The following is a 55636-nucleotide window of genomic DNA, read 5'->3' as shown; positions in this document are numbered from 1 at the left end:
GCGTGAGGAAGCCGAAACAGGGCTGTGCGACAACGCGTCCTCTCCCGAAACATCGCCGCCCTAACGTCGTGCCACCGCCGACGAAAGGCCCGATCGTGACCGTGACCTCCACCCGCTGTTCATCCACAGATCTCTGGACGCCCGTCTGTCGCCGCGACCAGCTCGCACCGGGCTGGGGCGAGGCCGCTCTGCTCGGCGACACCCAGGTGGCGTTGTTCCTCGTCGTGGAGCAGGTCGGCTGCGCCGGCCGGGTGTATGCCGTGTCCAACCTCGACCCCGCCACCGGCGCCGCCGTGATCTCCCGCGGCATCGTCGGCTCCCGCAGCGGGTGCCCCACCATCGCCTCCCCCCTGCACAAGGACGTCTTCGACCTCTCGACCGGCGACTGCCTCACCCGGACCGACCTGCGCCTGCCGGTCTGGGCCGTGCGCGAGGTCGATGGCCTGATCGAGCTCGCTCCCGGAAAGGGCTGAGACGATGACCACCACCCTGACCCCCGACGGGCCGGACGCAGGCGTCGGGACCGCGACCACGCCATACCCCGTCGCATCGGGAGCGCCGCTCACCCACCACCCGGGCCGCTGGATCGAGGGCTGGGATCCCGAGGACCGGGACCAGTGGGTCGCGCACGGGCGTGGCGTGGCGACCCGCAACCTGCGCTGGTCGATCTTCGCCGAGTTCCTGGGCTTCTGCGTGTGGCAGCTGTGGTCGATCGTCGTCGTCCTGCTGCCCGCGGCGGGCTTCGACCTCACCACGGCTCAGGTGTTCTGGCTGATCTCGGTACCGGCGCTGGTGGGAGCGACCCTGCGCATCCCCTACACGTTCATGGTCTCCCGGGTCGGTGGTCGGAACTGGACCATCATCTCCGCCGCTCTGCTGCTGGCGCCGACCCTCGGACTGGCGCTGGTCTTGGACCGACCGGACACCCCCTTCGCCGTCCTGCTGATCATCGCCGCCCTCGCCGGTGTCGGTGGAGGCAACTTCGCCAGCTCGATGGCCAACATCTCCTTCTTCTACCCCCAGCGGGAGAAGGGGTGGGCGCTCGGCCTGAACGCTGCCGGGGGCAACATCGGCGCCGCCGTCGCCCAGCTCCTCGTGCCGATCGTGGTCACCATCGGTGCGGCCAGCGCGCTGCGCCTTCCGCTCGCAGGTTGGATCTGGGTGCCGCTCATCCTCATCGCCGTCGTCGGTGCAGCGCTGCGGATGGACAACCTCACCCACGCCCGGGCAGACGTCACCGCCGTGCTGTCGGTGCTGCGCGAGCCGCACCTGTGGATCATGGCGCTGCTCTACGTCGCGACCTTTGGCTCGTTCATCGGCTTCGCCGGCGTCTTCCCCAAGCTGATCGCCGACTCCTTCCCCACCTACTCGACCTTCCAGGTCGGCTCGGCGACGCTGTCCCTGGCCTTCCTCGGTGCGTTGGTGGGATCGCTGTCCCGGCCCTACGGCGGCCGGCTGGCCGACCGCTTCGGGGGGACGGTCGTCACCATGGTCGCCCTGTTCGTGATGGCGCTCGGCGCCCTCGGGGTGGGAGCGACCATCGACCTGGGCAACTTCTGGGTCTTCCTGGGAGTGTTCCTGGTGCTCTTCGCCGCCGCAGGGGTCGGCAACGGCTCGACCTACCGCATGGTCCCGACCATCTTCGCCCTGCGGGCTGGTGTCGCCGACGCGCACCTGCGCTCGGGCGATGTCAGCGCGCAGCGGGCAGCCTCGGCCGCCCTCGGCCTCATCTCGGCCATCGGCGCCTACGGCGGGTTCCTCATTCCGCAGGCCCTGGGTCGCTCGCAGATCGCCTACGGCACCTACGAGGTCGGTCTGCTGTGGTTCGTGGCGGTGTATGTCGTGATCCTCGCCGTGACCGGGGCGGTCTACCTGACCCTCGGACGGCGGACCGGGGTCCGCATCTGAAGCGGGCCGTGTCGGCCCGTCGACCTGCACATCAGATCTACGTCCGAGCAGGACAAGGAGGCGCTGTGAGCGTGGAGACCCACTGCCCCTACTGCGCGTTGCAGTGCGGGATGCGACTGACCCGCACCGCCGCGGGTCCGGGCGGGACTGCAGTGCACGTGCAGGGCCGCGACTTCCCGACCAACCGCGGCGGTCTGTGCCGCAAGGGATGGACCGCGGCGGAAGTCCTGACGGTCGGGGACCGACTCACCCGGCCTCTGGTCCGGGACGACCGCGGAGACCTGGTGCCGACCACCTGGGGCCAGGCCCTCGACGTGGTCGCGAGCCGACTCGAGGGCCTGCAGGCCGAGCACGGGCCGGAGGCGATCGGCGTCTTCGGCGGGGGTGGCCTCACCAACGAGAAGGCCTATCAGCTCGGCAAGTTCGCCCGGATCGCCCTGCGCACCAGCAGGATCGACTACAACGGGCGGTTCTGCATGTCCTCTGCGGCGGCCGCGGGCAACCGCGCCTTCGGGGTGGACCGAGGGCTGCCCTTCCCGGTCACGGACCTCGACGACGCGAGCACGGTTCTGCTGCTGGGCTCCAACCCGGCCGCCACCATGCCGCCGCTGCTCTCCCACCTCCAGGGCGTCCGCGAGCGTGGTGGGCTGATCGTCGTCGACCCGCGACGCTCGCAAACCGCGCACCTCACCGAGCAGGGCGCAGGCATCCATGTTGCCCCCACGCCCGGCACCGACCTGCCGCTGCTGCTCGGCCTCACCCACCTCGTGCTCGCGCAGGGGTGGGCGGACACGGCCTACCTGGAGCAACGGACCGACCCAGGCGGGCTGGAATCGCTGCGGCGGAGCGTGAGCGCCTGGTGGCCGCAGCGGGTGCAGCAGGTCACCGGTGTGCCGGTCGCCACACTGACCCAGGTGGCGGGCCGCCTCGCCGGCGGCGACGGGGTCTACGTCATCACCGGGCGTGGGGTGGAGCAGCACGTCGACGGCACCGACACGGTGACGGCCGCGATCAACCTGGCGCTGGTGCTCGGCCTGGTCGGGAGGGCGGGTTCGGGCTACGGCACGCTGACCGGGCAGGGCAACGGCCAGGGCGGCCGGGAGCACGGGCAGAAGGCTGACCAGCTGCCAGGTTACCGGTCGATCAGCGACCCGGCGGCGAGGGAGCACGTGGCGGCGGTCTGGGGCGTGGAGGCCGCCGACCTGCCCGGTCCAGGGCTGCCAGCGGTGGAGCTGCTGAGCTCGATCGGCCGCCCGGCCGGGGTCCGCGGGCTCCTCGTGCACGGGTCGAACGTCGTGGTGAGCGCGCCGGATGCCGGGGCGGTCCGCGCCGCACTTGCGACCCTGGAACTGCTCGTCGTCAGCGACGTCGTGCTCTCGGAAACCGCCGCGCTCGCCGACGTCGTCCTCCCGGTGACCCAGTGGGCGGAGGAGGAGGGGACCATGACCTCGATCGAGGGGCGGGTCCTGCGGCGTCGGGCCGTGGTGCCACCGGTGGGGGAGGCGCGCAGCGACCTCGACGTCATCGCCGAGCTCGCGCACCGTCTCGGCGCGCCGGGGAGGTGGAGCACCGACCCGGCGACCGTCTTCGACGAGCTGGCCCGCGCCTCGGCCGGGGGGATCGCCGACTACTCGGGGCTCACGCACGCGCTGCTGGACAGCGGGGTGGCGGCCTACTGGCCGTGCCCCGCCGAGGCCGCGACCGACGAGCTCGTCGGGGTGCCCCGCGGTGGCGACGTCGTGATCGGCACCCCGAGGCTCTTCGGTGAGAGCTTCCCCCGGCCCGGGGGGCGCGCCCGGATCGTGCCGGTGACGGCCCGGCTGCGAGAGCCTCTCGGGCAGCGCGACGGCGAGCTGACGCTGGTCACGGGTCGGCTGCTCGAGCACTACCAGTCCGGCGCGCAGACCCGGCGGGTCCCAGAGCTCCTCGCGGCCCAGCCACGGCTGGTGGCCGAGCTGCATCCGGCGACCGCCTCCCGCCTCGGACTGGGTGAGGGGGACGGCGTGATCATCAGCAACGCGCGCGGCACCGTGCGAGCACACCTCGCACTGGCTCCCGGAATGCGGCTCGACACGGTCTTCCTACCCTTCCACTTCGGGGGCGAGGAGTGCGCCAACCTGCTCACCGAGGCCGTTGCCGACCCGATCTCCGGCATGCCCGAGTTCAAGCGCACGCTCGTCACGGTGGGTGCCGCCGACGACGCCGCGGACGATCCTCGACGCACCCACGACGACTCGAGCGCGCCCGTCCGACAGGAGATCCTGCGATGAGAAGCAGTACCAGCAGCGTCCGCAGCGACCGTCCCGTCCGCGTGGTCCTCATCGGCTACGGCCCCGTCGGTGCTCGGTTGGTCGAGCACCTCCTGCCCGGGGTGGCCGGCGGTGAGCTGGAGCTCACCGTCGTGGGCGCGGAGGACGAGGACGCCTACAACAGGGTCCTCATCGGTGAGTATGCCGTCGGTCGGGCCGACCGGGACGGGCTGGAGATCACCGACACCCCGGCCGCGAGGGCGGCAGGTGTCCGGATCCGCACCGCCGAGGTCGCCGTGTCGATCGACCGCGACCGCCAGTGCGTGCGGACGAGCATCGGCGCGGACGTGCCCTACGACCGGCTCGTGCTCGCCACCGGGTCACGGCCCAACATCCCCCGCCTGGCCGGGCTGGAGCTGGTCGGCCGGGCACCCGATGCCCCGCCGTCACGCGATCCAGCAGCCCTGGACCGCGGCGCCTCCCGTCGGCCGAGCGGCGTCCTCGCGCTCCGCGACCTGGGCGATGCCGAGGCGTTGAAGGCAGGCCTGCGTGCCGGCGGTCGGCTCGTGGTGCTGGGCGCCGGTGTGCTCGGTATGGAGATCGCGCTCGCCGCGCGGGATGAGGGCGCCGCCGTCAGCATCGTGCACCCCGGCGAGACGCCGATGGCGGGAGCGCTCGACCGGGACGGGGGCCTGATGCTGGCCCGCGCCGCGCGCATGGCGGGCGTGGACGTCATACCCCATGCGGTGGCCGAGTCCGTGAGCGTGCGGCAGACGGGGCGGGGAGCGCAGTTCCGGGGGCTGGTCTGCGCCGACGGAACCTTTGTCGGCGGAGACCTGCTGGTGGTGTCGTGCGGGGTTCGGCCTCGCATCGAGCTGGCGCACCGAGCCGGACTGGACACCGAGTTCGGGATCCTGGTGGAGCCCGATCTGCGGACCTGGGCCGACCCCGACATCTTCGCCATCGGCGACTGTGCCCACGTCGCTCCGGCCGACAGCGCGGGGTCGGACGGGCGGGTGGGCGGCGCCCCGGCTGGCCTCATCGCCCCGGGGTGGCGGCAGGCCGAGGCACTGGCGGCGAGGCTGGTCGCTCAGGCCCGGGGGGATGAGGAGCTCGGCCAGCAGCCCGCCGCACCTCGCGCACCCGTGGTCATGCTCAAGGCGCGGGGCGTGGACCTGGTCGCCGGTGGCGTGGTCGATGCGGACCCGTGGGACAGCGGTGGGCGCGAGGTCGCCCAGTGGTTGGACCCCACTCGCGGGCGCTACGTCCGTGCGGTGAGCCGCGGTGGTGTCCTCGACGGATTCGTCGCCGTGGGCGCACCGCGGGCCGGGGCCGAGCTCACCCTGCTGCTCGAGCGCGGCTCCTCGCTGCCGGCTGACCCCGCCACGGTCCTCCACCTGGACCGCGAGGGGCAGGACGTCGGGGCGCAGACGGGCCACGACGCCGCGACCGTGTGCTGGTGCAATGGCGTCAGCATCGGCGGGGTCGAGCGTGCGGTGGCCGACGGGGCGAGCACGGTCGAGTGCGTCGGTCGCGCCACCCGTGCCGGGACCGGCTGCGGTGGCTGTCGCGGGCGCATCGCCGAGGTGCTGCTGCGGCTGACTGAGCCTCGGCCCGAGGGTGCCGCCCCAGCCCAGCCGGGCGTGGCTGAGCGGGGCGTGGCTGCGCCGACATCTGCCGAGCCTGCCCTGGCTTCCGTGGAGACCTGAGCAAGCCTGGTCCGCTCGCTACACCACGGCCATGGTGTGGCGAGGGGACTCACCTTGCCCAGGTTCGCCAAGAGCAACGTGGGCTTGCTCAGGTGGGTCCAGGTCCCGCGTGTCGGTGCCGGGGCGCCGAGGACCTCAGACCTCGTCGGCGGTGGTGGAGGAGGGGTCCCACTTGACGATGCCGTCGGCCAGCCAGCCGCGGTCCTTGAGGGCCTCGCGCGCCTCCGCCTTGACCGGGCCGGTGAGCTTGTCGACGTAGAGGTAGCCGTCCAGGTGATCGGTCTCGTGCTGCAGGCAGCGGGCGAGCAGGCCCTCGCCCTCGACGACGACCTCGTTGCCGTCGAGGTCGGTCCCGGTGACCCGGGCGCGGGGGTGGCGGGCCAGGGGGAACCACTCGCCCGGCACCGACAGGCACCCCTCGCCGTCCTCCTCCTGGTCCAGCGGGCTCGGCGTGCCGAGCCGCTCCAGGACCGGGTTCACGACGACGCCGCGCGCGTTGTCCTTCCCGGGGACAGGGCAGTCATACACGAAGAGACGTAGGCGCACCCCGACCTGGTTCGCCGCCAGGCCGACGCCCTCGGCAGCCGCCATGGTGTCGAACATGTCGTCGACGAGGGTGCGCACCTCGTCGGTGATCTCGCGGACCTTCTTGGTCGGAGCATGGAGGGCCTTGTGGCCGATGACGGTGATGGGACGGACTGCCATAGGAGCAGATTCTAGGTATGCCGCGCCGCTGGCCCTACTCTGCCTCCATGAACTGGATCGAGGTGCTCGGGTGGGTCGGGTCCGCCATCCTGGTGGTCTCCCTGCTGCAGACGCGCGTCCTGCGGCTGCGCTGGATCAACCTGGTCGGCTGCATCGTGCTCATCGGCTACAACGCGGTCGTCGGCGTCTGGCCCATGGTGGGGCTCAACGTGGTCCTCGCGATCATCAACGTCGTGTACCTCTGGCGGATGCTGCGCACCCGGCACGACGCCGACGCCTACACCGTGCTGGAGGTCGAGCCGGACGACCGCTACCTCGGCCACGTGCTCGGCGTGCACGGCGAGGACATCGCGCGCTACAACCCGGGCTTCGCGCACGACCCGGCCGCCGAGCACTCGGCCTTCCTCGTGCTGCAGGGCGACGAGACGGTCGGGGTGGTGCTGGCGCGCGACGCGGGGGAGGGCACCGCCGAGATCGTGCTCGACTGGGTGACGCCGAGCCACCGTGACTTCTCGCCGGGGGAGTTCGTCTACCGCGAGTCGGGGTTGTTCGCCCGGCGCGGCTTCACCCGCGTGCTCTCACCTGCGGGTATGCGGAGTCCCTACTACGAGCGGATCGGCTTCCGCCCGCAGGGGGAGAGGTTCGTGCTCGAGGTGCCCGCGGGGAGGTGAGGGTGCGCCGGCCGAGGGTGCGGTCGGTTGGGGTCGGCGCCACCTCGCGCTGCCGAGCGGTCAGCGCAGCGGTGTCGGATCAGGGTCGACGGCCACCCGCCGCCGGCCCGAGCGGGCGGGCGCGGCGCGCCGCGGCTCCCCCTCCCACTCCCAGTCGGCCGGGAGCTCGCCGGGGTCGACCGGCTCCCAGTGCTGCCGGCGCTCGCCCTCGCGGGCCGGCGTCGCCCGGGGTTGCGGCCCGGTCCGGTCGCCTCCATGCCCCTGCGGGCCCCAGTCGTCGTCGTCCTCGTCCCACCGGTCGGCGTCCTCGCCCGGGTCGCGGACGTCGCGGCCGAAGATCGTCTCGCACATCGCCTGGTACTTCTCGTCCGGCTGCGGGATGTAGTCGATGTGGCTCAGCGCCTGGTCCTGGCCCGCGGACTCCATGACGAAACGGCCGTAGCCGAGCATCCGCCCCAGGATGGTGCGGTCGTAGCTCATGTCGGTCACCTTGACCAGCGGCATCATCGCGACCCGCTGGGTGATGAGGCCGTAGGTCTTGAGTAGGCGACGGTCGGTCGCGATGAACCACTCGCACCGCCACTCCAACACCTGCCAGCCGGCCCAGGCGCACACGACCGCGAAGACGCTCAACGCCATACCGGTCGCGGCGGCTTCGGTCACCGACGCGGCGACCCACAGGGTGAGGAAGAGGGCGCCGAGGACAGCCGCGGCCGGGCCGATGAGCTTGGCCCAGTGCCACCGGGTCGAGACGACGACCCGCTCGTCCGCCAGCAGGTAGCGTTTGGCGACGCGGCGGCTGATCTGCGGGGGTGGGGGCAGGTGTCCGCGCACGGGGACCCCTCTGCGTCAGACTCCCATCAGCTGGTTGAAGAACCGGCCGATGTTGAGGAAGCCCTGCGAGATGATGTCCCAGACGGCGCGCACGATGTCCGCGGCGCGGTCGGGGTTGGTGATGATCGCGTAGATGATGAAGCCCCACAGCAGCCAGTGCAGGACCTTCTTGACCGTGGACGGCATGTCAGGTGCCTTTCGCTGGACAGGTGGACACGGGCTGGTGTCAGTGTGGCAGATGTGACGAGGTATGCCGAGTCTCGCCACCACGTGCGTGTCGAGCCCGGACCGGGTCCCCGCGGCGGCGCCGAGGTCGGCGGGCCGGGCCGTCAGGCCCGCAGCAGCGGCGAGGCGGCCATCCGGTCCAGGGCCTCGTCGACCTCCTGCGTGGACCCGGCGAAGCTGAGCCGCACCTTGCGGTGGCCGTGGACGGTGTCGAAGTCCACACCGGGCGTGAGGGCCACGCCGCAGTCGTCGAGCAGCGCCCGGCACCACGCGACCGAGTCGTCGGTGAGGTGGCCGATGTCGCACCAGGCGTAGAACGCACCGTCCGGAGGGGCGTAGTCGCGCAGCCCGATCTCGGGCAGGCGACGGAGCAGGAGGTCGCGGGTCGCGGCATACCGCGCACGATGCCCGTCCAGCTCGGCCCGCGCACCCTCGCCGAGCGCCGCGATCGCCGCGTGCTGACCGATCGCCGGTGGACAGATGTTGAGGTTGCCGGTGAGGATCTCGAGCGGCCGCCGTAGCGAGGGCGGCGCCAGCAGCCAGCCGACCCGCCACCCCGTCATGGAGAAGTACTTGCTCACCGACCCCACGACGACGCTCTCCTGCGAGGTCGCCCAGGCGCTCGCGACCTCCCGGCCGTAGGTCAGCCCGTGGTAGATCTCGTCGCTGATGAGCAGCGTCCCGTGCTCCTCGCACCAGGCGGTGAGCTCGGCCAGCACCTGAGCATCGATGACGGTCCCGGTCGGGTTGGCGGGGGAGGCCACGATGAGCCCGGCGGGGGGCTCCGGCAGGGCGTCGAGCATCTCGACCGTGGGCTGGAAGCGGGTGTCCGGTCCGCAGGCCAGCTCGACCACCTCGCAGCCGAGGGCCGCCAGGCTGTTGCGGTAGGCCGGGTAGCCGGGCCGCGTCATCGCCACCTGGTCGCCGGCGTCGAAGGCGGCGAGGAAGAGCGTGGTGAAGGCGCCCGAGCTGCCGGGGAAGACGACGACGTCGTCGGGGTCGACGTCGATGCCGGCGCTCTCCCGGTGGTGCTCGGCGACGGCGCGGCGCAGCGGCAGGATGCCGGTCGACTCGGTGTAGCCCAGGACGTCGGTGTCCAGCGCCGCGATCGCCGCGGCCCGGGCCACCGCGGGGGCCGGGGTGGAGGGCTGCCCGGCGCACAGGGTGAGCACGTCGCCGTGGGTGCGCTGACGCAGGGCGGCGGCCTTGAGCACCTCCATGACGTGGAAGGGCTCGACCGCCGAGCGCGCCGACGCGAGCCTGCGACCCGCCGGGACCTCGCTCGCGCGCGTCGCAGCGGGCGCCGCGTCCGCGGGCTGGGGCGGCGGCATACCTGTCCTCAGACCACGCCGTAGAGCCGGTCGCCGGCGTCGCCGAGCCCGGGCACGATGTAGCCCTGCTCGTTGAGGCGCTCGTCGATGGCTCCGGTCACCAGGGTGATGGGGGGCTCGACGTCGGCCAGCCCGGCCTGGACCTTCTCGATCCCCTCCGGCGCCGAGAGCAGGGTGATCGCGGTGATGTCGTCGGCGCCGCGTTCCACGAGGAAGCGGATGGCCGCGATGAGCGTCCCGCCGGTCGCGAGCATCGGGTCGAGGACGTAGCACTGCCGACGGTCGAGGTCGTCCGGCAGCCGGTTGGCGTAGGTGTGCGCCTCGAGGGTCTCCTCGTTGCGGACCATCCCGAGGAAGCCGACCTCGGCGGTCGGCAGCATCCGCATCATGCCGTCCAACATCCCCAGCCCGGCGCGCAGGATCGGCACGACGAGCGGCTTGGGCGTGGCCAGGTGGATGCCCGTCGTCGCGGCCACCGGTGTCTCGATCTCGAAGGGCGAGACCCGCACCTCGCGGGTGGCCTCGTAGGCGAGCAGCGTCACCAGCTCGTCGGCCAGGCGGCGGAAGGTCGGGGTGTCGGTCCTCCGGTCGCGCAGGTAGGTCAGCTTGTGGGCGATGAGCGGGTGGTCGGCAACGAGGACGCGCATAGGCCAGACTCTAGGACGTGACCGACGTCCCCGACACCCCGCCCGCGACCCCGCCCGGCGCGGCGTGGGGCCCGGGGAGGTATGCCGACTGGGTCGCCCAGGCGCTCGCGCAGGCCCGGGCGGTGGGGGAGTCCGGTGACGTGCCCGTGGGGGCGCTCGTCGTCGACGCCGGCGGGCGGGTGGTCGGGCGGGGCCGCAACGTGCGCGAGCTCGCGCACGACCCGACCGGGCACGCGGAGGTCGTGGCCCTGCGGGAGGCGGGGGCCGCCCTCAGGTCGTGGCGGCTGGACGGGTGCTCGCTCGTCGTGACCCTCGAGCCCTGCGCGATGTGCGCCGGGGCCGCCGTCCTCGCCCGGGTCGACCGGGTGGTCTTCGGGGCGTGGGACGACAAGGCGGGGGCCTGCGGGTCGGTGTGGGACCTGCCCCGGGACCGCCGCTCGCTGCACCGGGTCGAGGTGGTCGGTGGGGTGCTGGAGGAGGAGTGCGCCGCGCTGCTCACCACCTTCTTCACCGACCGTCGCTGACGGGGGCGACTGTTTGGGGTGGGCCCGTCTCGTCGGGTAGCCTCGTCGACGGTGGCGTGTCCGAGCGGCCTAAGGAGCACGCCTCGAAAGCGTGTGTGGGCGCAAGTCCACCGTGGGTTCAAATCCCACCGCCACCGCGGTGTCGCTGGATCGACACGAGAACCCCCGGACCACCGGTCCGGGGGTTCTTCCGTGCCGGGGACGGCCGGTCAGCCGAGGGCGTCGGCCACGCCGACGACGACCGCGACGAAGAGGCCGGCCAGCATCCACAGCAGGAGGAAGACGGAGCCGACGATCCCGAGCGTACGGGCCACGACCAGCTGCCAGCGGCCACGGGTGGGGACGGGGGAGCGGTCGACCTCGCGCAGCGCGAGATGGGCCACCACCCACGCGACGGGTCCGAGGACGGCGACGCCGCACACGGACAGGATCCCGAGGACGAGCGCCGCCCCGGTCCGCGGGTGGGGTGCTGCGGGCGCGGTGCGCCGGGGCCCGGCGGGGGGCCTGCGGTCGGCGGTGGCCGGTCCGGGGTCGGCATACGGGTCGTCGGGCTCGGAGCCGGCGCCGAACTGCGGCGCGGGTGGGGGCTCGAAGCGGTACATCCTCCGAGGCTACCCGCCGGTCCTCGGAGCCACCTGGGCGAGACCACGGCGCTCGCCGCGGGCCTGCTGGCCTCCCCGCTCGTGGCGCTCGCCGAGCCCCCGGCGGACGAGGAGGGCCGGCCCGGCGCGCTCACCCTCCCGGCGGCGCCCGCCGTCGAGGTGCCTGGCCCGGCGGAGGCGTCCACGCCCCCGGCCGGCGAGGTGCCCGCCCCGGGCGTGCGCGCGGCCGACCTGGCGGCCGCCGCCGACCGGGGTGCCGTCTGGCTCGCCGCCCAGGCCGGCACCGGCCGGATGACGACCGACGGGCTCGCCCTGGCCGTCATCGCGCTGGGTGCGGCCGGTCCGGAGCACGCGAGCGACCTCCAGCGCCTCACCGGCCAGCTGGAGCGGCGCGCCCCCACGGCGGCGGCCGACCCCGTGGTCCTCGGCCTCACCGCCATCGCGGTCGACGTCGCCGGCCGCAACCCGAGGTCGTTCGGTGGTGTCGACCTCGTGGCCGCCCTGCGGGCCGAGCTGGCCGACGGACGGTGCGGCGACGACTGGGTCTTCGTCACTGGCATCTGCGTCATGGGTCTGAAGCGCAGCGGCGGCACCGTCCCCCAGGCCGCGGTCGACGCCGTCGCCGCGGCGGCCGACCCGACGACCGCCGGCATCAGGTCCGGGGGCGGGGTCGAGGCGTGGTCCACCGCGGTCACGCCCCAGGCCATGGCGGCCGTGGACACCATGCGCCACGCCCGCGCCACCGGGCTCGGTGCGCGCGACTACCTCTCGCTCTCCCGCGGCAGCGCGCCGGTGCTCGCCGAGGACCTGCCCGTCGGGGTCAACGCGCTGGCCCAGCAGAGCTTCGCCGTGGCCCGGACCGACGCCGACGAGCTCGCGCGGCGGGACGCCACCATGACCTGGCTGCTGCAGCAGCAGCACGCCGACGGGGCGCTGCCGGAGTACTTCGAGCACGCCGACGGCGACGTCTGGGCGACCGCCCTCACCGTCCTCGCGTGGTCGGGGCGCTCCCTGACCACCGACGCCGCCGCCACGACCGACTACCAGCGGCACTCCGTCGTCGAGCGCATCAGCGGCACCGACCGCTACGCCGTCGCCGCCAACATCGCCGCCTCCTGGGCCGACGGCGCGGACACGGTCGTCGTCGTCTCGGGCCAGAACTTCCCCGACGCGCTGTCCGGCTCCGCGCTCGCCGGCCTGGTCGGCGGCCCCGTCCTGCTCACCAAGAAGGCCAGCCTGCCGGGCTCGACGGTGCGCGCCCTGAAGGCCCTGGACCCGCGCCGGATCGTCGTGCTGGGCGGCACCGGGGCGGTGACCCAGGGGGTGGCCGACGAGCTCCTGCGCTACGCCGACGGGGTGGAGCGCGTCACGGGGGCCGACCGCTACGCCGTCTCGGGCGCGGTCGCCTCCTCCTTCTGGGAGCAGGGCGGGTCCACGGCCTACCTGGCGACCGGCGCCGACTGGCCGGACGGGCTCACCGGCGGGGCGGCCGCGGCCTACGAGGGCGCGCCGCTGCTGCTCACCAAGCACGACGAGGTGCCGTCCCCGGTCATGGACGCCCTGCGCTACCTGCGGCCGGACGAGGTCGTCGTGCTCGGCGGCACCGGCGCGGTGTCCGGTGACGTCATCACCCAGCTGCGCCGGGGCCTCGGCGGCGCCTCGGCACCCACCGTCCGTCGGATCGACGGCGCGGACCGGTATGCCGTCGCCTCCCGCGTCGCGCAGCGCATCCCGGCCGCGCAGCGGATGGCCTTCGTCGCCACCGGTCGCAACTGGCCGGACGCCCTCGCCGGCGGCGCCCTCGCCGGTCAGGTCGACAGCCCCATGCTGCTCGTGCGTCCGGACGGGGTGCCCACCCAGACCCGGCAGAGCCTGCAGGTGCGCCGGCCGGGCTACGTCGGTGCGTTCGGCGGTCCGGCGGCGATCCTGCCGGTGGCGCTGCAGCAGGTGCGGCTCGTCGACACGGGACGGTAGTCGACACCCGGCCTCAGACGGCGAGCAGCAGGACCCCGAGCACCGCGGCGACGACGATGACCGTCATGACGGCGAGGAGGGCGCTCGCCACGACCCCCATCGCCTGCGCGGCCACCAGCTGGCCCCGGTTGACGACCACGACCGGGGCGGCGTCCACCTCCCGCAGCGCCCGGCGGGACATCGCCCAGGCAAACGGGCCGAGCGGGGTGAAGACGGTCACGCTCAGCAGCCCCAGCACCAGCGACGGGGTGCCCCGCGGGTGCTGGTAACCCGGCGGACCCCACGGGCCGTACTCCAGTGGCGGTGGTCGCCAGGGGGCGCCGGGGTCAGGAGGGGCTGCGAGGTGGTCCATGCACCGAACCTAGGGCCGGCCGGGGGGCGGCCGCTGCAGTTGTCCACAGGCAGGCTCAGCGGGCGTGCAGCCCTTCGGCGGCCGCCGCGATGTCGTCGAGCTCGGTGCGCAGCGCCTTCTCGGTCAGCTTGAGCCCGAGCGGGCCGACGACCCGCAGCGCCAGGCGCTGGAGGGCGCGGGGGTCGGGCGTGCTGGCGCTGAAGTGCACCGTCAGCAGGGTGGCGTCGGACTCGGCGAGCGGCTCGAGGGTGAGCACGGTGCGGTAGGTGGTGTTGCCGGAGCGCGCCTCGGTCTCGGTCCGGCGCTCGGGGTCGTTGTCGACCACCCAGATCTCCTGGGTGTCCGAGGCTCCCATCATCCGGCGCGTCTCCCGCCAGCCGGTGCCGATGGCATACGGGCCGGGGGTGATGACGTGCAGGTCGGTGACCTGGGAGAGGCGCTCCTGGGCGCGCTCGAGGTCGGTGATGACCTCCCAGACCGCGCCCGCGGGGGCCTCGACCCGGCGCTGGACGCGGACCTCGTGCTGGGGGCTCACCGGCCGTCCCCGGTCGGCTCGGGCTCCTCGGGGGCGGGCAGGTCCTCCCACGCGTCGCCCAGCACGAGGTCCAGCGTGGCGTCCTCGCGCTCGTCCTGCACCAGCTCCACCTCCTGGGGGAGGGCCTCGGCCAGCAGCTGCGCACCCTCCAGGCCGGAGGGACCGTGGATGATCTGCCCGGGGCCCTCGAGGTCGGCACCGGAGTTGTCCACCCCGTCGACGGTGAACCCCCGCGCCTGCAGTCCTTCGCTCGCCCGGCCGGCCAGCCCGACGACGCCCGTGGAGTTGAAGACGTTGACGACGACGTCCTCCGTCTCCAGCGTGGGGGTCGGTGCCGCCACCGTCGCCGGGGCCTCGTCGGCGTCCCCGCCCATGCCGAACCAGCCCTGCATCGAGGCCATCGCCAAGACGAGCGCCAGCACGAGGACGCCGAGGAGGGCCGCCATGACCATGGCGGCGCGACGGCGCGCCCGGCGGGCGGCGGTCGACATGCCGGCGGTGCGCACGTATCCCACGCAGAAGTCCTTCCCGAAGGGCAGCAGGCTAGCGAGTCGCCGTGCCGTCGAGGTCGAGGACACGCCCGTGGACGGCGGGTCGGCCCTGGAGCGCGGCCCGCAGGGCACGGTGCAGGCCGTCCTCGAGGTAGAGCGTGCCCCGCCACCGGACGACGTGGCAGAAGATGTCGCCGTAGAAGGTGGAGTCGGAGGACAGCAGCGCCCTCAGGTCCAGCTCCGAGCGGGTGGTCACGAGGTCGTCCAGGCGCAGCATCCGGGGTGGCAGGTGGGCCCAGTCGCTGGGCTCGTCCAGGCCGTGCGGGGGGTAGGGCTGCTCGTCCCCGACGCCCTTGAAGATCATGCCGTTCAGTCTAGAGTCTGGGGGGTGAGCGAGCAGAGCAGCAGCCAGGTCGACCGGATCAAGGAGGCGTACGCCTTCGACGGGCCGAGCATCACGCTGGGTGGCGCGGTCGGCGCCGACGGGGACGCCGTGGCGAGCGAGGCCGTCGTCCGGCTGCCGCTGGGGTCGATGAACCGGCACGGGCTGGTCGCCGGGGCGACGGGCACCGGCAAGACGGTCACCCTCCAGGTGCTCGCCGAGCAGCTCTCCGACGCCGGGGTCCCCGTCTTCCTCGCGGACGTCAAGGGCGACCTGACCGGGCTGGCCACCCCGGCCGAGGGCGGGGGGAAGGTCGAGGAGCGGATGACCGGCCTCGCCCAGGAGTGGGAGGCGAAGGCCTACCCGGTCGAGCTGCTCAACCTCGGCGGGCACGGCGTGGGCAACCCGGTGCGGGCCACGGTCACCGGCTTCGGGCCGACGTTGCTGTCGAAGGTGCTCGGCCTCAACCAGACCCAGGAGTCCAGCCTGGGCCTCATCTTCTACTGGGCCGACCAGCAGGGGCTGGTGCTGCTGGACCTCAAGGACCTCGTCGCCGTCATCCAGCACCTCGTCTCCGACGAGGGCCGGGCGGACCTCAAGGGGCTGGGCGGCATCGCGACGTCGACGGCGGGGGTCATCCTGCGCGAGCTCATCGGCCTGTCCGCGGCCGGGGGAGACGTCTTCTTCGGCGAGCCGGAGTTCGAGACCGCCGACCTGCTGCGCACCACCCCCGAGGGCGCCGGCGTCATCACCCTGCTCGAGCTGCCCGGGGTGCGGGACCGGCCGGTGCTCTTCTCGACCTTCCTCATGTGGCTGCTGGCCGAGCTCTTCCAGGACCTGCCCGAGGTGGGCGACCCGGAGAAGCCGACGCTCGTCTTCGTCCTCGACGAGGCGCACCTGCTCTTCGACGACGCCTCCGACGCCTTCCTCGACGCCGTCGAGCAGGCGGTCCGCCTCATCCGGTCCAAGGGGGTCGGGGTCTTCTTCGTCACGCAGACCCCGACGGACGTGCCGGACGCCGTCCTCGCCCAGCTCGGCAACCGGGTGCAGCACGCGCTGCGCGCCCACACCCCCAACGACGCCAAGGCGCTCCGGGCGACCGTGTCGACCTTCCCGACCAGCGACTACGACCTGGGGGAGGTCCTCACCTCGCTGCGCACCGGGGAGGCGGTCGTCACCGTGCTCTCCGAGGAGGGCGCGCCGACCCCGGTCGCGCGGACCATGCTCCGGGCCCCCCAGGCCCGCATCGGGCCCTCGGAGGAGGAGGTCGTGCGGACGCTGGTGGCCGGCTCCTCCCTGTCCGGCCGGTATGCCGAGGCCCTCGACCGCGAGTCCGCGCACGAGATGCTCGCCGCGCGGATGGAGGCGGCGACCCGGGCGGCGCAGGAGCAGGAGGCCGCCGAGACCGCGGCGCGGGAGCGGGAGGCGGCCCCGGCCCCCGGAGGCGGAGGGGGCCGCGGCGCGGGCGCGGATGCAGACCCTGGGCGCCAGGACGCGGAAGGCGGAATACTCGAGCAGGTCGTCTCCTCCGGCGCGTTCCGCTCGATGCTGCGCTCGGCGGGCACCGTCATCGGGCGTGAGATCACCCGCTCGGTCTTCGGCACCCGCCGCCGCTGACCGCACCGGACGCGCGCTCAGCCCGCACCGGACGCGCGCTCAGCCCGCACCGGACGCGTGCTCAGCCCGCACCGGACGCGTGCTCAGCCGGCACCGGACGCGTGCTCAGCCGGCACCGCACGCGCGTTTGGGCCGCCCGGACCGCCTCGGGTATCCTGCTGCGCGGAGGATTCGCATAGCGGCCTAGTGCGCACGATTGGAAATCGTGTTGGGATAAAACCCTCGGGGGTTCAAATCCCCCATCCTCCGCCAGTCGGCGAGGCCCCGGGCCACCGTTCCACGGTGACCGGGGCCTTCCGCATACCCGGGCCTTCCACACACCCGTGCAGCCTGCGCGCGCGGGCCGTCTTGGACAGTCTCGGCCGAGCACCTAGACTGGGCGCCGGACCCCTCGTGCGGTGGTACCTCGGTGAACTCCCCCAGGGCAGGAATGCAGCAAGGGCAATCGAGCTCTTCCAGGTGCGCGAGGGGTTCTCCATGCCCTGCTGCCGACGGCCCCGCACCGTCGCTCCCCCGTGGCAGGATGTCCGCACCCCTGCGAAAGGACACGCCATGCCGTTCCACGTCGGATCCGAGGTCGGTCGCCTGCGACAGGTCATCGTGCACCGCCCCGGGCTGGAGATGCACCGGCTGACCCCCGACAACAAGGAGCGCTACCTCTTCGACGAGATCCTGTGGGTGGAGAAGGCGCAGGAGGAGCACGACTACTTCGTGCAGGTCATGCGCGAGCGCGGGGTGACCGTGCACCACTTCGACACCCTGCTGCGCGAGGCGCTCGCCGTCCCCGAGGCGCGCGCCCACGTCCTCGCCCACTCGCTGGACGAGCGGCACGTGGGCCCCCAGGCGGCCGAGGACCTGCGCGCGATGTTCGACGGCATGGACGACGCCGAGCTCACCACCCACCTCATCGGCGGCATCACCAAGGCCGAGGTGCTCGAGCGCATCGGCAGCCCCCGCTCGGTGGTCATCGACCAGTTCGGCCTGCACGACTCGGTGCTCGCGCCGCTGCCCAACCACCTGTTCACCCGGGACACCTCCGCGTGGGCCTACGGCGGGGTGGCCGTCAACTCGATGCACAAGAAGGCCCGCCGCCGGGAGACGGTGCACTACGACGCGATCTACCGCTACCACCCGATGTTCGCCGAGGCCGGTATGCAGTGGTGGAGCCACGGCGTCGACGACGGCCCCGCGACGGCCGAGGGGGGCGACATCCTCGTGCCGGGCAACGGGATGGTCCTCGTCGGACTCTCCGAGCGCACCACGGCGACCGGGGTCGAGCGCCTGGCCCGCGGGCTGCTCGCCTCCGGCCAGGCCGAGCGGGTCGTCGCGCTGGACATGCCCAAGGCCCGCGCGGTCATGCACCTCGACACGGTGATGACGATGCTCGACGAGCAGACCTTCACCCGCTACCTCGGGCTGCCCGACCTCACGTCCTGGACCATCACCGCCGGTGACCAGGACGCCTCGACCGGCGAGTTGCGCCTGGAGATCGAACGCCACGAGCCGGAGCAGATGATGCAGGTCATCGCGCGCGGCCTCGGCCTGGACTCGGTGCGGGTGCTCGCCGCCGAGCAGGACCCGAGGGCGGCGGCCCGGGAGCAGTGGGACGACGGCTGCAACGTGCTCGCGCTCGAGCCCGGAGTCGTCGTCGGCTACCAGCGCAACACGGTGACCAACGCCTACCTGCGCGAGCAGGGCGTGGAGGTGCTGGAGATCGCCGGCTCCGAGCTGGGGCGGGGGCGCGGCGGCCCGCGGTGCATGTCCTGCCCGGTCGAGCGCGACCCGCTCGCCTGATGCCCGCCCGCCGCAGGGTCGACCCGGCCGCCGGCGAGCAGGCGCTCGCGGCCTGGGAGGCTGCCCGGTCCGCCGGCCCGGGCGGCGCGCCGGAGGTCTCCCGCAGCCAGCTGGCCACCGCGGTGCGCTACCTGCTCGAGGACCTCGTCGAGCGCGCGCCCGGCAGGTCGGTCGAGGTGCGGATCCCGCCGTATGCCGCCGCGCAGGTCGTCGAGGGCCCGCGGCACACGCGCGGGACCCCGACCAACGTGGTGGAGACCGACCCGCAGACGTGGCTGGCGCTGGCGACCGGGCGGACCACCTGGGCCGAGGCGACCGCGAGCGGCGCGGTCCGCGCGTCGGGGCAGCGGGCCGACCTCACGGCATACCTGCCGCTGCGCTGAGCCGGGCTCAGGCGTCGGTGGGCTCCTCCGGCGGCAGCGGGAAGAGCAGCTGGTAGAGCTTGACCCGCCGGGCCCCCTCCTCGCCGTGCTCGGTGCGGGCGGCCTTCGCCCGCTCGAGGTGCTCGGTCATCGTGGCGGCGATGGCGTCGCCGAGGGCGTCGGCCTCCTCGAAGGTCAGCATGGCCGTGGCCTCGTTGGAGGTGGCGATGCCGGCCCACGCCTCGTCCTCGGACTCCATCCGCGCGATCCACTCCTGCACCCGCGCGTTGCGCATCTCCATCTGGTGGAGCATGACCGTCTGCGCGGCGGTGCGCGCCGCGGCGTCCTCCGCGACCGCGTCCAGGCCGAAGGAGAAGCCGACGCTGGTCCACCACCGCTCCCGCGCCGAGCCGCGCGCGGTGTCCTCCTCGACGAGCCCGTGCCGCTCCAGCTGGCGCAGGTGGTAGCTGGTCTGCCCGGTGTTCTCGCCCATGGCCCGCGCCAGCATCGAGGCGGTCGCCGCGCCGTGGTCCTTGAGGTAGTCGTACATCCGCAGCCGCAGCGGGTGGGCGAACGCCTTGAGCGTGGCGGCGTCGACGGCACGGGCGACGTGGGGGGAGGGGTTGCGTTGCGGCATAGTCCAAAGATACCTTTGCAGAGGTTAGTTTGCACACAATCTTCTGCACCCAGGATAGGGGACCGGCCATGACGGCATCCACCACTAGGACCGCGGCGACCTCGCCCGGCACGGCCACCACGCCCCTGGGGCGGCCCTTCGAGGCCCACCTCGGTGCCGTCGGTCTGGCGAACCTCGCTGACGGGGTCGTCCAGATCGGGGTCCCCCTGCTGGCGGTGACCCTCACCCGGTCCCCTCTGCTCATGGGGGTGCTGACCGCCGCGGTGTGGTTGCCGTGGCTGGTCTGCGGCATCCCCGCCGGGGTGCTGGTCGACCGGTGGGACCGGCGCCGCACGATGGTGGTCGCCCTCGGCGTCCGGGCCGCCCTCCTGGGCGGGGCCGGGGTCCTCGCGCTGTCCGACCGGCTCACCATCTGGGTGCTGGTCGGGCTCGCGCTGGGCTACGGCGTCACCGAGGTCTTCGCCGACCTCGCTGCGGCCGCGCAGGTGCCGGCCCTGGTCGGGCGCTCGGCCGGCCCGCTGCGCCGGGCGAACTCCCGCCTCCTCGCGGTGGAGCAGGTGAGCAACGGCTTCGTGGGGCCGCCGCTGGCCGGTGTGCTGGTCGCGCTCGGCGCGGCGTGGCTCGTCGGCTCCTCGGCGCTGGTGGTGGTGGGCGCCGTCCTGGTCCTCGTCCTCGGCCTGCGCGGGAGGTATGCCCCGGTGGCCCGCGAGGTCGAGAGCGTGGGGTCGCGGTGGTCGGAGCTGACCTCGGGGATGCGCACCCTGTGGACCCACCCCGTGCTGCGCCCCCTGGCGATCGCCGCGGGGCTGTGGAACTTCGCCTCGACCGCCCTCAGCGCGGTCCTCATCCTCTGGCTCGTCGGTCCCGAGTCGGAGGGCGGCCTGTCCCCGCAGCTCTTCTCCCTCGCCATGGTGGCGCTCCCCGTCGGTGCCCTGCTGGGCAGCATGGTGGCCAGCAGGATCATCGAGCGCTTCTCGGAGATGTCCGTCCTCGTCGCGTGCTGGGGGCTCAACGCCCTCTTCAACCTCCCCCTGCTCCTGTGGCCCTCGGTGTGGGGGCTGGCCCTGTTCCTCCTGGCGGCCGGTCCGCTGGGGGTGATCGGCAACGTCGTCTCCGGCTCCATCCGGCCCCGCCTGGTGTCGGGTGACCAGCTGGGCCGGGTGGGGGGCGCCTCCCGGGTGCTGGTCTTCGGGGCGATGCCCCTCGGCGCCCTGGTGGGCGGGCAGGTCGCGGCGCTCCTCGGCATCCCGGCGGTCCTGGCCGGTGTCCCCGTGGTGATGCTCCTGGCCACCGCCCTGGTCGCCGTCGGTGTCCCGCAGGCGCTGGTGGACGCGCACGAGCTGGCTCCCGACCCGGAGCCGGTCGGCTGAGACCGGCCGGAGCGCGTTAGCGTCCTGCGCATGAGGATCGGTGTCTGCATCCTGCCCGAGCATCCCTGGCGCGAGGCCGAGCCGCTGTGGCGGCAGGTGGAGGAGTGGGGGTTCGAGCACGCCTGGACCTACGACCACCTCGTCTGGGCCGGGCTCCCGCGGGCCCCGTGGCACTCCACGGTCGCCACCCTCGCGGCGGCCGCCGTGGTCACGGACCGGGTCCGGCTCGGCACCTTCGTCGCCTCCCCGAACTTCCGGCACCCGGCGCTGCTGGCCAAGGACGTCACCACCCTGGACGACCTCAGCGACGGGCGCGTCCTGCTCGGCCTGGGGGCCGGCGGGGACCTGGACAGCCGGCTGCTCGGCGACCGGCACACCCGCGGGGAGCGCACCGCCCGGTTCGCGGAGTTCGTGCCCCTGCTGGACCGGTTGCTCACCGAGGACGACGTCCAGGTCGAGGGCGAGTTCTTCACGGTGGCCGGGGCGGGGGCCCGCCCGCGCTGCGTCCAGCAGCCACGGGTGCCCTTCGTGGTCGCCGCCAACGGCCCGCGCGCCATGCGGCTGGCGGTGGCGCACGGCGCCGGCTGGCTCACCACCGGGCCTCCCGGCGCCGCCGACGAGGGGCTCGACGCGTGGTGGCGCGGCGTGCGCGAGCTCGGCGCCCGGGTGGACGCGCTGGAGGCCGGGGCGGATCGGGCCCGGCCCCTGGACCGCTACCTGTCCCTGGATGCCGGGTCACCCGCCCTGGGCAGCCTGGAGGAAGCCCAGGACCGCATCGGCCGGGCCGCGGAGGCCGGGTTCACCGACGTCGTGGTGCACTGGCCGCGCGCGGAGGACCCCTACCACGCCGACGTGCGCGTCCTGGAGGCGCTCGCGGCCGCGCGTCCCTGAGCGAGGCGCGGCGCGGCATACCGGTGATGTATCCCGGCGGGGCGGGGGCGCTCTGAGCCCCCGACGCCCCGGCGGAGGCGAGGGGCCTCCCGGCGTCACCGGCCCGTGACGGCCGGCGCCCGAAGGAGATCCGCATGACCACCACCACCAGGACCCTGCGCAGGGCAGGGTTCGCGACGGGGACGGCGCTCGCGCTCGGCACCACGGTGCTCGCCGCCACCCCGGCGCTCGCCGCCACGCTCGGCGACCACGAGATCAGCGGGGTGCAGTTCGTCAACGACGACTGCAGCCGCAACGAGTACGCCATCCAGGCCGACGTCACCGGCACCACCGACGACGTCGGCGGCTTCGACCGCGTCCGGTTCGAGGTCTGGGACGACGGCACGCTCAAGGACAGCCGCATCCTCGAGGTCGAGGTGGGCACGACGCGGGAGCTCAACGCGTTCCTGTCCTTCGTCGGCCTCTACGGCACCGGGGCGCCCGGGGTCGGCATCGTCATCAGCGACGTGGACGCCGACGGCGACGTCGTCGGCACCCTGGAGACCGTCGACCCGTTCTACCCCGACGACGTCGACGGGCCGTGCACCTTCGACGTCGAGCGGATCGGCGGGCCGACCCGGATCGAGACCGCCGCCATGCTCTCGGAGCAGAAGTTCGTCATGGCCGACACGGTGGTCATCGCCACGTCCACGACCTACCCGGACGCCCTCGCGGCGGCCCCGTGGGCCGCGCAGCTCGGGGCCCCGCTGCTGCTCACCACCCCGGGAGGGCTGTCCGCGGCGACCCGCGACGAGCTGCTGCGGCTCGCGCCCGACGACGTCTACGTCGTCGGTGGGCCGGCCGCGGTGGGCGGCCAGGTCCTCACCGACGTGCAGGCCGCCCTCCCGGGAGCCGACGTCGAGCGGGTGTCCGGGCCCGACCGCTACGGGACGGCCGGCGAGGTCGCGCAGCGCGTGGTGCAGGACAGCTCGGCCGAGCTCTTCGTCGCCTCGGGGCAGGACTTCCCGGACGCCTTGGTGCTCAGCGCCCTGGCGGCCCGCCACCAGGCCCCGCTGGTCCTCACCAAGCACGCCGAGGTGCCTCCGGAGACCGCGAGCGCCGTGGCCGCGCTGACCTTCGACGACGTCTACGCCGCCGGCGGCACCACCGTGCTCTCCGACGACGTCCTCGACGACGTCTCCCTCGGTATGCCGTGGACGCGCTACAGCGGTCCGGACCGCTACGACACCGCCGAGGCGGTCCTCGAGCAGTTCCCGGCGGAGGGCAAGGTGATGGTGGCCACGGGGCAGGACTTCCCCGACAGCCTGACCGCCGTGCCGGTCGCCGCGCGGACCGGGGCCGGGGTGGCGCTGACCCGCCCGGACGCGGTGCCGCCCGGGGTCCTCGACGAGGTCGAGCGGCTCGTGACCGGCTTCTCGTTCCCGCTCATCACCGTGGTCGGCGGGGAGCTGGCGGTGCACGACACCGTCGAGACGCAGCTGCTCGGTCTCGTCGGGGGCCTGGCCGACCCGGCGAGCCGCTCCAGCGGTGGGCTGACCGACCGCAACATCGGGCAGGGGTGATCCCTCCCGCCTGGTCCCCGTGACGGGTCACCGGCGCGGCAGCCACCCGGCTGCCGCGCCGGTCCGCGTCCTGACGGATACTGGTCGGGTGCCACCCTCGGACCCCACGGACGAACCCACCCGGCTGCCGGTGCGGCGCCGGCCCCGGCTGAGCCGGTTCCTCGTCGCCGGCGCGCTCGTCGGCTTCGTCGTCGGCGCCGTGATCTCCCTGCTCGGGCCGGACGCCCCCGGCAGCAGCGCCGGCCAGGAGGTCATCCTCCTGGGGGCTACCGGTGCCGTCTTCGCCGGGCTCGCCGCCGCCATCGTCTACCTCGCCCTCGACCGTCGCGCCGGGCGCGACTGACCGGCCAGGGCCCGTGGAGCAGCGTCGTCCCGACCTGGTGCGCTTCTTGGCGACCGGGGCGGTCGTCGGTGCGGTCGTCGCGGTGATCGTGGCGGCCCTCGGTCGGGACGTGCCCTACGTCAACGGGCTGGAGGAGTACCTCCTCTTCATCCTCATCGGCGGCGGGGCGGGGTTCGCCCTCGGGGCGCTGGCCTACCTCGTCGCCGACCGCCCGCGGCTGGGCTCCTGAGCCCCCGGCCCGACCCGGCGGGCGGTGCGCCGGGTCCGTGGACTGTGGGACCATGGGGCCGTGGCTCGCGCTGACGGACGGCTCTCGCACGACCTCCTTCCCGAGGAGCGTCTGCCCCAGGACGCCTGCGGCGTCTTCGGGGTGTGGGCACCCGGCGAGGAGGTCGCCAAGCTCACCTACTACGGTCTCTACGCCCTGCAGCACCGCGGGCAGGAGGCGGCGGGGATCGCGACCAGCGACGGGCAGCGGCTGGTCGTCTACAAGGACGTCGGCCTCGTCAGCCAGGTCTTCGACGAGTCGGCGCTGGCCTCCCTCCAGGGTCACCTGGCGGTCGGGCACTGCCGCTACTCCACCACCGGGCGCAACTCCTGGCAGAACGCTCAGCCGACGCTCGGCGGCACCGCCGAGGGGACCGTCGCGCTGGCCCACAACGGCAACCTCATCAACACCTCCGAGCTGCGCGACGTGCTGCGCGAGATGCTCGGCGGGGACCTCTCGCGCTCGACCGGCGAGGTCGGGCGCGGCAACACCACGGACACCGCGATCGTGACCGGGATGCTGACCGCCGACCCGGACCTGTCGCTGGAGGAGGCGGCCATGCGGGTGCTGCCGCAGCTGCGCGGCGCCTTCTCCCTGGTCTTCTGCGACGAGGGCACCCTGTATGCCGCGCGCGACCCCCAGGCGGTGCGCCCCCTGGTGCTGGGCCGGCTGGAGCGGGGCTGGGTGGTCGCCTCCGAGACCGCGGGGCTGGACATCGTCGGTGCCTCCGTGGTGCGGGAGGTCGAGCCCGGGGAGCTCATCGCCATCGACCACAACGGTCTGCGCTCGCGCCGGTTCGCCGAGCCGGCGCCCCGACGCTGCGTGTTTGAGTGGGTCTATCTCGCGCGGCCCGACACCACGATCGCCGGGCGGGAGGTCTACGACTCCCGGGTGGAGATGGGCCGACAGCTGGCCCGCGAGCACCCGGTCGAGGCCGACATGGTCATGCCGACGCCGGAGTCGGGGACGCCGGCCGCCATCGGCTACGCCCAGGAGTCGGGTATCCCCTACGGCCAGGGGCTGGTCAAGAACGCCTACGTGGGCCGGACCTTCATCGCCCCCAGCCAGACCATCCGGCAGCTCGGGATCCGGCTCAAGCTGAACCCCCTGCGCGACGTCATCAAGGGCAAACGGCTCGTCGTGGTGGACGACTCGATCGTCCGCGGCAACACCCAGCGGGCGCTCGTGCGCATGCTGCGGGAGGCCGGAGCCGCCGAGGTGCACGTGCGGATCTCCTCGCCCCCGGTGCGCTGGCCCTGCTTCTACGGCATCGACTTCGCCACCCGGGCCGAGCTCATCGCGACCGGCCTGGAGGCCGCCGACATCTGCGCCTCGCTGCGCGCCGACTCCCTGGGCTACATCTCCACCGAGGGCATGGTGGCGGCCACCGAGCAGCCCCGCTCCTCGTTGTGCACCGCCTGCTTCACCGGGGACTACCCGATCGAGCTGCCCCGCGAGGACCAGCTCGGCAAGGACGTCCTGGAGCTGCAGTTCCCCGTCGACACCCAGGGGGCGGACCCCACCGACGTCGGCACCCTCGAGGTGGATCGCGCCCGCGAGGCGCGCGACATGGACAACGTCGGCGTCACGGCCGGCGCCGGCGGCTCCGACGCCGTCCGCCGCCCCTGACGCCCGCACCGACGGCGCAGGCGACCCTGTCGCCCGCGCATCCCTGACCGCACCGTCCTCCTGTCGCCCGCACCGACGGCACCGGCGACCCTGTCGCCCGCGCACCCCTGACCGTTCTGTCGCGAGGCTCGACCCTGTGCACGCCACATGAGCCCCAGGGATACCTGTGCACGCTGGTGCAGCCTGTGCACACGGTAGAACCTACGTACAGGCTGCATGCGCGTGCACAGGCTGCGTCTGGGACCGCGAGGAGCACTTCACCGCGCGGAGCGGGAGGAGCACTTCACCGCGCGGGCCGGGGCGAGGAGGTCTAGCGTCCGTGGCGACGGGTCGGTGACCCGGGATGCGGAGGCGCCATGAGCGAGCACGACGACCAGACCGTGCCTGACACCGACGAGGACCAGGCCCCGACTGAGCCGGACGACGAGCGGGCTGCGGCCGACGCGGACCGGGCCGCGGCCGAGCCGGACGACGAGCGGGCCACGGCCGAGGACCCCGACCCCGCGGAGCCGGAGGGGACGGCAGACGAGGATCAGGCCCCGGCCGAGCCCGACGACTCCGAGGCGTCCGCCGCGCCGTCGGCCACGGAGGACCACGACGCCGAGGAGGCGGAGGAGACCCGGCGCAGGCAGGAGGAGTTCGCCCGGGAGCACGACCCGGCCGACCACGACGTGGACGCCGGTGAAGAGTTCCGTCAGCCGGGCGACTGGACCGCCGACGAGGACGGCCCGCAGGAGCTCGAGACCGACCGGAGCATGCTCGCCGCGACCGGGTCGGCGACCACCGGAGAGGGTGGCGCGGACGGGTCCGGCGCGACCGAGGGTGGTGCGGACGGGTCCGGCTCGACCGAGGGTGACGCGGACGGTGGCAGCTCGGAGGAGGAGATCCGGGACGGGGGTCACGGGTGGGGCTCGGCGGCACCCCGTGCCGACGGGGGCGCGCCGGAGGGCCACCCGGTCAAGGCCTGGCACGACACCATGACCTTCGTCCTCCCGGACGAGGAGGGCTACGACGCCGAGGCGCACGAGTACTTCGTGGACGGGGAGACCGCGGAGCGCGCCGGCTTCCGGCACGCGCACGGCTGAGCCCGGTCGTCCCCGGCCGTGCCCGACCGGGCGGGGCGTCGACGGGGTGCGGTTCGGCATACGCTGGGGGTGCCCACCCACCGCCACGCCCCGAGGGGACCCGCGATGAGCGACCAGCCGATCACCTATGCCAGCGCGGGCGTCGACGTGCACGCCGGCGACCGCGCCGTCGAGCTCATGAAGGAGTCGGTACGGCGGGCGCAGCGTCCGGAGGTCCTCGGTGGGCTGGGGGGTTTCGCGGGGATGTTCGACGCGTCTGCGCTGCAGGGGATGCGGCGGCCCGTCCTGGCGACCTCGACCGACGGGGTCGGCACCAAGGTGGCGGTCGCCCAGGCGATGGACGTCCACGACACCATCGGCCAGGACCTCGTCGGCATGGTGGTCGACGACATCGTCGTGAGCGGGGCCGAGCCGCTGTTCATGACCGACTACATCGCCTGCGGCAGTGTGGTGCCCGAGCGGATCGCCGCGATCGTCGCGGGCATCGCGCGCGGCTGCGAGCTGGCGGGCGTCGCCCTGGTGGGTGGCGAGACGGCCGAGCACCCCGGTCTGCTCGACCCCCACGAGTATGACGTCGCCGGGGCCGCGACGGGTGTCGTCGAGCACGACGCGGTGCTGGGTCCGCAGCGGGTCGCCGCGGGCGACGTCGTGCTGGCGCTGGCCAGCTCGGGCCTGCACAGCAACGGCTACTCCCTCGTGCGCCGCGTCGTCGCGGCCGCGGGGTGGGGCTGGGAGCGGGAGGTGCCTGAGCTCGGGCGGACCCTGGGGGAGGAGTGCCTGGAGCCGACCCGCATCTACACCCGGCCGCTGCTCGAGCTGGTCCGCGCGGCGGGGCCGGACCTACACGTCCTGTCGCACGTCACCGGTGGCGGGCTGGCGGCCAACCTGGCCCGGGTGCTGCCACCGGGGATGCTGGCGACGGTGGAGCGGACCTGGCAGCTGCCGCCGATCTTCACGCTGGTGCAGGAGCTGGGGCAGGTGCCGCTGGCCGACCTCGAGCAGACGCTCAACATGGGGGTGGGGTTCGTCGCCGTCGTGGCCCCCGCGGAGGCCGACCGGGCGGTCGCGCTCCTGGAGGAGAACGGCATACAGACCTGGCCGGTGGGGACCGTCGAGGTGGCGGGGGAGGATGCGACCGGTCCGGACGTCGTGCAGGGAGCCAAGGGGGTCGACGGCGGCGCGGTGCGGGTCGTCGGGGACTACAGGCGCTGAGTCTCCCTGACCGCGCGTCCGGTGCTGCCTGACCGCGCGTCCGGTGCTGCCTGACCGCGCGTCCGGTGCTGCCTGACCGCGCGTCCGGTGCAGATCAGGGGGTGTCGGGGGTGATGAGGACCCAGTACTCGGTGGGACCGCGTCCGCCGATGAAGCCGCCCCACCGGATGTCCGCGGCGTCGGGCGTGAGCTCGGTGCGCACCCGCTCGTTGGTGGGCTCGGCGACGACGATGCTCTCCGCCGGGTCCTCGAGACGGACCTGCACGCTGTGCTCGGGGGAGTTGACCGCCCAGCCGTCCCAGGCGAGGACCGCGCCCTCGGACCGGTCGGGCTCGACGGGCTCCTCGCCGCGCATGAGCACCACGGAGGGGAGGGCGACCGCGTCGACGGGGTCGCACGCCGCTGCCTGCACCTCGCTCCAGGAGGCGTCCTCGGTGAGGACCTCCTGGCACCGGCGCACCTCGTAGGTCACGGTGTCGACCCCGTTGTAGACGCGCCAGGCGACGAACATGACCAGCGCGATCCCGGCGAGCAGCAGGGGGAGGACCCACCACTGGTTGCGCGGGAGTCGTCCGCTGGCCGTGGACCGGGCGTCGGTCCACCGGGCCTCGTGGCGGCTACGGGTGCCCACCGGCTGCCCGTCGTCCGCCGTCCTCACCGGCCGGCTGCGGACCGGCGAGGCTCACCGTTCTCCGCCGGCCGCCCAGGAGCCGTACTTGTCGTCCTCGTCGTCCTCCGCGTAGGAGGCGTAGGGGTCGTCGTCGTCCTCGGTCTCGTCGTCGTCGGTCTCGTCCGACGGCGGGGAGTAGTCGAACTCGCCGCGAGAGGAGTGCAACTCCCGCTCGAGTGCCGAGAGGTCGGTGTCCGGAGCCGAGTACTTCAGCTTCCGTGCGACCTTGATCTGCTTTGCCTTGGCCCGGCCGCGCCCCATGGCGTGACCCCCTTGTGTCGAGTCTGCCGGGGCGGCATCGCTGGCTGATCGCTCAGGTCGCGGAGCCGGCCCGGGGATGTGTATTCCGTGGGCCCTACGGTACATCAGTGCGGGCACGGCACCCGCATCGGCTCAGGGTGCGGAGCGGCGTCCGCGCTGCCAGGTGGCGACCATGAGCGCGAGCACCCCGACGCCGCCGGCGGCCAGGAGGACCCACGCCCAGACGGGCAGGCCGGAGGAGTCGGCGGTCGAGGCGTCCGAGGTCTCCCCGTCCTGCGAGGTCGCCTCCGGCGACGACTCCTGGGTGGTCTCCTCGGCGGTCTCCTCGGTCTCCGTCGGCGAGGCGGAGGCCTCCGCCTCCTGCGACCCGGACGCCTCCTCCGTCTCCTCGGTGGGCGCCGGGGCCTCGGCGGTGTCCTGCTCCGCCTCGTCCTCGCCACCGGTCACGCTGAACCCGAACTCGCCGGAGATGGGGTGCCCGTCCTCGCTGGTCACCCGCCACGCGACGGCGTAGTCACCGTCCGCGAGGTCGTCCACCAGGTCCTGGGTCATCTCGGTGCCCTCGACCTCCGGCTCGCCCTCCAGCGCCGACCCGCCGTCCGGGTCGGTCACCGTGACGGCGGCACCGACCTGGGCGATCTCGCCGCTGAAGGTCATGGTCAGCTCGTCGAGGTCCCCGGCCTCGACCGTCGCGCCGTCCTCCGGGTCGCTGCCGGTGAGCTCGTCGTGGGCCTGGGCCGGCAGCGGAAGGGCGACCAGGGCCAGGGCCGCGAGCAGGGCGGCGGAGCGGCGCGTCGGTGACATGCCGAGAAGTCTAGGCGGCGCACCTGGACGGCATACCCTGCCCGGGTGGAGCCGACGACCTGCCGCACCCTCGCCGCGCCCGTCGTGGTGCGCACCGAGGAGCGGCGCTCGGTCTTCGAGTGCTGGCTGCGCCGGGTCGAGGACGAGGACGGGGCCCGCGCCGTGGTCGAGGAGGCCCGGTCCACCCTCTGGGACGCCGGGCACCACTGCTCGGCCTTCGTCCTCCGCCCGGACGCCGCGACGGTGCGCAGCAACGACGACGGCGAGCCGGCAGGGACGGCCGGTATGCCGATGCTCGAGACGCTCACGCACGCGGGGGTGACCGACGTGGTCGCCGTCGTCTCGCGCTGGTTCGGCGGCACCAGGCTCGGCACCGGCGGGCTGGTCCGCGCCTACTCCGGCGCCGTCCGCCTCGCCCTCGACGAGGCGCGGCTGCTCACCCGGGCCCGGGTCCGCGAGGTGGACGTGCGGGTGGGGCACGAGGTGGCAGGGCGCCTGGAGCACGACCTCAGGGCCCGCGGCGTGCACATCGCGGACACCCGCTACGGCTCGCAGGTGACGCTGCGGCTGCAGGTGCCGGTCGACCGGGCGGACGCCGTGCCCGACCTGCTCGCCGAGCTCACCGGTGGGGCGGCCGAGCCGGTGCCCGGCACGGACGGGGAGGCCTGGGTCGACCTGGTCTGACCGGGGCCCGGCGCGCGGGGCGTTCCTCCTCGCCCCGTGCGGGGCGCGCGGCTACGGTGGGCCGACGCCACCGATGTCGACCCTTGGAGACTGCCCATGGAACCGATGGACCCCGTCTACGGAGCGGGCACGCTCCTGACCATCGCGGCGGTCGCCGTCGCGGTGCTGCTCTTCCTCATCATCAAGCTGCGGATGCATGCGTTCGTCGCGCTCATCACGGTCAGCTTCCTCACCGGGCTCGCCGCGGGCATCCCCTTCGGCGAGCTGGCGGGGGTGGCCACGAGCTTCTTCGGCAGCACCCTGGGTGCGGTGGCCCTGCTCGTCGGGCTCGGGGCCATGATCGGCCGGCTGCTCGAGGTGACCGGCGGGGCCCAGGTGCTCGCCGACACCCTCATCGGCGGGTTCGGCGAGAAGCGCGCGCCGTTCGCGCTCGGTGTCGCGGCCCTGCTCTTCGGCATACCGATCTTCTTCGACGCCGGCCTCGTCGTCTTCCTGCCCATCATCTTCTCGGTGGCCCGACGCTTCGGCGGTTCCGTGCTGCTCTACGCCATCCCCGCCGCGGGCGCGTTCGCCGCGATGCACGCGATCGTGCCGCCGCACCCCGGCCCGGTGACCGCCGCCACCGAGCTCGGCGGCTCCATCGGCCTCAGCATGCTCATCGGCATCCCCGTCGCCTTCGTCGCGTGGTACCTCGGCGTCTACCTCTTCACCACCGCCTACGCCGGCAAGATCATGGTCCCGATCAACGACTCCATGCTCCGCGGCACCGTCTCGGGCGAGCCGTCGGACCTCGACGACGGCGACGACGACGCGCGTGCCGAGCGCATCGCCCGGGGCGAGGAGGAGGTGACCCCGCCCTCCTTCGGGCTGGTGCTCGGGCTCCTGCTCCTGCCCTTCGTCCTCATCGCGCTCAACACCGGGATCGCGACGCTGCGCTCGGCGGAGGTGCTGGGCGACAGCGTGTTCCTCGACGCCCTGGTCTTCATCGGCCAGACGCCGGTGGCGCTGCTCATCACGCTGCTCGTGACGACCTACGTCCTCGGCACCCGGGGCCGGTCGCTCGCGACGGTCGAGACCCTGCTCAACGACGCGCTCGGCCCCATCTGCGCCATCATCCTCATCACCGGCGCCGGCGGCATGTTCGGCGGGGTGCTGCGCTACTCCGGCATCGGCGGCGCGCTGTCCGAGAGCATGGCCGACCTGGGCCTGCCCCTCATCGTCTCGGCGTTCCTCATCGCCACCCTGCTGCGGGTCGCGCAGGGCTCGGCCACGGTCGCGCTGACGACCACGGCCGGGCTCATCTCGGCGGCCGTCACCGCCGAGGGCCTGTCCGACCTCAAGATCGCCTGCCTGGTCCTCGCGATCGCCGCCGGGGCAACGGTGCTCTCCCACGTCAACGACTCCGGCTTCTGGCTGGTCAGCCGGTTCTTCGGGATGGACGTCAAGACGACCCTGAAGACCTGGACGGTCATGGAGACCACGCTCGGCCTCGCCATCTTCGTCCTCGCCGCCGGGCTGTGGGTGGTCGTGCCATGACGCCCACGCCCGACCCCGCCGGGCTGCCCCTGCACCTCGTCATCATGGGCGTGTCGGGCACCGGCAAGTCCACGATCGGCGAGGCCCTGCACGAGCGGCTGGGCTGGGAGTTCGCCGAGGGCGACGACTTCCACCCCCAGGCCAACGTCGACAAGATGACCAGCGGCCGGCCGCTCATGGACGAGGACCGGTGGCCGTGGCTCAAGGCCCTCGCCGCGTGGACGGCCGAGCGGGACGCCGCCGGCACCCCCACGCTGCTCACGTGCTCGGCCCTGCGGCGGTCCTACCGCGAGGTCCTCACGGAGGGGGGAGCGGGCACCTGGTTCGTCCACCTCTCCGGCGACAAGGGGCTGCTGCTGGACCGCATGAGCGCCCGCGACCACTTCATGCCGCCCTCCCTGCTCGAGTCGCAGCTGGACACCCTGGAACCGCTCGGGGCCGACGAGCGGGGGGCGGTCTACGACGTCGCGAACCCGCCCGAGCGCATCGCGCGGATGGTCCTCGCCCAGCTCGACCAGGACTGAGGCGCCCACCCTAGAGTGGGCGGTATGCCGCTGCCGCTCGACGAGCCCCTCCCGCGCGACTGGTGGTCCTCCGCCGTCGTCTACCAGATCTACCCCCGCAGCTTCGCCGACAGCGACGGCGACGGCATCGGTGACCTGCGGGGCGTCCTGGGCCGGCTGGACCACCTCGAGCACCTCGGGGTCGACGTGGTCTGGCTCAGCCCGGTCTACCGCAGCCCGCAGGACGACAACGGCTACGACATCAGCGACTACCAGGACATCGACCCCACCTTCGGCACCCTCGCCGACCTCGACGAGCTCGTCGAGCAGCTGCACGCGCGCGGCATACGCCTCGTCATGGACCTCGTGGTCAACCACACCAGCGACGAGCACCCGTGGTTCGAGGACAGCCGGACCTCCCCGGAGGCGGACCGGCGGGACTGGTACTGGTGGCGCCCGGCGCGGCCCGGGCACACCGGGGGAGAGCCCGGCGCCGAGCCCAACGACTGGCGCTCCTTCTTCTCCGGCCCGGCGTGGGAGTGGGACGCGGCGAGCGGGGAGTACTACCTGCACCTCTTCAGCCGCAAGCAGCCCGACCTCAACTGGGAGAACCCGCAGGTCAGGGAGGCCGTCTACGCGATGATGCGCTGGTGGCTCGAGCGTGGCGTCGACGGCTTCCGCATGGACGTCATCAACCTCATCTCCAAGCCGCTGGACCTGCCGGACGGTGACGCCTTCGCGCTGGTCGCCGACGGCCCCCGGGTCCACGAGTTCCTCGCGCAGATGCGCGAGCGCGTCTTCGCCGACCACCCCCGCGCCTTCCTCACCGTGGGCGAGATGCCCGGTGTCACCGCGCAGGAGGCGCGTCTCTACACCGACGCCGACCGGGGGGAGGTGGACATGGTGTTCCAGTTCGAGCACGTCGACCTGGGGATCGGCCCGGGCGGCAAGTTCGACCGGCTGCCCATCACCATGCCGCTGCTACGGGCCAGCCTCATGGGCTGGCAGACCGCGCTGGCGGACACCGGCTGGAACTCGCTCTACTTGGACAACCACGACCAGCCGCGCGCCGTCAGCCGCTTCGGCGACGACGACCCGGCGTGGCGCGAGCGGTCGGCCAAGACCCTGGCGACGGTGCTGCACACGCTGCGCGGCACGCCGTTCATCTACCAGGGGGAGGAGCTCGGTATGACGAACCTCCCCTTCTCGTCGCTGTCCGAGCTGCGCGACATCGAGGCGCTCAACCACGTCGCCGAGCAGGAGGCGGCGGGCCGACCGGCGGAGGAGCTGCTCGAGGGCATCCGCGCGGTGGGTCGCGACAACGCCCGCACACCTGTGCAGTGGACGGACGCGCCGGGCGCGGGCTTCACCAGCGGGGACCCGTGGATCGGCATCAACCCGAACCACGTGCAGATCAACGCGGCCGCCCAGACCGGGGTCCCCGGGTCGGTGCTGGAGCACCACCGCGCGCTCGTGGCCCTGCGCCACGACGAGGAGGTAGTGGCCAGGGGGACGGTCCGGCCGCTGGCGATGGACCACCCGGACCTGTGGGCCTTCGAGCGAGAGCTCGACGGCGTCGGTCTGCTGACCCTCGCCTCCTTCACCCGGCAGCCCCTCGTCGTCCCGCCCGAGCTGCTGCAGGGGTGGGACGGGTCCGAGGTGGTGCTCGCCACCTCGGAGGGCGCCGCGGGCGTGCTGCACGACGGGACGCTGCCGGGCTGGGAGTCGGTGGTCCTGCGCCGGCGGTGAGCGGCCGGGACCTGCCTCCGGACGGGGTGCGGCCCGGGGGCGGGGTCAGGTCAGGGTGAGCCCGTCGGCGACGACCCGGCCGCGGTGCAGGACGGTGCGGTCCTGCGGCCGGTCCATCACCACGGACGTCGGGGTCTCGCCCGCGACGAGCACGAGGTCGGCCCGGTCGCCGGGCGCCAGCCCGGGCCGGTCGGCGGTGCCCGCCAGCCGGGGCAGCTCGCGGTCCATGATGCTGGCGCCGCCACGGGTGGCCACCGCCAGCGCGTGCTCGACGAGCTCGTCGGCCCGGAAGCCGTGGGTGAAGGCGAGCTGCCAGGTGCGGTCGAGCAGGTCGCCGTTGCCGTAGGGCGACCAGTAGTCGCGCTGGCCGTCCTGACCGAGCCCGACCCGGACGCCGGCCTCGGCGAGCCGGGCGAGCGGCAGCGTCTGCCGGCCACCCGGCGCGACCGTGGCGGTGGCGATGTCGAGCTCGGCCAGGCGCTCGACGAGGCCCTGCGTCTGGGACTCGGTGCCGTCCCACAGGCCGTAGCCGTGCGAGATGAGCACGTCCCCCTGCATCCCCAGGGCCGCGGTGCGCTCGCAGACCAGGTCGGCGGAGAAGCGGCCCAGGTCACCGGGCTCGTGCAGGTGGATGTCGACGGGCACGGCATACCGCTGCGCGAGGTCGAAGACGAGGTCGAGGTGACGGACCGGGTCGCGGTCCAGGCTGCACGGGTCGATGCCGCCCACGACGTCCGCGCCGGCGCGCAGGGCGTCCTCCAGCACCCGGGCCGACCCCTCCTCGCGCAGCAGCCCGGCCTGCGGGAAGGCGATGACCTGCACCTCGGCCCGGTCGCGGTGGGTCTCGCGGGCGGCGAGGACCGCCTCCAGCCGCTCCAGCCCGCAGTCCACGTCGACCTGCGCGAACGACCGCACCCGGGTGGCCCCGCGGGCGATCATGAGGCCCAGCGTGTGCGTCGCCCGTCCGACGACGCCGACCTCGGCGTCCCGCCAGTGCGCCCGGTCGTTGAGCATCATCGTCCACACCCCGGGACCACCGGTGTGCGGCCGGAACGGCAGCCCCAGCCGGGTCGAGTCGAGGTGCACGTGGACGTCGCTGAAGGACGGGAGCAGCAGCCGACCGCGTCCCTCGAGCTCCTCCTCGCCCGCGGCCCCGGGGTGCCGGGCACCGGCCGGCCGGTCGGCCTCGTCGTCCCGAGGTCGCACCTCGGCGACCAGCCCGCCCTCGAGCCGGACGTCACTGGTCGGGCCGCCCCAGGGGCGTACGTCGCGGATCCACATGGGCCACAGACTACGAGCGGGGCACGACACCAGGTGTCGTGCCCCGCTCGTCGCGCCCCGCCGGTCGGGACCGGCGGCGTCGGCGCTCAGCGCTGCGTGGTCAGCGCCGCGTGCTCAGCTCTCCTCGCGCCGCCAGGGCTGGCCCTCGCCCTCGGCGCGGTCCCAGGGCTGCGCCTCACGGTCGGGCTGCTCGGCGGACTGCCCCTGGCTCTGACCGGCCTGCTGGCCCAGGTCGGGGGCGACCTGCTCCGGCTGCTCCAGCTCACCCAGCCGGCCCTGGCCCTCACCCCCACCCGTGCTCTGCTGCTCAGCGGTCATCGCCGCAGCACGCTTGGCCTTCTCGGCGGCCTCGGCGACCGCCCGGTCGGCGTCCTCCTTGGACCGACCGCGGTTGGACGTCTCGGCGTCGCGGGTCGCGCCCTCGGCCTCCTCACGGGCCCGCCGCAGCGCCTCGCGGGGGTCCTCCAGGGTCGGGGTGTCCATGTCGTCCAGGCCCAGGTCGCCGGCGTCGGAGCGTAGGCCCTGGGAGGGGGCGTCCAGCGCGGCCGCGTCACCGGGGCGTCCGCCGCCCAGCGCGTTGCCGATGCCCGACAGCGCGGCGGTGAGCTCGGTGGGCACGACCCACATCTGGTTGGAGTCGCCCTTGGCGATCTCGGGCAGCATCTGGAGGTACTGGTAGGCCAGCAGCTTGCTGTCCGGGTTGCCCTTGTGGATGGCGTCGAAGACCTGCAGGATGGCGCGCGCCTCACCCTGGGACTCGAGGATGGCCGACTGCGCGGTGCCCTCGGCCTTGAGGATCTGCGCCTGCTTCTCACCCTCGGCGGTGAGGATCTGGCTCTGCTTCACGCCCTCGGCGTTGAGGATGGCCGCGCGGCGGTCGCGCTCGGCGCGCATCTGCTTCTCCATCGAGTCCTGCACGCTGGCGGGCGGGTCGATGGCCTTGAGCTCGACCCGGTTGACCCGGATGCCCCAGCGGCCCGTCGCCTCGTCCAGCACCCCGCGCAGCTGGCCGTTGATCATGTCGCGGCTGGTCAGCGTCTGCTCCAGGTCGAGCGAGCCGATGACATTGCGCAGCGTGGTGACGGTGAGCTGCTCGATGCCCTGGATGTAGTTGGCGATCTCGTAGGTCGCCGCCTTGGGGTCGGTGGGCTGGAAGTAGATGACGGTGTCGATGGACACGACCAGGTTGTCGCTGGTGATGACCGGCTGCGGCGGGAAGCTCACGACCTGCTCACGCAGGTCGACCACCGAGCGGGGCCGGTCGATGAATGGCACGAGGAAGTGCAGGCCGGCGTCCAGGGTGCGGTCGTACTTGCCGAGCCGCTCCACGATGACGCTCGTCGCCTGCGGCACGATCCGGATCGCCCTGGCCACGGCCACGACGACGAAGAGCGCGAGCAGGAGGACGACGGCCCAGACGATGACGTTGATGGGATCCATCTAGCTTCTCCTTGGTTGGGTGATGCTGAGGTATGCGGTGCCGCGCCGCGGTCAGTCGCGTGGCGGCTCGAGGTCGAAGGGCTTGTCCTCCGGGGGCGCGGCGGCGACCACTGCGGTCGCCCCGTCGATGCGCACCACCGTGACGAGGTCGCCCTCGGCGAAGGTCTGCCCCTCCAGCTCGGCCCGGGCGGTCCAGCTCTCGCCGCGCAGCTTGACGAGGCCGTCCCGGTCGGAGACCGGCTCCAGCACGGTGGCGGTCTGGCCGATGTTGCCCTCCATGAGGATCTTGCCGCCCTTGCCCTCCAGACGCAGGTGGCGCAGGGCCACCGGGCGCAGGGCGAAGACGAAGAGGCCGGAGGCCACGGCGAAGATCAGCACCTGCCAGATGAGACCGACACCGATCGCCCCGGCGACGATGCCGGCCACGAGCGCGCCGAGCGCCAGCATGAGGAAGAGCAGGTCGAGGGTGGTCATCTCGACGATGCCGAACGCCAGTGCGGCGCCGATCCACCAGAGCCACTGCGGAGAGTCGCGTAGCCAGTCGGGCATGTCGGGCTCCTTTCCCCTGTGACCCTCGATCCTATGACGTAGACGTCAACGACGCGCGGTCGGTTCCCGGCCGGCCCTCGTCAGGCCCCACCACCGGATCACCAGACCCCCCACCGTCCCCTCATCCCCCGTCCCCTCACCCCCCGTCCCCTGACCCCGCCGTCCCCTCACCCCCACCGTCCCCTCACCCCCCACCGGACGCGTGGTCAGGCGGCACCGGACGCGTGGTCAGGCGGCACCGGACGCGTGGTCAGGCCGCACCGGACGCGTGGTCGCGCCGCGCCCGGTGCGGCCCGACCGTCACCAGAGGCCGGTACCGGCCAGTCTCGGCAGCTCCGACCGCGTGGCGGGCACGGTCGGAGCCGCCGGCTCCCCACCTCGGAGGGCTCGCGCGATGATCCCGAAGACCTGCTCGGTCTCCACAAGGAAGGCGTCGTGGCCGTAGGGGCTGTCGATGACCGCGAGCTCCCGGCAGGTCGGCGCGGACGCGACGACCTCCCCGTCGGCCGGCGTGAAGAGCCGGTCGCTGCTCACGACGCCGACGGTGAGCTCCGCGGTGATCCGCTGCAGCGCGGCCGCGACGCCACCGCGCCCCCGCCCGATGTCGTGGCTGTTCATCGCCTCGGTGAGGACGAGGTAGGCGTTGGCGTCGAACCGGCGCACGAGCTTCTTGCCGTGGTGCTCGAGATAGGACTGCACGGCATACCGGCCGCCGCGCAGCGCGTCCTCCCCGTCCTGCGCCCCGCAACCGAAGCGCAGCGCCAGCTCCGCCGCGGAGCGGTATGTCGTGTGCGCGATCTGGCGGGCGATCTCCAGCCCGGCGCGGGGTCCCGGTCCGGGGTAGTAGTCGCCGCCGTGGAAGCCCGGGTCGAGGCGGATGGCGTGCAGCTGCGGCACCGACCAGGCGATCTGGTCGGCGCTCGCCACGGCGCTGGCGGCGAGGACGACGCACCGTCGCACCCGGTCCGGGAAGGTGGTGGCCCACTCCAGCGAGCGCATCCCGCCCACGGAACCGCCCACGACGAGCGCGAAGCTGTCGATGCCGAGGCGGTCGGCCAGCAGGGCCTCCGCGTGCACCTGGTCGCGCACGGTGACACGGGGGAAGGAGCTGCCGTAGGGCCGGCCGTCCGGCGCGGCCGAGGACGGCCCGGTGGTGCCGCCGCAGCCGCCCAGGACGGAGGGTGCGACGACGAACCACTCGTCGGTGTCGATCGGGCATCCCGGACCGATGAGGCCCGGCCACCAGCCGGACGTCGGCTGACCCGGCCCCTGCTCCCCGACGACGTGGCTGTCGCCGGTCAGCGCGTGCAGCACCAGGACGGCGTTGCTGCCGTCGGCGGCGAGGCGGCCCCAGGTCTGGTAGGTGACCCGGACGTCCTCGAGGATCTCCCCGGACTCCAGCGCGAGCGGGCCGACCGGCTGGGTCCGTCGCCGGGAGCGGGGAGGGTGCTCCTCGAGGGGCACGGTGGCCATGTCAGGCCGCCTCGGTGCCGCGGGCCGCGGCGGCCGCGGCGGCGAAGCCCCGGTCGAGGTCGGCGAGGATGTCCTCGATGCCCTCGATGCCGACCGAGAGCCGCACCAGCCCGGGGGTCACGCCCGCGGCCCGCTGGGCCTCCGGGGTGAGCTGGGAGTGGGTGGTGCTGGCGGGGTGGATGACCAGCGAGCGGACGTCGCCGATGTTGGCGACGTGGCTGTGCAGCTCCAGGGCCGAGACGAAGGCGCGCCCGGCGGGGGCTCCGCCCTCGATCTCGAAGGCGAGGACGGCACCCGCACCGCCGGGCAGGTACGTCTGCGCCCGCCGGTGCGAGGGGTGGCCGGGCAGGCCGGCGTAGGCCACCGTGGCCACCTGGTCGTGCGCCTCCAGCCACTGCGCCACCCGCTGCGCGTTGGCGACGTGCCGCTCGATGCGCAGCGACAGCGTCTCCAGCCCCTGGGCGATGAGGAAGGCGTTGAACGGCGACACCGCCGGCCCGAGGTCGCGCAGCAGCTGGACCCGCGCCTTGATGATGTAGGAGACGTTGGCGCCGAGCAGGCCGCCCTCGCCCAGCGCCTCGGCATACACCAGACCCTGGTAGGACGGGTCGGGCTCGGTGAAGCCGGGGAACCTCCCGCCGCGGCCGTAGTCGAAGCGGCCGGCGTCGACGATGACCCCGGCGATGGAGGTGCCGTGGCCGCCGAGGAACTTCGTCGCCGAGTGCACGACGACGTCGGCGCCGTGCTCGATCGGGCGGCAGAGGTAGGGCGTGGCGACCGTGTTGTCCACGACGAGGGGCACGCCCACCTCGTGCGCGACGTCGGCGACCGCGCGCAGGTCGAGCACGTCGCTGCTGGGGTTGGCGATCGTCTCGCCGAAGAACGCCTTGGTCTCCGGGCGCGCGGCGGCCCGCCACGCCTCGGGGTCGGCCGGGTCCTCGACGAAGGTCACCTCGATCCCCAGGCGGGGCAGGGTGCGCGCGAAGAGGTTCTGGGTGCCGCCGTAGAGGCTGGGGGAGGAGACGATGTGGTCGCCGGCGCCGGCGACGTTGAGCAGCGACAGGGTGACGGCCGAGGAGCCGGAGGCCACGAGCAGGGCACCGACGCCGCCCTCGAGGTCGGCGATGCGGTTCTCGACCGTCTCGGTGGTGGGGTTGGTGATGCGGGTGTAGATCGGCCCGAGCTCGGCCAGGGCGAACCGGTCGGCTGCCTGGTCGGCGTCGTCGAAGACGTAGGAGGTGGTCTGGTAGATCGGCAGGGCGCGCGCGCCGGTCTGGGTGTCGGGGGTCTGGCCGGCGTGGATCTGCCGGGTGGCGAAGTCGCTGTAGGTGCTCAAGGGAGGTCTCGTCTCTCGCTGGGGGGTGGCAGGGTGCTGGTCACTCTGCTGAGCCCGCCTCAGCAGCGGGAGGGACGGGGCGGAGAAGGGTCGTCCGCGGCGCGTCGGCTGCGAGGGGTGGGCTCAGCAGCGGCGCATTCGGCGGGAGCGGCTCGTCATGCGTCCTGTTCTACAGGCCGGTCACCACGAAGTCAATGCGGGCGCAGGCCGTCCGAGCACGCCTCTCCCGCAAGATCTGCAGCGGAGATGGTCCCTTGGTTCAATCCTTCGGTATGCCGCCCGCTGCGGTGCAGAGCCGGGTCACCTCGTCGCTCGCCACGAAACCGGGGGTGGTGCAGAAATGGTGCTGCAGGGTGGTCGCCAGGGCGACCGGTCCGCAGCACCGTTCGTGCACCACCGGGGTCAGCCCCGCCGCTCGACGACCCGCACGTCCGGCATCGGCGACGCGGGGCCCAACGCGACCAGCTCGTCCACCCTGGCGAGGAAGCTCCGGGGTCGGGCGTGCAGGGTCCACGGGGTCACGCCGAGCACCCTCGCCCCGGCGGCCACCAGGACGGAGTCCTTCTCGACGGTCGCGGCCCACCGGTCACCGCCCCGGTCGTCGACGCCCTGGTGGTACTGCCGCGAGTGCACCTGCAGAGCCGCTCCCATCGTGGGCATCCAGCCGTCCGGGCAGGCGAGGAAGCGGCCGGTCCGGGCGTGCACGAGCCGGCAGTTGGTCAGCAGCACGGGCAGGTCCGGCCGTCGGTCCCATAGGCGGCGCAGGACCGCCTCCGGGCGGGACCAGGCGCCCCCGGTGAAGGCCTCCAGCCCGGCGCGCACCCGCTGCACCTGCACCCCCGGGCGCTGCCACAGCTCGGCGTCCAGCTCCGCCGGCGCGGCGAGCCCGCGCTGCAGGATCGCGATGGCCAACGCCTCCTGCTCGGGCGGCGGCACCCGCTCCAGGCACACGGCGTCCACCAGCGCCCGCGCGGGCGGTGCCACCGCCAGCGGGCCATCGCGCCTCGCGGGGTCGGGGAGCCGGGTGGTCCGGACGGCCCTGGCCCCGTCGTGCTCCCGCGCCCGGGCCGTGGCCGGCACGAGGAAGGTCGCGACCTGCCGCGGCGGCGTCCGGACCCCGTGCTCGCGGAGGGCGACCAGGCCGGTCAGCACCGCGTCCTCACCCGCCCACAGCGCCGTGGCCGTGAGGAGCGCCTCGGGGCCCAGCGGCCCACGGTGGGGGGACACGACGCGCGGGTAGGGCATGCGCCATACCGTCGAGCGTCGGTGCCGGATCTGCGCCGGCGTCCACCCCGCGCCCCGCAGCTGCCCGACGGTCGCGAGCCCGCGCTGGCCGGCGACGTCGGGGAAGGGCGGGTGCTGCGGTGCCATGCGACCATGCTGCCGCGGCGCGCCGGGCCCGCGCAGCGAGCAGCCTCCGCCCTGTGGACGAGCAGGATGGTGCAGGAACGGTGCTGCACGGTGGTCGCCAGGACGACCCGTGCGCAGCACCGTTCCTGCACCACCATGCTCAGGCTCCGAGGTCGATGGTGCTCACCGGCTCCAGGGTCGTGAGGTCGGCCACGTGCAGGGTGCTCTCGCCCAGGACCCAGAGGTGGTCGTCGACGACCAGGGTGCGGCGGGCGTGGTCCCCGGTCACGCCGGAGTCGCCGCCCAGCTGCAGCCGCGGGCCCTGGGCCAGGGCGCCGGCGTCGACACCGGCCGAGACGACGCCGGTCCACTGCGAGGTCTCGGTCCACGCCTCGGCGGGCAGGAAGAGCTGCCCGGTCCGCGGCCACCACGTGAAGGCCCGGTGGTCGTGCTCCGCGGCGGACCAGTGGTCCGCCCACGTCTGCTTCGCGACCTGGGTCGGGGCGGACGGGTCGGAGATGTCGAACAGCGAGACCTGCAGCCCCGTCGTCCGCCCGTCGTCGGTCGCGTCCTGGCCGACGCCGAGCAGCAGGTCCTCGCCCACCGGGTGGAGGTATGCCGAGTAGCCGGGGATCTTCAGCTCGCCGGTGACCCGGGGCTCGGCGGGGTCGGAGGTGTCGAGCAGGTAGAGCGGGTCGGTCTGCCGGAAGGTCACCACCGCCGCGGTGTCGGCGGACAGGTAGCGCACCGCGTAGATCTGCTCGGTCTCGCCGAGGCCGTCGACGCGCCCCTGCTCGACCAGCCGGTCCCCCTCCTCGGCGAGCACCACCAGCGAGCTGCTGGACGGGGTGCTGCCCGAGCCGTCCATGGTCGTGGCGACCCGGATCCTCCCCCCGTCCTCGTCCAGGCTGAACTGGCCGAGCAGACGGCCCGGCACGCTCCCCGAGGCCACGTGGGCGGTCGAGTCCGGGGCGGTGAGGTCGAAGGTGTGCAGGGCGGTGGTGGCCGCTGCCCCGCCACCCCGGGGGAGCGTGTCCGGCCCGTCGCCGGCGGCGGAGGACCAGGCCTCCCACGGGCTGGTCGCCACGACGAGGCGGTCGGTCGAGGCATACACCGTGGAGCCGGAGGCGATGAGCCCACCGGCGGAGGTGATCTCGAGCTCGTCCTGCGCCAGGTCGACGGTGAGCACCGACATGGTGGTGAGCCCGGAGAACTCCGGCGGCCGGGCCACGTCCTCGCAGGGCACCGCGAGCCGGGCCCCGTCGGAGCGGGTGCCCTGGACGGTCTGGACGTGGGGCAGCCAGTCGTCCAGCGTCGAGGCCCGGATGATGTCGCGGTTGACCTGCTCGGCCTCCTCCTCGGCGACGAGGCTCCCGGTGCGCGGCTGGACGAACGCCAGCCCGGGGGGTGGGGTGACCATGACGACCCGGGCGGTGCCGTCCTGCATCCGTGCCGAGCGGTAGTCGCCCTCCAGCCGGAGCGTGCCGCCGGCGCTCGGCTCCGTCGGGTCCGAGACGTCGACGAGGGTGACGACGGTCCGGGTGGCCTCGAACGCGGGGAAGGAGGTCAGCCCGTCCGCGGCGTCGGGGGTCGGCATCGGCGCGACCTGCTGCGGCCACTCGCGGGTGAGCACCAGGACCTGCCCGGTGGCGCGGTCCAGCAGGAGCTCCGCGTCCGACCCGAGGTCGCGCCCCGGGAGCCGCAGCGAGCCGACCTGGGTGCGGGTCGCGACGTCGACGACGACCAGCCGGCCACCCCGGGTCGTCACGAGGATCTCCCCGTCGGTCTGCACGACGTCGGGCTCCTCCACGCCCTGCTCCTGGTTGTTGGTGCCGGAGAAGTCCTGCCCCTCCACGGCGCTGCCCGTCCCGTCGCCACCCCCCACCGAGCTGTCGGCGGCTCCGGACTCCTCCCTCGCGAGGTCCGGCCCGAACCACCCGGCACCGGTACCGAGCCCCCACGGCCCGACCCGCTCGAGCGCGTGCTCCTGGACGTAGTCCAGCAGCTCCTCGCAGGAGCCGAAGTCGGTGAGCTCGGCGGCCCCCGCACGCGGCGGGGCGACGACGTCGGCCGGGGTGCAGGCCCCCAGCGCCAGCGGCAGGGCGAGCAGGGAGGCGGCGAGGGCGGTGCGGCGGCCAGACGACGGTGTCATGGCGACTCGATTCCTGGGAGGGGGCCCGCGGTGCGCGAGCCCGGGCGGTGCGTCGGTCAGGCGTATGACGCCACGTCACCCTCCCCGGTTCCGTCCCCACCGCGCGTCCGGTGCGTCCCCACCGCGCGTCCGGTGCGTCCCCACCGCGCGTCCGGTGCGGCACGCGGACCGGCCGCCCGTCCTGCAGGGGCAGGTCGGGCGGCCGGTGGGTGGTGCCTCGGCGGTCGTTCAGCGGTCGTCGTCGAGGTGGTGCTCCTCGGCGTACTCGCTGAGGTGGCCCTCCGCGTGGGCGGCCACCAGCTCCGAGCGGCCCGGGTAGCGGACGTCCTCCACCACCTGCTGCATCAGCTCGCTGGGCTCCTTGGTGAAGCGCGAGACGACGACGATGGTGAGGAGGTTGAGGATCATGCCGATCGTCCCGATGCCGGTCGCGGGGATGCCCAGGATCGGCTCGTTGCCGAAGAAGGTCGGCAGAGTCCACAGCTGGTACAGCAGCGTGACGCTCAACCCGACCGCCATACCGGTCGCGGCGGCCGTGGCGGTCGCCTTCTTCCAGAAGATCCCCAGGAAGAGGATCGGGAAGAAGGAGGCGGCGGCCAGACCGAACGCGAGGGCGACCACCTCGGCCACGAACCCGGGCGGGTTGATGCCGAGGTAGCCCGCGACGAGGATGGCGGCGGCCATGGCGATCCGGCCGACGCGCAGCTGCTGGGCGTCGGTGGCCCGCGGGTTGATCTTCTTCCAGTAGATGTCGTTGGCCACCGAGCTGGAGATGACCAGGAGCAGACCCGAGGCGGTGGACAGCGCCGCCGCCAGACCGCCGGCCGCGACCAGGCCGACGATGGGCGCCGGCAGGCCGGCGATCTCCGGGGCCGCGAGCACGACGATGTCGTTGTTGATCGCCAGCTCGGTGCCCTCGCCGATCGCCCCGGCGACGTCGATGACCCCGTTGCCGTTGAGGTCGGTGACGGTGATGAGCCCGACGTCGCTCCAGGTGTTGAACCACGCCGGGGTGTCACCGATCGCGCTGCCCGGGATCTGGGTCAGCACGTTGTACTTGCTGAACGCGCCGACCGCCGGGGCGATCGTGTAGAGCAGCGAGATGAAGAACAGCGCCCACAGCGCCGAGTAGCGCGCGGCCCGCACCGACTTGGCGGTGTAGAAGCGGACGATGACGTGCGGCAGCCCCGCGGTCCCGAACATCAGGGCGGCGGTGATGAGGAGCATGTTGACCATGGAGGTCTGGGTGAAGGCCTCGGTGTAGGCCGCCAGCCCGAGGTCCTGCTGCAGGCCGTCCAGCTCGCCGAGGATCTGCCCGAAGCCGATCTGCGGGAAGGGGTTGCCGGACAGCTGCAGCGAGATCGCCACCGCGGGGATGATGTAGGCGATGATGAGCACGGAGTACTGCGCGACCTGGGTCCAGGTGATGCCCTTCATGCCACCGAGCACGGCGTAGAGGAAGACGATGGCCATGCCGATGACGACGCCCCAGGTGCGGTCGACGCCGAGGAAGCGCTGGAAGACCACGCCCACCCCGGCCATCTGCCCGGCGACGTAGACGAACGACACGACCAGAGCGCAGACCACCGAGACCAGGCGGGCGGTCTCGTTGTAGCGGTCGCCGACGAAGTCGGGCACGGTGTACTTGCCGAACTTGCGCAGGTAGGGCGCCAGCAGGAGCGCCAGCAGCACGTAGCCGCCGGTCCAGCCCATGAGGAAGACCGAGCCGGCGTAGCCGTTCTGGCTGAAGGCGATGAGCCCGGCCATCGAGATGAACGACGCGGCGCTCATCCAGTCGGCGGCGACCGCCGCACCGTTGGCCGGCGCGGGGATGCCGCCGCCGGCCACGTAGAACCCGGCCGTGTCGGAGACCCGGCTGCGGTAGGCGATCCAGATGTAGAAACCGAACGTGAGGACGACGAAGACGAGCGTCCAGGCCTGGATGGGGCTCACTGGTGATGCACCTCCTGCTCGTACTCGGTGATGCCGAACTCCGCGTCCAGCTTGTCCATGCGCCACACGTAGAAGGCGATGAGCAGGACGAAGACGATGATGGACCCCTGCTGGGCGAACCAGAACCCGAGCGGTATGCCGAAGATGCTCACGGTGTTGAGCAGGTCGACGAAGAGGATGCCGGCGCCGAAGGACACCAGGGCCCAGATCACCAGCAGGACCGACATCAGGCGGACGTTGCGCCGCCAGTACTCACGTCGTTGGTCGACGTCAAGCATGGAGCCTCCTTGCTCTGCAGGACGGATGTGGCCAGCAGGCCTACCGAACAGCAGGCCGTGACGGGGCGGCAAGGAGCGCGCGGCGGTGGTGCGCCGAACGGTGCCGCCGGTGCGGCGAGCGGCGAGGTGGCGGCGACGAGTGGCACCGCCCCTCCCGTGGCCGGTCGCGGACCCGCCCGCCGGGCCGGCGCGCGGGCCACCCCAGCGGGGGGACGTGGCATACAGTGCCGCTCATGCGCTCCCGACGCGCCCCGGGCCAGGGCCGGCTGCTCCTCGCCGCGGGGATGATGGTCCTCGGCGGCTTCCTGCCCTGGGTCTACACGTATGCCGGTCCGGTGAGCGGCGCCGTCGGCGCGGGTCTGTGGGTGTTCTACGCCGGGCTCCTCGCGCTCGCCGGCGGGATGGTGCCGGCCGTCCGGCTGCGCGGCCTCGTCGTCGCCCAGTCGGTGGTGTGCGCGGTCGTGGCCCTGGGGCTCCCGCTCTGGCAGGTGGTGCATCTCCTGCGCCTCGTGGGTCTCCAGGGGTGGATGCCGGGGCCGGGACTGGTGCTCAGCGCCTTCGGCGGGGTGCTCTGCCTGCTGGCCGCCCGGCAGCTCTCGCAGGTCCGGCCGGTCCAGGCCTGAGCCGTGGACGCCGAGCAGCTGCGCGAGCGGGTGCTGGAGCTGGAGGACCTGCGGGCCCGCTCCCGCCGCCTACGGCTGTCCCGGGAGCGGCTGCAGCCTCGGCTCGACCGTGACCGGGCGCTGCTGGCCGAGCGCACCCGGCTCCGCGACGCCCATCAGGGAGACGTCGACCGGCTGGACCGCCAGGGTCCGCATCGGTGGATCGCCTCCCTCGACGGATCGCTCGACGAGCGGCGGCAGCGCGAGCTGGCCGAGGCGCAGGAGGCGGCCGAGCGGGTGGAGGAGGTCCGCGCCCGCCTCGCGACCCTCGCCCTGGAGGCCGACCAGCTCGACGGCGACCTCGCGGCGCTGGGGGACACCGAGACGCCCTACCAGGAGGCGCTCGCCGACCTCGTGCTCGCGGCCCGGGCCGGGACGCCCCGGCCCGGGGTGCGGGGGAGTCCCGGTCCGCCTCCGGAGGAGCAGATCGTCACCTGGGCCGAGCGGCGCCAGCAGGCCATCGCCCGGCGCGCCGACGTCGAGGTGCTGCTGCCGCAGGCCCGGGCGCTCGTCCCCGTGCTGCGACGGATCAGCGCCCGGATCCCCGTGGTCGCGGCCGGGATGGAGGCCTCGGCGATGGCGACCGACGTGCACGGCGCCGCCTTCTGGTCCGACGGGCTGGGCGAGCTGCGTCGCCAGGTCGCCGCGGCGGACGAGGCCGTCCTACGGCTGCGCGAGGAGGTCGAGGGCTCGGAGCTGCCTGACCTGCCGCTGCCCGACCTGAGCGGCTTCCCCTCGCCGTCCCCGGGCTGGCGGATGGTGGACTCCACGGAGGTCGCGGCCCGGATGGACCGGGCGCAGCAGTGGGGGGACCGGGTCCTCGCCGAGACCGAGGCCCTGGTCGACCAGCTGCTCCGGCTGCGGGAGGAGCTGGCCGACGCCTGAGCGCCGTGTCGGGCGCGCACGAGCGCGCCGGCCCGCCCCGAGGGGCCGGGCCGGCGCGGCCACCGCTGCTGGCGGGGAGTCCCTGCCCCGGTCAGCGGGTGGCGTCCTCGCGCGGCCGGCGACGGTGCGCGCGGGTCCACGCCCAGTAGCCCAGGGCGGCCAGCGCGGCCACCCCGACGAGCTCGGGCAGGATCGCGGCGAGGAAGGACAGGCCGCCGCCGAGCACCCCCAGCGCGGCGAACGCCCCGAGGGCGAGGACGAGCAGGGACCGGCCCCGACCGTCCCGCAGGCCGCCCTCGAGGTGGGTGCGCCCGGCGGGGTCGGGCAGGAGCGTCCAGGCGATGAGGTAGATCCCGACGCCCACGCCACCCAGGAGGGCGACGACGGCGGCGGCGGCGCGGACAGCGATCGGCGCGACGCCGAGGCGGTCGGCCACGGTGGCGCACACGCCGCCCAGCACCGCGTCGTCCGTGCGGCGGGCGGGGAGGCGGCGCAGCGCGGCGTACACGCCGTCGAGCGCGGAGGAGCGGTGCTCCCCGTCCTGCTGCGGACGGGGCTGCGGGAGGATGGGTGGGAGGTCGGGAGCGGGGGTGGAGGCGGTGTTCTCGTTCATGGGTCCAGCCTGCCGGGGGAGCGGCGACGGGACGACGGGGCAGGCTCCCGGATCCGGGAGGGGGATATCCCCCCTCGGCCGGCGGCGGCGATTCTCCCCCCGATGAGGCCGGCGGGCGCATAGGGTCTGCACATGTCCACCGCCGGGAGCCCTGCCGCGTCGGTGCTCATCCTCGCGCACACACGTGACCGTGGCGCCGTGACCGCCGCGCGGGCGCTGCGCCGCGCGGGCTGGCGGGTCGGCGTGGGGTCCTCGCGACCCGGTGCCGGCCTGGTGGGCTCCTCCCGGTCCGTCACCCGCACCCACCTGGTGCCCCGACCCACGGGTGACCCCGCGGCCTTCGTCGCCGGCGTGCGCCGCGCGACCCGCGAGGGAGGGTATGCCGTCGTCGTCGGCTCCGGCGACGACTGGATGGCGGCCCTCACCCACCACCGCGACCTCCTCGACACCCCGGTGGCGCATCCCGCGTCGTCGGTCGTCGGCGCGGCGACCGACAAGCTCGTCCTGGCCGAGCTGGCGACCCGGGTCGGCCTGGGCACGCCGGCGACCTCGACCCTGCTGCCCGGGGCGAGGGCGGACGTCGCCCTGCCGGTCGTGGTGAAGAACCGCTGGCACTGGTCGCCCCAGCAGAGTCGCACCCACCGCATCGAGACGCGGGTGTGCTCGACCCGGCAGCAGCTCGAGGAGCACCTGCGCGCCTTCGAGGGGTCGCAGGACCAGCCGATCCTGCAGGAGCCGGTCGACGGTCACCTGGCCGCGGTCATCGGCGTCATGCACGAGGGGGATCTGCTGGGGAGGGTGCAGCAGGTCTCCCCACGGTTGTTCCCCACCCCGTCGGGGGCGTCGGCGCGGGCGCGCACGGTCCCGGTCGACGCCGTCCTGGCCGATCGCTGCGAGGAGCTGCTGCGCCACCTGGGGTGGACGGGGCTGGTCGAGCTGCAGTTCCTCGTGGGTGCCGACGGCGAGCACCGTCTCATCGACCTCAACGGCCGGTTCTTCGGCTCCCTGGCCCTCAGCGAGCGCGCGCGTCCGGGCCTGGTGGACGCCGGCCTGCGGGCGACGACGGGCGCGTCCGTGCCCCGGCTCGGCGAGGGCCGCCCCGGGGTGCGCTACCAGTGGCTGGCCGGTGACCTGCGGCGCGCTCGTCAGGAGCGGCGCGGGGGAGTGGCGGCGGACCTGACGGCCACCCTGTGGTGGGCGACCCGGGCCCGGCACAGCGTGGCGGCGCTCAGCGACCCCGGGCCGGCGCTGCACCTGGTGGCCGGCAAGGTCGGTGCTGCTGCCGAGCCCGACGCGTCCGTGGCCGCCGTCGGCCCGACCGTCGAGCGGTCACCGGCGGCGCACCTGGCGCACCACCTGGAGGGCGACGTAGCGCTCGGGGGCACGGAGCACGGCGAGGGCGAGCTGGTAGGTCACGGCCGCGACCACGAGGCTCAGCCCGGCGCCCGCCCAGGCCGGCTCCAGGCCCGCCAGCCGCACGGCATACCCCGTGACCAGGGCCGCGCCGAGGCCCGCGACCGCGGTGCGGCCTAGCAGCGGCAGCGTGCTCCGGGCGGGGACCAGCCCGTGCCGCCGGGCCGCGAGCCAGCCGGTGAGCCCGGCGGCCACCAGCAGCGAGGCCGACGTCGCCAGGACGATCCCGGCCACGCCGAGCAGCGGGGCGAGCGTGAGGTCCCCGACGACGTTGACGACCATCGCCAGCACACCGACGGCCACCGGCCCGCGGGTGTCGCCGACGGCGTAGCAGGCGCTGACGAGGACCTGCCGGCAGGCCAGCGCCAGCAGCCCGGGCAGGAAGCACACGACCGCCACCGCGGTGACCTGCACCGCGCGCTCGTCGAAGGCCCCCCTGCCGAAGGCGAGGGTGACGACCTGCTGCGGCGCGGCCAGCAGGGCCACCGCGACGGGCGCGAGGAGGGTCAGCGAGACCGCGAGCCCCCGGTGCACCAGGGCCCGCAGCCGCTCCCGGTCCTCCGCCCCCGCCGCCGCGGCCATCGCGGGGTAGAGCGGGGCGACGAGCGCCGCCACGACGAGCGTCTCCGGCAGGTTGACCAGCCGCCAGCCGAGGAAGACGGCGGTCACCGCCCCCTCGCCCACGGTGGACGCCACGGCGCGGTCGACGATGGTGTTGACGTTGAGCATGGCCTGGCCGACGAGCAGCGGGGGCAGCAGCCAGCCGATCTCGCGCACCCCGGGCGAGCGCGGGTCGAGGCGGGGCCGGACCGGCCAGCGGTGCTGCGCGACGGGGACCAGCTGCAGGGCCAGCCGCGCGAGCGATCCGACCACGAAGCCCACCGCCAGGGCGACCACCCCGATGCGCGGGCCCAGCAGCCCGGCGGCGGCGATCATGACGAGGTTGAAGGGCACCCCCTGCAGGGCTCCCCAGCTGAAGACGCCGTGCGCCTGGGCCAGGGCCACGAGCAGGTCGGTCGCGGCGACCAGCACCGTCGTCACCAGGACGATCCGGGTGAGCAGCACGAGCAGGTCGGCCGCCTCGCCGTCCAGGCCCGGGGCCAGCACCCGGGACACCGGCGCGGCGGCGAGCCCCAGGGCGACGCTCAGGGCGCCGATGCCCACCACGGCGAGGGTGAGGACGACGTCGAAGGTCCGGTGCCCCGGGCACTCCTGCTCGCCGTCGGCCTCGCGCGCGAGCACCGGGGTGGAGGCCCGGGTGAGGGACGTGCCGAGCAGCCCCAGGACGATGTTGGCCAGGCCGAGCGCGACGAAGTAGGCGTCCAGCTGCGGCCCGGCGCCGTAGACGGCCGCGATGACGGCGTCCCGGACAAAGCCGAGCAGGGTGGAGACGCCGGTCAGTCCGGCGACGAGCACGGCGGCGCGGCCGATGCTCCAGCGGGCAGCCACGGCGCCGCTCAGCGCGTGGTCAGAGGTTGATCATGTGCCCGGCGATGCCGTGCACGGCCTCCTTGACGGCCTCGCCCAGGGTCGGGTGGGCGAAGACGGTGCGCGACATCTCGTCGGCGGTGAGGTCCCAGGTCTGCGCCAGGTTGAGGATCGGCAGCAGCTCGGTGACGTCCGGGCCGATGAGGTGGGCGCCGAGGATCTCGTTGTACTTCGCGTCCGCGACGACCTTGACGAAGCCGATGCCGTCGCCCAGGCCCATGGCCTTGCCGTTGGCGGAGAAGGGGAACTGCGCGGTCTTCACCTCGTGGCCGGCGTCCTTGGCCGCCTGCTCGGTGAGGCCCATCGAGGCGATCTGCGGGTGGCAGTAGGTCGCCCGCGGGATGAAGGTGTAGTCCAGCGGCATGGTCTCCGCGCCCGCGAGGGTCTCGGCGGCCACGATGCCCTGCGACTCGGCGGTGTGCGCCAGCATGAGCTTGGCGGTCACGTCGCCGATGGCGTAGACGCCGTCGACGTTGGTCCGCATGTAGTCGTCGATGGCGATGGCGCCGCGCTCGGTGAGCTCGACCCCCGTGCTCTCCAGCCCGAAGCCCTCGACCCGGGGGGCGAAGCCGATGGCGGAGAGCAGCTTGTCCGCCTCCAGGGTCTGCGAGTCGCCGCCGTCGGCCGGGGTGACGGTGACCTTGACGCCGTCACCGGTGTCCTCGACGTTGTCGACCTTGGTGCTGGTCATCATCGTGATGCCGAGCTTCTTGTACTCCTTGGCCAGCGCCTTGGAGATCTCCGGCTCCTCGAGCGGCACGATCCGGTCGAGGTACTCGACGATGGTGACCTCGACGCCGAAGTTGGCCATGACGTAGGCGAACTCCACGCCGATGGCGCCGGAGCCGGCGATGACGATGGACCCCGGCAGCTCCTCGTCGAGGATCTGCTCCTCGTAGGTCACGACGTTCTTGCTGACCTCCACCCCGGGCAGCATCTTGGTGACCGACCCGGTGGCCACGATGAGGTTGTCGAAGGTGAGCTGGCTGGTGCTTCCCTCGTCGTCCTTGACGTCCATGGACGTCGCCGAGGTGAGCGTCCCCCAGCCGTCCACCTCGGTGATCTTGTTCTTCTTCATGAGGTAGTGCACGCCCTTGACGATGCCGCTGCTCACCGACCGGGAGCGCTGGAACGTCGGCCCGTAGGACATGGTGGCGTCGCCCTCGATGCCGTACTTCTTCTTGTCGTGCGCCAGCAGGTGCGCGATCTCGGCGTTGCGGATCAGCGCCTTGCTCGGGATGCACCCGACGTTGAGGCAGACACCGCCCCAGTACTTCTTCTCCACGACGGCGACTGATCTGCCCAGCTGGGACGCGCGGATCGCCGCGACATACCCGCCGGGACCGGCGCCCAGGACAACAACGTCATAGTGATCGGCCATGAGGCCACACTATGCCCACGCCCGGGGGCTGCGCCCCCGGGTTCCCCCCACCGGCCACGGCACGGAGCTCGCTACGCTCGCTCGCCCTCTCCGCTCCGGGCAACCAGGCTCGCTTCGCTCGCGGTTGCCCGGTCAGTCCTCGACGATCTCGCCCTCGGCGATCTCCTCCTCGGCGCGCTCCTCGTCGAACTCGTCACGGGCCACCTCGGCCTCGGCGAGCATGCGGTAGAGGTCGCGCCGTGCGCGGTCGAGCAGCTCGGCGGCCTGCTGGTTGAGCTCGTCCTGGCCGGACTGGCCGACGGCCTGGGTCGCCATCGCCACGCTGCCCAGGGCCTTCCACAGGGTCCCCGCGCTGCCGCGGCGCTCGCTCCAGGGCCCACGGGAGGAGTGGTGGCGGTCCCGGTGCCCGCCGTGGCCGGGACCCCGGCCCCGGCCGGAGGCGCGGTCCTGCGCCCACGGGTCATCCGGCTCCTCGCCACCGGTCCAGCCCTGGGGCGGGAGGTCCTCGGCGGCCGCGCGACCGGCCTCGGTGAGCTCGTAGGCGCGGCGCCCGTCGACCTCGGTCTGGCTGACGAGCCCTTCGTCCTCGAGCAGCGCCAGCGCCGGGTAGATCGCCCCGGAGCTGGGCCGCCAGGCGCCGCCGGAGCTCTGCTCGATCTCCTGCATGAGCTGGTAGCCGTTCATGGGCTCGCGCCGCAGCAGGTGCAGCACCGCGTTGCGGACGTCGCCGCGGCGTGCGCGGCGCGGGCCCGGCCCGGCCGGGCCGCCCTGGGGGCCGAAGAACCCGCCCTTGCGCCCGAAGCCCTGGGGGCCGCCGCCCGGACCGAACGGGCCGCCCTGCGGTCCGAAGACCTGGCCGAGGAGCCCGCCCGGGCCGAAGATCTGGTCCTCGAAGGAGCCGAAGCCTCCGGAGCCGTGTCGAGATGTCATGAGTGCCCTCCTGGGGTGTGGGTGTCGTCTGGTGTCTCGACCAGTCGTCTGGTGTCTCGACCAGTCGTCTGGTGTCTCGACCAGAAGAATAACGCGACCTGTCTCGACATGTCAACGATATATCGAGAACTGTCGCCGAGGGTCGAGTGCGCCCGAATGGCACGCCGGGGTTGACGCGACGGCATGGGCCGGGGTTGTATGTCCCCATGCAGTTCTCCGCTCTCGTACTTATTACCTAGGGACGCGCCGCCGGCCGATCCTCGCCATCGACGCGTCCTCCCCTCGCCAGCCCGACCGGGCCGAGGGGTTTTTTGTTGCCACCGCCCCACCTCCCGGACGTCAGGAAGACCCGCACATGACCGCGACCCACATCTCCGACGGTGCGACCGCCACCGCCCCCGGTGACACCGGTGGACGGTCCACCGGCACCACGCGACGCACCGGCGCCGAGGCCCTCGTCGCGACCCTCGAGCGCCTGGGTGTCGAGCACGTCTTCGGCCTGCCCGGGGGAGCGGTGCTGCCGCTCTACGACGCCCTCTACGGCGCCAAGGTCCGGCACATCCTGGTCCGGCACGAGCAGGGCGCCGGCCACGCCGCCCAGGGGTATGCCGCTGCCACCGGCAAGGTGGGCGTGTGCCTGGCCACCTCCGGCCCGGGGGCGACCAACCTCGTCACGGCCCTGGCGGACGCCAACATGGACTCCGTGCCGATGGTCGCCATCACCGGCAACGTCGCGAGCACGGCGATGGGCTCGGACGCCTTCCAGGAGGCGGACATCCGGTCGATCTCCATGCCGGTGACCAAGCACTCGTTCCTCGTCACCAACCCCGACGAGATCGCCGCCACCGTCGCCTCGGCCTTCCACATCGCCTCCACCGGGCGCCCTGGCCCGGTGCTGGTCGACGTCAGCAAGGACGCCCTGGTCGCGCTGGCCGACGAGACCCTGCTGCAGCTGCCGATGCCGGGCTACCGGACGCCGACCAGCCCCACGCCCGAGGCGGTCCGGGACGCCGTCGAGCTGATGCTCACCCACCGGCGGCCGGTGCTCTACGTCGGCGGCGGCTGCCTGCGGTCCAACGCCGCGCAGGAGGTCCTGCAGCTGGCCGAGGTCACCGGCTTCCCGGTCGTCACCACCCTCATGGCCCGGGGCGTCTTCCCCGACAGCCACCCCCAGCACATGGGGATGCCCGGGATGCACGGCAGCGTCTCCGGCGTGGCGACCCTGCAGAAGTCCGACCTCATCATCAGCCTGGGTGCGCGCTTCGACGACCGGGTGACCGGCGCCAAGCACACCTTCGCCCCGGACGCGACGATCGTGCACGCCGACATCGACGCCGCGGAGATCGGCAAGAACTTCCCCGCGGCGGTCGGCCTCGTCGGCGACGCGCGGGGGACCATCGGCCAGCTGCTCACGGAGTGGACCCGGCGCACCGCCGCCGGCGCGGCCCCGCAGCACGAGGCGTGGGTGCGGCGGTGCCGCTCGTGGAAGGAGCGCTACCCGCTGGGCTACGACACCCCCTCCGACGGTGCGCTCGCCCCGCAGCTGGTCATCGAGCGGCTCGGCGCGCTCTCCGGACCGGACACCGTCTTCGCCGCCGGCGTCGGCCAGCACCAGATGTGGGCCAGCCAGTTCATCACCTACGACGAGCCCCGCCGCTGGCTCAACTCCGGTGGGCTCGGCACCATGGGGTATGCCGTGCCCGCCGCCATGGGGGCCAAGGTCGGCAGGCCCGAGGCCACCGTCTGGGCGATCGACGGGGACGGTTGCTTCCAGATGACCAACCAGGAGCTCGCGACCTGCTCGGTCGAGGGCATCCCCATCAAGGTGGCCATCATCAACAACGCCGCCCTCGGCATGGTCAAGCAGTGGCAGGCGCTGTTCTACTCCGAGCGCTTCAGCCACTCCCAGCTGCCCTCGATGCAGGTGCCGGACTTCGCCACGCTGGCGACGGCATACGGGTGCGTCGGGCTGCGCTGCGAGCGCGCCGAGGACGTGGACGCCACCATCGAGCGGGCGATGGAGGTCGACGACCAGCCGGTGGTCGTCGACTTCCGGGTCAGCCAGGACGCCATGGTCTGGCCCATGGTCGCCGCCGGCACGAGCAACGACGACGTCCAGCACGCGCGCGACGTGCGACCCGACTTCGGGGAGGACGAGTGACCCTGCTCTCCGACTACCCTCCTCGTGACCCCGGGCTCCCCACCCCGGCCCCCGCCTACCGACCGCACACCCCCCGGCAGACCCCCACGAAAGGCACCACCATGAGCGACGCAGCTCGCACCCGTCACGCCCTGTCCGTCCTGGTCGAGAACAACCCGGGCGTCCTCGCCCGGGT

Annotated in this window: 53 protein-coding genes, 2 tRNA genes and 1 other RNA gene (1 of these 56 cut by a window edge); 29 read left to right on the top strand and 27 right to left on the bottom strand. The window is 73.6% G+C overall.

All coding sequences use genetic code 11. The features are described 5' to 3' along the window. Positions 1-95 precede the first annotated feature (95 nt). The 4 genes from nirD (at position 96) to AVL62_RS02430 (ending at position 5866) form a co-directional block, all read left to right on the top strand. Positions 96-473 (top strand): nitrite reductase small subunit NirD, encoded by a 378-nt coding sequence (gene nirD / locus AVL62_RS02445; RefSeq protein ID WP_235585468.1) that lies wholly within the window; start codon positions 96-98, stop codon positions 471-473. Between the two features lie 4 nt (positions 474-477). Next, positions 478-1908 (top strand): MFS transporter, encoded by a 1431-nt coding sequence (locus tag AVL62_RS02440; protein ID WP_058890091.1) that lies wholly within the window; start codon positions 478-480, stop codon positions 1906-1908. A gap of 65 nt (positions 1909-1973) precedes the next feature. Continuing rightward, the gene (locus tag AVL62_RS02435) at positions 1974-4178 is read left to right on the top strand and encodes a molybdopterin oxidoreductase family protein (protein WP_268793626.1); all 2205 of its coding nucleotides are present in this window, start codon (positions 1974-1976) and stop codon (positions 4176-4178) included. Next, positions 4175-5866 carry an FAD-dependent oxidoreductase gene (locus AVL62_RS02430; RefSeq protein ID WP_083518601.1) on the top strand — a complete coding sequence of 564 codons (1692 nt, stop codon included), beginning with the start codon at positions 4175-4177 and terminating at the stop codon, positions 5864-5866. The genes AVL62_RS02435 and AVL62_RS02430 overlap by 4 nt, the downstream gene beginning before the upstream one ends. Before the next feature lie 135 nt (positions 5867-6001). Here the strand turns inward: AVL62_RS02430 and def are convergent, their stop codons facing one another. Continuing rightward, positions 6002-6571, bottom strand: coding sequence for a peptide deformylase (gene def, locus AVL62_RS02425; RefSeq protein WP_058890088.1), 570 nt, complete (start codon positions 6569-6571; stop codon positions 6002-6004). Between the two features lie 47 nt (positions 6572-6618). Here def and AVL62_RS02420 point away from each other — a divergent pair, with 47 nt between their 5' ends. Continuing rightward, positions 6619-7242 (top strand): YgjV family protein, encoded by a 624-nt coding sequence (locus tag AVL62_RS02420; protein WP_058890177.1) that lies wholly within the window; start codon positions 6619-6621, stop codon positions 7240-7242. Between the two features lie 60 nt (positions 7243-7302). Here AVL62_RS02420 and AVL62_RS16835 read toward each other — a convergent pair whose 3' ends face one another. The 4 genes from AVL62_RS16835 to upp form a co-directional block, all read right to left on the bottom strand. After that, entirely contained in the window at positions 7303-8076 is a 774-nt protein-coding gene (locus AVL62_RS16835) for a PH domain-containing protein (RefSeq protein WP_201023173.1), read from the bottom strand. Between the two features lie 15 nt (positions 8077-8091). Next, positions 8092-8262, bottom strand: a complete 171-nt coding sequence (locus tag AVL62_RS17455; RefSeq protein ID WP_010149125.1) for a hypothetical protein — start codon at positions 8260-8262, stop codon at positions 8092-8094. A gap of 143 nt (positions 8263-8405) precedes the next feature. Continuing rightward, positions 8406-9632: an aminotransferase class I/II-fold pyridoxal phosphate-dependent enzyme gene (locus AVL62_RS02410; RefSeq protein WP_235585467.1), complete on the bottom strand. Its 1227-nt coding sequence runs from the start codon at positions 9630-9632 to the stop codon at positions 8406-8408. Between the two features lie 8 nt (positions 9633-9640). Then, positions 9641-10279: a uracil phosphoribosyltransferase gene (upp, locus tag AVL62_RS02405; protein WP_058890087.1), complete on the bottom strand. Its 639-nt coding sequence runs from the start codon at positions 10277-10279 to the stop codon at positions 9641-9643. Between the two features lie 17 nt (positions 10280-10296). On the opposite strand from upp, the gene tadA reads away from it, so the two are divergent. Together tadA and AVL62_RS02395 are read left to right on the top strand one after the other, a co-directional pair. Further along, positions 10297-10803 (top strand): tRNA adenosine(34) deaminase TadA, encoded by a 507-nt coding sequence (tadA, locus tag AVL62_RS02400; protein ID WP_058890086.1) that lies wholly within the window; start codon positions 10297-10299, stop codon positions 10801-10803. A 50-nt stretch (positions 10804-10853) separates the two neighbouring features. Beyond that, positions 10854-10940, top strand: a tRNA-Ser gene (locus AVL62_RS02395). A 72-nt stretch (positions 10941-11012) separates the two neighbouring features. On the opposite strand, the gene AVL62_RS02390 is transcribed toward AVL62_RS02395, so the two are convergent. Continuing rightward, positions 11013-11405, bottom strand: a complete 393-nt coding sequence (locus tag AVL62_RS02390; RefSeq protein WP_058890085.1) for a DUF4190 domain-containing protein — start codon at positions 11403-11405, stop codon at positions 11013-11015. An 81-nt stretch (positions 11406-11486) separates the two neighbouring features. Here AVL62_RS02390 and AVL62_RS02385 point away from each other — a divergent pair, with 81 nt between their 5' ends. Further along, positions 11487-13379 carry a cell wall-binding repeat-containing protein gene (locus tag AVL62_RS02385; RefSeq protein ID WP_058890084.1) on the top strand — a complete coding sequence of 631 codons (1893 nt, stop codon included), beginning with the start codon at positions 11487-11489 and terminating at the stop codon, positions 13377-13379. A 13-nt stretch (positions 13380-13392) separates the two neighbouring features. Here AVL62_RS02385 and AVL62_RS16830 read toward each other — a convergent pair whose 3' ends face one another. The 4 genes from AVL62_RS16830 to AVL62_RS02365 are packed head-to-tail and all read right to left on the bottom strand — an operon-like array spanning position 13393 to position 15121. Beyond that, positions 13393-13731: a DUF4190 domain-containing protein gene (locus AVL62_RS16830; protein WP_161937818.1), complete on the bottom strand. Its 339-nt coding sequence runs from the start codon at positions 13729-13731 to the stop codon at positions 13393-13395. A 55-nt stretch (positions 13732-13786) separates the two neighbouring features. Then, complete coding sequence (locus AVL62_RS02375) at positions 13787-14266, bottom strand: SRPBCC family protein (RefSeq protein WP_058890082.1); 480 nt, start codon at positions 14264-14266, stop codon at positions 13787-13789. After that, positions 14263-14781 carry a LytR C-terminal domain-containing protein gene (locus tag AVL62_RS02370; protein WP_058890081.1) on the bottom strand — a complete coding sequence of 173 codons (519 nt, stop codon included), beginning with the start codon at positions 14779-14781 and terminating at the stop codon, positions 14263-14265. Before AVL62_RS02370 ends, AVL62_RS02375 begins: the two co-directional genes overlap by 4 nt. Positions 14782-14809: 28 nt before the next feature. Continuing rightward, complete coding sequence (locus AVL62_RS02365; RefSeq protein ID WP_058890080.1) at positions 14810-15121, bottom strand: type II toxin-antitoxin system VapB family antitoxin; 312 nt, start codon at positions 15119-15121, stop codon at positions 14810-14812. 24 nt (positions 15122-15145) lie between these two features. On the opposite strand from AVL62_RS02365, the gene AVL62_RS02360 reads away from it, so the two are divergent. The 5 genes from AVL62_RS02360 to AVL62_RS02345 all read left to right on the top strand — a co-directional run bounded on the left by AVL62_RS02360 (position 15146) and on the right by AVL62_RS02345 (position 18933). Continuing rightward, positions 15146-16756 (top strand): helicase HerA-like domain-containing protein, encoded by a 1611-nt coding sequence (locus AVL62_RS02360; RefSeq protein ID WP_058890079.1) that lies wholly within the window; start codon positions 15146-15148, stop codon positions 16754-16756. A gap of 164 nt (positions 16757-16920) precedes the next feature. Further along, a tRNA-Ser gene (locus AVL62_RS02355) sits at positions 16921-17008 on the top strand. A gap of 129 nt (positions 17009-17137) precedes the next feature. Beyond that, positions 17138-17236: signal recognition particle sRNA small type (gene ffs / locus AVL62_RS16335), an RNA gene on the top strand. Positions 17237-17308: 72 nt separating this feature from the next. Next, the gene (locus AVL62_RS02350) at positions 17309-18550 is read left to right on the top strand and encodes an arginine deiminase (RefSeq protein WP_058890078.1); all 1242 of its coding nucleotides are present in this window, start codon (positions 17309-17311) and stop codon (positions 18548-18550) included. Then, positions 18550-18933, top strand: a complete 384-nt coding sequence (locus AVL62_RS02345; protein ID WP_058890077.1) for a sterol carrier family protein — start codon at positions 18550-18552, stop codon at positions 18931-18933. The genes AVL62_RS02350 and AVL62_RS02345 overlap by 1 nt, the downstream gene beginning before the upstream one ends. Before the next feature lie 7 nt (positions 18934-18940). On the opposite strand, the gene AVL62_RS17450 is transcribed toward AVL62_RS02345, so the two are convergent. Then, on the bottom strand, positions 18941-19549 hold the full coding sequence (locus AVL62_RS17450; RefSeq protein WP_058890076.1) for a winged helix-turn-helix domain-containing protein: 609 nt from the start codon (positions 19547-19549) through the stop codon (positions 18941-18943). 68 nt (positions 19550-19617) lie between these two features. On the opposite strand from AVL62_RS17450, the gene AVL62_RS02335 reads away from it, so the two are divergent. The 8 genes from AVL62_RS02335 (at position 19618) to purM (ending at position 27909) form a co-directional block, all read left to right on the top strand. After that, a complete protein-coding gene (locus AVL62_RS02335; RefSeq protein ID WP_058890075.1) occupies positions 19618-20919 on the top strand; it encodes an MFS transporter in 1302 nt (433 codons plus the stop codon). 30 nt (positions 20920-20949) lie between these two features. Beyond that, on the top strand, positions 20950-21810 hold the full coding sequence (locus tag AVL62_RS02330) for an LLM class flavin-dependent oxidoreductase (protein ID WP_058890074.1): 861 nt from the start codon (positions 20950-20952) through the stop codon (positions 21808-21810). 134 nt (positions 21811-21944) lie between these two features. Beyond that, complete coding sequence (locus tag AVL62_RS02325; protein WP_058890073.1) at positions 21945-23372, top strand: cell wall-binding repeat-containing protein; 1428 nt, start codon at positions 21945-21947, stop codon at positions 23370-23372. A gap of 88 nt (positions 23373-23460) precedes the next feature. Next, entirely contained in the window at positions 23461-23715 is a 255-nt protein-coding gene (locus tag AVL62_RS02320) for a hypothetical protein (RefSeq protein ID WP_058890072.1), read from the top strand. A gap of 13 nt (positions 23716-23728) precedes the next feature. Next, positions 23729-23944, top strand: coding sequence for a hypothetical protein (locus tag AVL62_RS02315; protein ID WP_058890071.1), 216 nt, complete (start codon positions 23729-23731; stop codon positions 23942-23944). 60 nt (positions 23945-24004) lie between these two features. Next, positions 24005-25612 (top strand): amidophosphoribosyltransferase, encoded by a 1608-nt coding sequence (gene purF / locus AVL62_RS02310; RefSeq protein WP_058890070.1) that lies wholly within the window; start codon positions 24005-24007, stop codon positions 25610-25612. Between the two features lie 356 nt (positions 25613-25968). Next, on the top strand, positions 25969-26697 hold the full coding sequence (locus tag AVL62_RS02305) for a hypothetical protein (RefSeq protein ID WP_058890069.1): 729 nt from the start codon (positions 25969-25971) through the stop codon (positions 26695-26697). 105 nt (positions 26698-26802) lie between these two features. Continuing rightward, positions 26803-27909 carry a phosphoribosylformylglycinamidine cyclo-ligase gene (gene purM, locus AVL62_RS02300; RefSeq protein WP_058890068.1) on the top strand — a complete coding sequence of 369 codons (1107 nt, stop codon included), beginning with the start codon at positions 26803-26805 and terminating at the stop codon, positions 27907-27909. Positions 27910-28003: 94 nt separating this feature from the next. Here the strand turns inward: purM and AVL62_RS02295 are convergent, their stop codons facing one another. From AVL62_RS02295 to AVL62_RS02285, 3 genes are all read right to left on the bottom strand, one after another. Continuing rightward, a complete protein-coding gene (locus AVL62_RS02295) occupies positions 28004-28540 on the bottom strand; it encodes a hypothetical protein (RefSeq protein WP_058890067.1) in 537 nt (178 codons plus the stop codon). A gap of 51 nt (positions 28541-28591) precedes the next feature. Beyond that, positions 28592-28840, bottom strand: a complete 249-nt coding sequence (locus tag AVL62_RS02290) for a DUF3073 domain-containing protein (RefSeq protein WP_058890066.1) — start codon at positions 28838-28840, stop codon at positions 28592-28594. Positions 28841-28972: 132 nt separating this feature from the next. Continuing rightward, the gene (locus AVL62_RS02285; RefSeq protein ID WP_058890065.1) at positions 28973-29644 is read right to left on the bottom strand and encodes a copper resistance CopC family protein; all 672 of its coding nucleotides are present in this window, start codon (positions 29642-29644) and stop codon (positions 28973-28975) included. A 45-nt stretch (positions 29645-29689) separates the two neighbouring features. Between AVL62_RS02285 and AVL62_RS02280 the strand changes: the two genes are divergently transcribed. The 4 genes from AVL62_RS02280 (at position 29690) to AVL62_RS02265 (ending at position 34116) form a co-directional block, all read left to right on the top strand. Next, a complete protein-coding gene (locus AVL62_RS02280; protein WP_058890064.1) occupies positions 29690-30328 on the top strand; it encodes an IMPACT family protein in 639 nt (212 codons plus the stop codon). A 96-nt stretch (positions 30329-30424) separates the two neighbouring features. Then, on the top strand, positions 30425-31864 hold the full coding sequence (locus AVL62_RS02275; RefSeq protein WP_058890063.1) for a GntP family permease: 1440 nt from the start codon (positions 30425-30427) through the stop codon (positions 31862-31864). Continuing rightward, a complete protein-coding gene (locus AVL62_RS02270) occupies positions 31861-32388 on the top strand; it encodes a gluconokinase (protein ID WP_058890062.1) in 528 nt (175 codons plus the stop codon). The genes AVL62_RS02275 and AVL62_RS02270 overlap by 4 nt, the downstream gene beginning before the upstream one ends. Positions 32389-32412: 24 nt before the next feature. Further along, positions 32413-34116, top strand: coding sequence for an alpha-glucosidase (locus AVL62_RS02265; protein ID WP_058890061.1), 1704 nt, complete (start codon positions 32413-32415; stop codon positions 34114-34116). Between the two features lie 45 nt (positions 34117-34161). On the opposite strand, the gene AVL62_RS02260 is transcribed toward AVL62_RS02265, so the two are convergent. From AVL62_RS02260 to AVL62_RS02220, 9 genes are all read right to left on the bottom strand, one after another. Further along, a complete protein-coding gene (locus AVL62_RS02260; protein ID WP_058890060.1) occupies positions 34162-35397 on the bottom strand; it encodes an amidohydrolase family protein in 1236 nt (411 codons plus the stop codon). A gap of 114 nt (positions 35398-35511) precedes the next feature. Next, a complete protein-coding gene (locus AVL62_RS02255) occupies positions 35512-36837 on the bottom strand; it encodes an SPFH domain-containing protein (protein ID WP_058890059.1) in 1326 nt (441 codons plus the stop codon). A 51-nt stretch (positions 36838-36888) separates the two neighbouring features. Further along, complete coding sequence (locus tag AVL62_RS02250; RefSeq protein WP_058890058.1) at positions 36889-37386, bottom strand: NfeD family protein; 498 nt, start codon at positions 37384-37386, stop codon at positions 36889-36891. A gap of 300 nt (positions 37387-37686) precedes the next feature. After that, positions 37687-38859: a homoserine O-acetyltransferase MetX gene (metX, locus tag AVL62_RS02245; RefSeq protein ID WP_235585466.1), complete on the bottom strand. Its 1173-nt coding sequence runs from the start codon at positions 38857-38859 to the stop codon at positions 37687-37689. Between the two features lies 1 nt (position 38860). Continuing rightward, positions 38861-40195, bottom strand: a complete 1335-nt coding sequence (locus AVL62_RS02240; RefSeq protein WP_058890057.1) for a bifunctional o-acetylhomoserine/o-acetylserine sulfhydrylase — start codon at positions 40193-40195, stop codon at positions 38861-38863. Positions 40196-40597: 402 nt separating this feature from the next. Beyond that, positions 40598-41566: a hypothetical protein gene (locus AVL62_RS02235; RefSeq protein ID WP_058890056.1), complete on the bottom strand. Its 969-nt coding sequence runs from the start codon at positions 41564-41566 to the stop codon at positions 40598-40600. A 139-nt stretch (positions 41567-41705) separates the two neighbouring features. Further along, on the bottom strand, positions 41706-43697 hold the full coding sequence (locus AVL62_RS02230) for a beta-propeller domain-containing protein (protein ID WP_058890055.1): 1992 nt from the start codon (positions 43695-43697) through the stop codon (positions 41706-41708). A 228-nt stretch (positions 43698-43925) separates the two neighbouring features. Further along, on the bottom strand, positions 43926-45650 hold the full coding sequence (locus tag AVL62_RS02225) for a sodium:solute symporter family protein (RefSeq protein ID WP_058890054.1): 1725 nt from the start codon (positions 45648-45650) through the stop codon (positions 43926-43928). Continuing rightward, complete coding sequence (locus AVL62_RS02220; RefSeq protein ID WP_058890053.1) at positions 45647-45928, bottom strand: DUF4212 domain-containing protein; 282 nt, start codon at positions 45926-45928, stop codon at positions 45647-45649. Before AVL62_RS02220 ends, AVL62_RS02225 begins: the two co-directional genes overlap by 4 nt. 233 nt (positions 45929-46161) lie before the next feature. Between AVL62_RS02220 and AVL62_RS02215 the strand changes: the two genes are divergently transcribed. Together AVL62_RS02215 and AVL62_RS02210 are read left to right on the top strand one after the other, a co-directional pair. Next, complete coding sequence (locus AVL62_RS02215; protein WP_083518617.1) at positions 46162-46551, top strand: hypothetical protein; 390 nt, start codon at positions 46162-46164, stop codon at positions 46549-46551. A 3-nt stretch (positions 46552-46554) separates the two neighbouring features. Beyond that, complete coding sequence (locus AVL62_RS02210; protein WP_058890052.1) at positions 46555-47475, top strand: hypothetical protein; 921 nt, start codon at positions 46555-46557, stop codon at positions 47473-47475. A 91-nt stretch (positions 47476-47566) separates the two neighbouring features. Here the strand turns inward: AVL62_RS02210 and AVL62_RS02205 are convergent, their stop codons facing one another. The 4 genes from AVL62_RS02205 to AVL62_RS17445 form a co-directional block, all read right to left on the bottom strand. Beyond that, on the bottom strand, positions 47567-48088 hold the full coding sequence (locus AVL62_RS02205) for a PspC domain-containing protein (protein WP_058890051.1): 522 nt from the start codon (positions 48086-48088) through the stop codon (positions 47567-47569). Between the two features lie 1329 nt (positions 48089-49417). After that, entirely contained in the window at positions 49418-50950 is a 1533-nt protein-coding gene (gene murJ / locus AVL62_RS02195) for a murein biosynthesis integral membrane protein MurJ (RefSeq protein ID WP_058890050.1), read from the bottom strand. A gap of 19 nt (positions 50951-50969) precedes the next feature. Continuing rightward, a complete protein-coding gene (gene lpdA, locus AVL62_RS02190; protein WP_058890049.1) occupies positions 50970-52370 on the bottom strand; it encodes a dihydrolipoyl dehydrogenase in 1401 nt (466 codons plus the stop codon). A 132-nt stretch (positions 52371-52502) separates the two neighbouring features. Next, the gene (locus tag AVL62_RS17445; RefSeq protein WP_058890048.1) at positions 52503-53300 is read right to left on the bottom strand and encodes a PadR family transcriptional regulator; all 798 of its coding nucleotides are present in this window, start codon (positions 53298-53300) and stop codon (positions 52503-52505) included. Between the two features lie 355 nt (positions 53301-53655). On the opposite strand from AVL62_RS17445, the gene AVL62_RS02180 reads away from it, so the two are divergent. After that, positions 53656-55461 (top strand): acetolactate synthase large subunit, encoded by a 1806-nt coding sequence (locus tag AVL62_RS02180; RefSeq protein ID WP_201023172.1) that lies wholly within the window; start codon positions 53656-53658, stop codon positions 55459-55461. A gap of 101 nt (positions 55462-55562) precedes the next feature. After that, positions 55563-55636, top strand: partial view of an acetolactate synthase small subunit gene (gene ilvN, locus AVL62_RS02175; protein WP_083518616.1) — the 5' end (the start) only. It continues 262 nt past the right edge of the window; the window shows 74 of its 336 coding nt (coding positions 1-74); the start codon lies at positions 55563-55565; the stop codon falls past the right edge of the window.

Origin of the sequence: Serinicoccus chungangensis (genome assembly GCF_001483745.1) — a bacterium.
Lineage (GTDB): Bacteria > Actinomycetota > Actinomycetes > Actinomycetales > Dermatophilaceae > Ornithinicoccus > Ornithinicoccus chungangensis_A.
The sequence above is the reverse complement of the archived record's forward strand: the minus strand, read 5'-3'. Positions and strand labels throughout refer to the sequence as shown.

What these genes read in the sequence shown, in the direction of transcription:
- metX (WP_235585466.1), bottom strand. Translation starts at nt 38,859, where the DNA reads ATGGCCACCGTGCCCCTCGAGGAGCACCCTCCCCGCTCCCGGCGACGG.
- AVL62_RS02260 (WP_058890060.1), bottom strand. Translation starts at nt 35,397, where the DNA reads ATGTGGATCCGCGACGTACGCCCCTGGGGCGGCCCGACCAGTGACGTC.
- AVL62_RS02350 (WP_058890078.1), top strand. Translation starts at nt 17,309, where the DNA reads ATGCCGTTCCACGTCGGATCCGAGGTCGGTCGCCTGCGACAGGTCATC.
- AVL62_RS02285 (WP_058890065.1), bottom strand. Translation starts at nt 29,644, where the DNA reads ATGTCACCGACGCGCCGCTCCGCCGCCCTGCTCGCGGCCCTGGCCCTG.
- AVL62_RS02290 (WP_058890066.1), bottom strand. Translation starts at nt 28,840, where the DNA reads ATGGGGCGCGGCCGGGCCAAGGCAAAGCAGATCAAGGTCGCACGGAAG.
- AVL62_RS02180 (WP_201023172.1), top strand. Translation starts at nt 53,656, where the DNA reads ATGACCGCGACCCACATCTCCGACGGTGCGACCGCCACCGCCCCCGGT.
- AVL62_RS02215 (WP_083518617.1), top strand. Translation starts at nt 46,162, where the DNA reads ATGCGCTCCCGACGCGCCCCGGGCCAGGGCCGGCTGCTCCTCGCCGCG.
- AVL62_RS02205 (WP_058890051.1), bottom strand. Translation starts at nt 48,088, where the DNA reads ATGAACGAGAACACCGCCTCCACCCCCGCTCCCGACCTCCCACCCATC.
- def (WP_058890088.1), bottom strand. Translation starts at nt 6,571, where the DNA reads ATGGCAGTCCGTCCCATCACCGTCATCGGCCACAAGGCCCTCCATGCT.
- AVL62_RS02275 (WP_058890063.1), top strand. Translation starts at nt 30,425, where the DNA reads ATGGAACCGATGGACCCCGTCTACGGAGCGGGCACGCTCCTGACCATC.
- AVL62_RS02220 (WP_058890053.1), bottom strand. Translation starts at nt 45,928, where the DNA reads ATGCTTGACGTCGACCAACGACGTGAGTACTGGCGGCGCAACGTCCGC.
- AVL62_RS02305 (WP_058890069.1), top strand. Translation starts at nt 25,969, where the DNA reads ATGAGCGAGCACGACGACCAGACCGTGCCTGACACCGACGAGGACCAG.
- AVL62_RS02230 (WP_058890055.1), bottom strand. Translation starts at nt 43,697, where the DNA reads ATGACACCGTCGTCTGGCCGCCGCACCGCCCTCGCCGCCTCCCTGCTC.
- AVL62_RS02255 (WP_058890059.1), bottom strand. Translation starts at nt 36,837, where the DNA reads ATGGATCCCATCAACGTCATCGTCTGGGCCGTCGTCCTCCTGCTCGCG.
- AVL62_RS02345 (WP_058890077.1), top strand. Translation starts at nt 18,550, where the DNA reads ATGCCCGCCCGCCGCAGGGTCGACCCGGCCGCCGGCGAGCAGGCGCTC.
- purM (WP_058890068.1), top strand. Translation starts at nt 26,803, where the DNA reads ATGAGCGACCAGCCGATCACCTATGCCAGCGCGGGCGTCGACGTGCAC.
- AVL62_RS16830 (WP_161937818.1), bottom strand. Translation starts at nt 13,731, where the DNA reads ATGGACCACCTCGCAGCCCCTCCTGACCCCGGCGCCCCCTGGCGACCA.
- lpdA (WP_058890049.1), bottom strand. Translation starts at nt 52,370, where the DNA reads ATGGCCGATCACTATGACGTTGTTGTCCTGGGCGCCGGTCCCGGCGGG.
- AVL62_RS02390 (WP_058890085.1), bottom strand. Translation starts at nt 11,405, where the DNA reads ATGTACCGCTTCGAGCCCCCACCCGCGCCGCAGTTCGGCGCCGGCTCC.
- AVL62_RS02420 (WP_058890177.1), top strand. Translation starts at nt 6,619, where the DNA reads ATGAACTGGATCGAGGTGCTCGGGTGGGTCGGGTCCGCCATCCTGGTG.
- AVL62_RS17450 (WP_058890076.1), bottom strand. Translation starts at nt 19,549, where the DNA reads ATGCCGCAACGCAACCCCTCCCCCCACGTCGCCCGTGCCGTCGACGCC.
- AVL62_RS02330 (WP_058890074.1), top strand. Translation starts at nt 20,950, where the DNA reads ATGAGGATCGGTGTCTGCATCCTGCCCGAGCATCCCTGGCGCGAGGCC.
- AVL62_RS02430 (WP_083518601.1), top strand. Translation starts at nt 4,175, where the DNA reads ATGAGAAGCAGTACCAGCAGCGTCCGCAGCGACCGTCCCGTCCGCGTG.
- AVL62_RS02250 (WP_058890058.1), bottom strand. Translation starts at nt 37,386, where the DNA reads ATGCCCGACTGGCTACGCGACTCTCCGCAGTGGCTCTGGTGGATCGGC.
- AVL62_RS02365 (WP_058890080.1), bottom strand. Translation starts at nt 15,121, where the DNA reads ATGATCTTCAAGGGCGTCGGGGACGAGCAGCCCTACCCCCCGCACGGC.
- AVL62_RS02265 (WP_058890061.1), top strand. Translation starts at nt 32,413, where the DNA reads ATGCCGCTGCCGCTCGACGAGCCCCTCCCGCGCGACTGGTGGTCCTCC.
- AVL62_RS02335 (WP_058890075.1), top strand. Translation starts at nt 19,618, where the DNA reads ATGACGGCATCCACCACTAGGACCGCGGCGACCTCGCCCGGCACGGCC.
- AVL62_RS02325 (WP_058890073.1), top strand. Translation starts at nt 21,945, where the DNA reads ATGACCACCACCACCAGGACCCTGCGCAGGGCAGGGTTCGCGACGGGG.
- upp (WP_058890087.1), bottom strand. Translation starts at nt 10,279, where the DNA reads ATGCGCGTCCTCGTTGCCGACCACCCGCTCATCGCCCACAAGCTGACC.
- AVL62_RS17445 (WP_058890048.1), bottom strand. Translation starts at nt 53,300, where the DNA reads ATGACATCTCGACACGGCTCCGGAGGCTTCGGCTCCTTCGAGGACCAG.
- AVL62_RS17455 (WP_010149125.1), bottom strand. Translation starts at nt 8,262, where the DNA reads ATGCCGTCCACGGTCAAGAAGGTCCTGCACTGGCTGCTGTGGGGCTTC.
- AVL62_RS02270 (WP_058890062.1), top strand. Translation starts at nt 31,861, where the DNA reads ATGACGCCCACGCCCGACCCCGCCGGGCTGCCCCTGCACCTCGTCATC.
- AVL62_RS02440 (WP_058890091.1), top strand. Translation starts at nt 478, where the DNA reads ATGACCACCACCCTGACCCCCGACGGGCCGGACGCAGGCGTCGGGACC.
- AVL62_RS02410 (WP_235585467.1), bottom strand. Translation starts at nt 9,632, where the DNA reads ATGCCGCCGCCCCAGCCCGCGGACGCGGCGCCCGCTGCGACGCGCGCG.
- AVL62_RS02235 (WP_058890056.1), bottom strand. Translation starts at nt 41,566, where the DNA reads ATGGCACCGCAGCACCCGCCCTTCCCCGACGTCGCCGGCCAGCGCGGG.